The sequence below is a fragment of the Flavobacterium sp. YO12 genome, assembly GCF_004119495.1.
Lineage (GTDB): Bacteria > Bacteroidota > Bacteroidia > Flavobacteriales > Flavobacteriaceae > Flavobacterium.
On the sequence record NZ_NRQU01000015.1, the window covers coordinates 1 to 57671 of the forward strand.

Here is a 57671-nt window from a genome sequence, read left to right on the forward strand (position 1 = left end):
GGACAGAGCATAATTTTACACATTTTTCCTTATTTTTTTGTTTACACAGTCTGCTTTAATTTTTTATTAAATTTACTTAAGAAAAGGCTTTGATATATCAAAAATAACTTCTTATATTTGCACCCGCGTTCAAAGAATGCAATGACTCGATAGCTCAGTCGGTAGAGCACATCACTTTTAATGATGGGGTCCTGGGTTCGAGCCCCAGTCGGGTCACAAAAGGTCGAGTATTAATTTACTCGGCCTTTTTTATTTTAGGCCATGTGGAGAAACGGTAGACTCGCCATCTTGAGGGGGTGGTGCTCGCAAGGGCGTGAGGGTTCAAATCCCTCCATGGTCACTAAAAACAAGGAAAAGTATATTTTTATGTTTTTCCTTTTTTTATGCTTTGTATTTTTCCTCGTTAATCTTTTCCGTACGTACTAAGAGTAATTATAATTCGTTTTACAACTCAATGAAAGCATACTTTTCTTTTTTATTTCTTTTAGCACTTCCTTATTTCTGCAAAGCACAGATGGACACCACCTATATTAAACCTTTTGACAATAAACTTTCCCTGAGAACTTATTTATCTATGAAATTTATATCAATGGAACAAGAAGTAGATGGTGAGATTAAAAAATTTATGCCAAATAGTCCCATGAGTTTAGGCGCAGGAGTCTCTATAAACAACACAATAATCAATCTGAGTTTGGGTTACGGGTTAAACTTCATGAAAGATGACAAAAAAGGAAGAACGAAAGCACTAGACTTTCAAATTCATAACTATGGAAGAAAATTCATAATAGATCTCTTTGTCCAAAAGTATCATGGTTTTTACACTTCTGACAATGCAGATAAAAATATACAATTGTATCCTGATTTAAAAATTCAGCAATATGGAGCTTTCGGACAATATGTTTTTAATAACAAGAAGTTCTCTTACAAAGCCGCTTTCAATCAAAATGAAAAACAATTAAAATCAGCAGGAAGCTTTTTAGCAGGCGGAGGAATTTACTTCTCAAAGATAAACTCAGACAGTTCCTTTGTACACAAATCAAAAAATTCACTGCGTAATTTTCAATTTGGATTCAGCGGCGGTTACGCTTATACTTGGGCAATCAATAAAAGATGGTTCGCCAGCGGTTCAGCAACAACGGGAGTTAACTTTGGCACTGAAAGAATAAATGATTTTGGCAAACAAAAAATAGAAATCTACCCTACATTTTTCCCGCGAATTTCCGTTGGATACAACAAAGAGAAATGGTCACTTGGATTATCATACGTTAATAATTTTATCTTTTCTTCTTTCTCAGACAATAACAGCAGTAACATCGGCTTATCTTCAGGAAATTTTCAAATTGGATACATCTGGAGATTGGATTCGAATCCTTTCTTCAGCAAGAAAAAATTAGAATAAAGCAATCTTTTTTTTTACTTCTTAAGAAGATATTTTGCAACAGCATCATAAGCAGGCAGAGAATACGGATCGTTCGCTGCATTTCCCGCTACAGGATTTGAAGCAAAACGCACAATAACCATATCTGCTTTTGGATCAACGTAAATAACCTGTCCATGTACACCTCGAGCGCAAAACGCACCGTGATCATTATTTGTTATCCACCACATATTTCTATAACTCCAACCTTTCAAGAGCGAATACCCTGCCTTTTCAAATGCTTTTTTATCACCGCCTTTTTTAATATCATCAATAGCAGCTTTAGGAATAATTTGCTCCTGCCCTACTTTACCATCATTTAAAATCAACTGACCAAAGCGAGCCATATCTCGTAAACCAAGATTAAAACCACCACCCGCAAAAGGTGTTCCTATTGCATCTACCGAAAAATACCCGTCTTGTTCAGCCCCAATTTTTCTCCATATGCGCTCAGACAAAACCTCAGCAACAGATTTACCAGTCACTCGGGCTATAATCCAGCCCAAAACATCTGAATTAACCGTTTTATAACCAAAAGCATCTCCGTGAATACCATTTTTCTTCACTGTAGGCAAATATTCATAATAAGTTCTTGGTCCATCATAATCTTTAGGTTTTGGGAGTGGATTCCCTGCCGCAGAGAATTTCCAAATTTCAGCATTAGGATCTGCGTAGTCTTCACTAAACTGCAACGCCGTTGTCATATCCATAACCTGCCTGACCGTTGCATCTCCAAAAGCAAAATTTTTAAGCTCTGGAACATAATAAGAAACCATTTTTTCAGTATCTATCAAACCCTCTTTAGCTAATATAATCCCAAGAGTTCCTGTAAAAGATTTGGTAACTGACATTGCTGCATGCTGTCCGTCAATCGTCAAAGCACCAAAATACTTTTCATATACAATTTTTCCGTGATGCATAATAATCACTCCATCTGCATAAACCTTTTCCAGCGACTCTTCCCATGTCATCTGCTTTGTTTCTCCAAGAGGCACAAATTTTACTTTATCAATATCTCTGTTAAAATTTGTTGTTATAGGAATTGAAGCTCCTAATCCGCGAGAAACATTTACAGTCGGCATAAACTGACGCATATGCGCAACGCTCCACCTAAGAGCTGGAAACTGAAAAAAACTTCCATCATCAAATCGAGGAATACGGTCAGCCGGCGGCGGCGAACCAATCATCCACCCCATTCTTGCAGGATCACTTTGCAGTGCATCTAAATATTTTGTTTTTTCTTGAGCTGTTGAAATACCCATACAGAAAAACATCAAAACGAAAAACAATAACTGAGAACAAAAATGAACTGGTTTCATATTTTCTAATTTATTAGGAATGAGCACTAAAAGATTAAATATGGGGAGGTAATAAAATCTTAGTAATATTAATTATAGGAATTTACGCTAAGTTAAGAACTTAATTTAAAACACTTTACCATGTACACTATAATACTTCTGCCAAAAAAGAAAAATAATCATTATTTAATAAAAAGAACTTCTCTTACAAAACAAAACTTTCTTAAATTCGTTTCAAAATAATTAACCACTAATCCCAAATTAGTTTATGAAAAACCTATTAGTATTATTCTTTATTATGATTACCTGCTCATTATCGGCACAATCGGCAACCAGTTATTTTGACAAAGCCATGAAAAAAGCCGAAGCCGGTAACACAAAAGGTGCGATCGCTGACTACACTAAAGCAATCAGCATGAATTCGAAATTTACTGAAGCTTACCAAAACCGAGGCGTAGCAAAACTCAAACTTAATGACCTAAAAGGAGCCTTGGCCGATTTTAGCAAAACAATTGAACTTGACAGTATGAATGCAGATGCTTTTACAGGCAGAGCAAACGTAAACTATAAATTAATGAATTTTAAAGGCACAATCGAAGACTGCACCTCATCTCTCGGTTTAAACCCAAAAGATTATATTGCATACAATCTACGAGGATTGGCTTATAATAAAATTGACGACAAAAAAAATGCTTGTAAAGATTTTTCAAAAGCCATAGAACTTGGAAGTCAAAGTGCTATAAAAAATAAAGCTACATTTTGTAAATAAAAAACAAGCTTTGAAAAGCAAAAAAGCAATCTGTAAATATTTTTTTACAGATTGCTTTTTTGTTTAGACAAAAACAAGCGTAAAGCACTAATAATCTATGATTTTCATTATCAGCTAAGAGATTTTCTAAGATTTTCTTCTATTTTTGTTTATCTAATTGTAAAAAATGGTAAACAACATAAAAACTGTTTTCAGTATTAAAGATCTAGAGAATTTATCTGGAATAAAAGCGCATACGATTCGTATTTGGGAAAAGAGATATAATATTCTAGAACCAATGCGTACAGATACTAATATAAGATTTTACAATCTGCAGAATCTGCAAAAACTATTAAACATAACTTTACTGCATGAGTATGGTTATAAAATTTCTAAAATTGCAACTTATCCTGAGGAAAGGATACCAGAACTAGTTCGCGAAATTATATCGAAGAAAAATTCTCAAAACTATGCCATAACTTCTTTTAAAATGGCTATGATGAATTTTGATCAGGAATTATTCTTCAATACTTTCGATTGGCTTATTGCCGAAAAAACATTCAAAGAAGTTTTCAAAGAACATTTTCTTCCTTTACTGAAAGAACTAGGATTATTGTGGCAGTCAGAAACCATCACGCCGGCAAATGAACATTTTATGAGTCATTTGATCAAGCAAAAAATATTGATATACACAGAAAGTCTTCAAATTCGAAAACCAACAAAAACAGATAGAATCTTTGTGCTTTCACTGCCTTTAAATGAAGTGCACAATATAGGATTGCTCTATCTTCAATACGAAATTTTATCAAAAGGATATAAAACCATTTATCTTGGCGAAAGTATGCCGATAGAAAACCTGCAGGATTTAACGAAGCATTTTGAAAACATCACTTTTGTATCAATGATGACCATTCAGCCAGACCGCAGCGTTATCAATCAATATGTAAAGTCTATGGGACAAAAACTATTGCTGAAAAACAATGAAATATGGTTGATAGGCAATATGGTTGAATATATTGATAAAAAGGTTTTACCCGAAAGAATTCAAATTTTTGATTCGATGCAAGAAACAATCGAAAGAATTTAATTCTATTGTTTAACTTTTCTGTACATTTGTTAAACAAATGAAGAAAACAATAACAATCATAGGATCAGGATTTTCTTCCTTGGCTGCTTCATGTTACTTGGCTCAGCAGGGAAATCAAGTTACTGTATACGAAAAAAATCATTCTATAGGCGGGCGGGCACGACAGTTTAAAAAAGATGGTTTTACTTTCGATATGGGACCAAGCTGGTATTGGATGCCAGATGTTTTTGAACGTTTTTTTCAGGATTTTGATAAAAAACCATCGGATTATTATGAGCTCATAAAACTAAATCCTGCTTATCGAGTTTATTTTGGAGTTAACGATTTTATTACTATTTGCGATAATTTAGAAGAAATAAAAAACGCTTTTGAAAACACTGAAAAAGGCAGTTCAAAAAAACTAGAAACCTTTATTAATCAAGCTAAAAGCAATTATGACATTGCCATAAAAGATTTGGTTTATCGTCCGGGAGTTTCTCCTCTTGAGCTAATTACTGCCAAAACAGCTTTAAAACTTAATCAGTTTTTTGGTTCTATAAGTATTGACATTCGTAAAGAATTTAAAAACGAAAGGCTAATTCAAATCTTAGAATTTCCTGTTTTATTTCTTGGAGCAAAACCAGCTAAAACACCTTCTTTCTATAATTTTATGAATTATGCTGATTTTGGTCTTGGAACCTGGCATCCTAAAACAGGAATGTTTGATGTAGTTCGAAGCATTGAAAGTCTTGCCCTAGAACTTGGAGTAATAATTAAAACAAATGCTGCTGTTGAGAAAATAATCATTGAAAATAAAACGGCAGCAGGAATTGTGATTAACGGAGAATTTATAAAATCTGATGTTGTATTGAGCGGTGCCGATTATCAGCATACTGAAGCTTTGCTCGAAAAAGAGCATCGCGTTTATTCTGACACGTATTGGGACAACCGAATTTTCGCTCCTTCTTCACTCCTGTTTTTGTTGGTTTTAAATAAAAAAATAGAAAACATCTCACATCATGCTTTATTTTTTGATGTTGATTTCGATAAACATGCAAGTGCTATTTACGATACTCCAAATTGGCCTGAAGAACCTTTATTTTATGCCAATTTTCCATCTAAAACAGATCTAACAGCAGCTCCCGATGGAATGGAAAGCGGTTTTTTCTTAATTCCGCTTGCGCCCGGAATTGAAGATAGTGAAGCATTAAGAGAAGAATATTTCGAAAAAATAATAAGTCGTTTTGAAAATCTTACACAGCAAGAGATCAGAAATAACATTATATTTAAAAGATCATTTTGCAAAAATGATTTTGTTGCAGATTATAATGCATACAAAGGAAATGCTTACGGAATGGCTAATACTCTATTGCAAACAGCTTTCCTGCGTCCAAAACTGAAAAGTAAGAAAGTTAAAAATTTATATTTCACAGGACAATTAACCGTTCCTGGCCCAGGAGTTCCGCCTGCTTTAATATCAGGAAAACTAGCAGCTGAATTAATTCAAAAATCTTTTAGATCGTAAAAAAATGAAATCACTATTCGACGACGTTTCTTTCAAGTGCAGTAAACTGGTTACTAAAAACTACAGTTCTTCTTTTTCGATAGCTGTAAAAATGCTTTCACCAAGTATTCGCGATGCGATATACAGCATTTATGGCTTTGTTCGTTTTGCTGATGAAATTGTCGATTCTTTTCATGATTATGAAAAAGAAAGTCTTATCGACGATTTTGAAAAAGAATATTATAAAGCTGTTAATCTAGGAATAAGTCTTAACCCAATTCTAAACTCTTTTCAACATACTGTAAAGGAATATAATATTACTGACGATTTAGTTCAGGCATTCTTAAAAAGCATGAAACAAGATCTCACAAAATCGAGTTATAATACACAAACTGAATATGCCGACTATATTTTCGGCTCTGCCGATGTTGTTGGTTTAATGTGCTTAAAGGTTTTTACAAAAGGAAATAATACAAAATACGAACAGCTTAAAAATGAAGCAATGCGATTAGGATCAGCTTTTCAAAAGGTAAATTTCCTTAGAGATTTAAAAGATGATAATCTGATTTTAAACAGAACTTATTTTCCCGGCATCAATTTGAATAATTTTACTGAAGCTGCAAAAACACAAATTATCAACGAAATCGAAGACGATTTTAATATTGCTTATCAAGGAATTGTAAAATTGCCAATTGAAGCAAAATTTGGGGTTTACACTGCCTATGTTTATTACAAAAAACTGCTTACTAAATTAAAAAATACACCTTATCATGAAATTGGAAACTCAAGGATTCGTGTTTCTAATTATACAAAAGCAGGACTTTTGGCGCAGTCATTTGTAACGTATAAATTGAAATTAGTATAATTTCGTTCCGTTTGTCATTTCTCCCTTCGGTCTAAATGACAAGAATAAGTAAATGATAAAATCAAAACAATTATTATAACAAATTCAAAACACAAAAAATGGTTTCTTTTTTAATCTTTTTAGGCGTTTTTTTATTCATGGAATGCGTAACATGGCTTACTCATAAATATGTGATGCACGGTTTCATGTGGTATTTTCATGCAGATCATCATCAGCCCAAATACGAGCATCCTTTTGAACGCAATGACATTTTCTTTGTTCTATTTGCAATACCAAGTATTCTCTTATTCTATTTTGGTGTTCAGGGCGGTTTCAACTATTTGTTTTTCATTGCCTGTGGTGTAACACTTTACGGAGCCTGTTACTTTTTAATTCATGATGTTCTAATTCATCAGCGTTTTAAATGGTTTAAAAACACTAAAAACAAATACCTCATCGGATTACGAAAGGCGCATAAAATACACCATAAACACTTAACCAAAGAAAAAGGAGAATGTTTCGGAATGTTGTTTGTTCCGTTTAAATATTACAAAATGTAAACCCCTTTTTAAGCATCAAGATAGATTCTCACTACAATGACAAAACAAAAAGTTTCTTTTTTCTGGTTCAGACGTGATTTGCGTCTGGAAGACAATACAGGTTTGTTTCATGCTTTGCAATCAAACTTTCCTGTCGTTCCGTTATTTATTTTTGATGATGATATATTGGAAAATCTTCCTGCAAATGATGCCAGAGTAAGTTTTATTTACGATTCGCTTCAAAAGATAAATTCAGAATTGAATACTTTAGATTCTTCACTATTAGTCAAAAAAGGAAAAACTACTGAAGTTTGGAAATCACTTTTAGAAGAGTTTGACATTCAAAACCTTTTCTTTAATAAAGATTATGAGCCTTTTGCTATCAAACGTGACATTGCCATTTACTCTTTATTGAAGGAAAACAATATAGAATGTTTTTCATATAAAGATCACGTAATTTTTGAAGAGAAAGAAATTACAAAATCTGACGGGCTTCCTTATACCATTTACACTCCTTATAAAAACAAATGGCTCGAAAAATATCATTTTTCAGGAGCTGCGATTGAATATGATTCCAGTTCATTTCAATCTAATTTTGTAAAAAGTCAATTTACATTTCCAGAACTATCTGAAATTGGTTTTGACCGAAGTCCTATAAAAGTGCTTCCGCATAACTTAACTCAGATTGCCAATTATAAAGAAACTAGAGATTTTCCTGCTCTAGATAATACTTCTTACCTTTCGCCGCATTTACGATTTGGTACAGTGAGTATTCGGAAATTGGTAAATTGGGCAAATCGAAAGAATCAAACTTTTTTAAGCGAACTAATTTGGCGCGAATTCTTCATTCAAATTCTGTTTAGCTTTCCTAATTGTGTAAACAGCAATTTCAAATCAGCTTACGACGGAATTCAATGGCGCAATAACGAAGATGATTTTAAGCGCTGGTGTTCTGGAACAACTGGTTACCCGATGGTCGATGCAGGAATGCGTCAGCTCAACGAAACAGGATATATGCACAATCGCGTTCGAATGGTTGTGGCGAGTTTTTTATGCAAACATTTATTAATCAACTGGCAGTGGGGAGAGGCTTATTTTGCCGAAAAACTTCTAGATTTCGAATTAGCTTCAAATGTAGGAAACTGGCAATGGGCAGCAGGAACCGGCTGTGATGCCGCACCTTATTTTAGAGTATTCAATCCTGAAATTCAACAAAAGAAATTTGATGCTAAAGGTGAATACATTCGCAAATGGATTCCTGAATTTGATTTTGGTTATACTGAACCAATGATCGATCATGCCTTTGCTAGAGATCGAGCGATTGCAACTTATAAAGCTGGAATTTTGAAATAGTTTTTTATTTCAGGTTTCAAATTTCCTGAACGTTTACCCACAATCTTGCCAACCCAAGGAACGAAGGATCTTCGTAAACTGCTCCATGCTTTTTATAACCAATCTTTATGGAGTTTCTCATGGAGATCCTTCGTTCCTCGGGATGACAAACTTTGCGTTTATCCTTAATATTTCAAATAATTTTCAACAACAATCTTTGCTTTCAAATCAAACATTAAATTGTACAAACCAAAGAAAGTACGGTTCATATAAATAAAGTGCTTAGAACCTCTGTTTCCGTTCATTTTTTTGAGATTTGTATCGTTAGAGAAACGCTCTCCTAATTTTGCAATGCTGTCAAAAAACGTTTCATCAGAAAAATCGAAAGTTTCGTTTTGAAAAGGTCTTGTAAAAAGCGACAGTAAATCATGAAACATCTCAGTAAAATATTCAATTTCGGCTGGCGTATCATCTTTTCTAAGAATCTCTAATTCAAACAATTTTTGATTAAATAAATCTTTATCTGTGATTACATTTTTATTAATCAATTCAAAATACGGCGTATAAAAATCATCTGGAATTTGTTTCATACAACCAAAATCTAATGCAATTAGTTGATTTTGATCGTCAACTAAAAAGTTTCCAGGATGTGGATCTGCGTGTACTTTTCTTAAAACATGAATTTGGTACATATAAAAATCCCAAAGCGCCTGTCCAATTTCATCGCCAACTTTCTGATCTTTATTTTTCGCGGTAAATTCTGAAAGATGAATTCCCGTCATCCAATCCATCGTGATAATTTTCTCTGACGAGAACTCTGGATAGTAATTAGGGAAAATAATGTTTTCGATTTTACTGCAGGCTTCTACAACTTCTTGACTTTGTTTTAATTCTAACAAATAGTTTGTTTCTTCGATAAGCTTATCTTCAACTTCTTTAAAATACTTGTCTGAGTCTTTCCCCTGCAGATTAAACATTCTAATCGCAATAGGTTTAACCAAAGCCAGATCTGAAGAAATACTATTGGCTACTCCAGGATATTGAATTTTAACCGCCAGTTTTTTACCATTCTTTTTGGCTAAATGCACTTGACCAATACTTGCTGCATTTACAGAATTTGCATTGAATTCATCAAAAATTTCATAAGGTGTTTTGCCAAAATTACTTTTAAATGTTTTTAACACTAATGGTGCTGAAAGCGGCGGAACTGAGAATTGCGATAATGAAAATTTCTCGACATAAGCTTGAGGCAAAAAATTCTTGTCCATGCTTAACATTTGAGCCACTTTGAGCGCACTGCCTTTTAAGCTTTTTAATCCGTCATAAATATCTTCGGCATTATTCTCGTTCAGTTTATCTCGGGTTAAATCAGGATTAACCATTTTCTCGGCATAATGCTTAACATAGTTTACACCAATTTTTGCTCCAGTTTGAACCAATTTCCCGGCTCTTTCTATTTTCGAGGTTGGAATATAATCGATCGTTTTCATTGTTTGCTGTATATTTTTTCTTTGAATAGAAATTTTCCAAAATCGATCAAATGATTCATTGGTGCAACATTCATCAATTCAAATGATGCATTAACTGATTTTTCGATAAAAATATCTGTTTTCTCAAAAGCTGCAGATTCATCTTCCATCCAGAATTTTATGGTGAGCATTAATTGCAGCCAAGCTGATTCTTGAATTGCCTTTTCTTGAAATTTTTGCAGTTTTTCTTGTTCAAGTCTATAATCATCAGTTAAGATTTCTGAAACATAACTTCTAAAATTATCTCTAAGCAAAGTAAGCTGTACTAAATTTTTGAGCGGGTTTTTATCCATTTTAAGCACTTGCAGCACATAACTTCTATTTGCGGTTAAAATTTCGAAAAAGGTAAAATAGAAACTCAACATTTTATTCTTCATGTCGTACTCAAGGTAGTCTTCATTTTTATGCAGTAAATTGACTGTATTCTCAAAAAACAGTCGGAATATTTCCTTTTCTAAACCTTCTAACGTTCCAAAAAAAGAATAGAATTCAGCTTCTGTAAAATCATTTTCTTTGGTAAAATGATAAACTGATTTTGGTTTTGTTCCTTTTTCTAAAACTTCATTCATGTATTTTGAAACGATATCCTCTTTTGTGATAGTCTTTTTTTTAGTCGCCATTTCATTAAATTTAGAATTTGCCTTAAAGGTAAGCATTGTTTAAGTACCTTTACATGTCCCTAAACAGAATGCGCTGTTAAATATATTATAAACTATCATGGTTGAAAATGTTCTAATAACAGGTGGAAGCGGATTCATTGGCAGGCATTTGACAAATGCTCTAATTGAAGCTGGCTTTACTGTGTCTGTTTTAAGCCGTACCGACAAAGAAAACACTCCTGAGATCACTTACTATAAATGGAATTTAAACAGCAATTATATTGATAAAAATGCTGTTTTAAATGCGGACTACATTATTCATCTTGCCGGCGAAGGAATTGTTGAAAAAAGATGGACACGAAGAAGAAAAAGAAAACTTCTGGAAAGCAGGGTTAAACCAATTGATTTGATATTTTCTATTCTAGAAAAAAACGATAAAAAATTAAATGCTTTTGTTTCAGCTTCGGCAATTGGAATTTATGGTGCCGTTACGAGCCATAAAATTTGTACTGAAACGACTGAGCCTGCAAACGACTTTTTAGGTACTATTTGTCAGAAATGGGAAAATGCATCAAACAAAATGGAGGTTTTAGGCATTAGAACCGTAAAAATTAGAACTGGAATTGTCTTGGGCAGAGATGAAGGTTTTTTAAAAAAACTTGGACCTACTTTTAAATCTGGTTTTGGTGCGGTTATAGGAACTGGAAAACAATATTTACCCTGGATTCATATTGACGATTTATGTCAGATTTACTTAAAAGCTCTTCTAGACGAACATATGCACGGCCCGTACAATGCTGCTGTTACTGATAATACTACAAACTTGAGATTCTCTAAAATACTAGCTGCATTATACGGATATGCAATATGGCTTCCTAAAATTCCATCGTTTATTCTTAAAATAAGTTTAGGAAAAATGAGCGAAGCTATTTTAAAAGGGCAAAGGGTGTCATCTGAAAAAATACAAAAAACTGGATTTGAATTTCAATTTACTGATTTAGAAAAAGCGCTTATCAGCACTACAAATTAAACATTATTTCATTATTCCGCTTAAATCTGTCTGAACTGTTTTTGAAATTTTATTAGCCACAACATAAGGAATTTCTATATTAAAGTCAGAAATTGATATTGGAAAAGCAGAAACAATTTGAATACCTTCCGGAACTCTTTTCAACAACGCTTTTACCGTAATCATTTTCCATTTCCCGTGAATATATAATTTCCCCTTGACATCATACTCTCTTGAGGTTTCATCAATTTGTGCGATGTCAAATTTTTGTATTTTGCCTTTAAAATAAGCTTTAGGATAACGATGACTTTCGATATAATTGTCGTTAAAATGTTCTTCCATTAAATCCATTTTAAAACGAAAATCTTTTATTATTACAGTACAAATTAAAGTACTTGTTTGAGGTTCAAGAACAATAGTTCCGAGCTTATTTACCGCTTTTACCTCTTCGAAGAAAGGAACTGAAGCTTCAAAATTTATAATCGCCGAAGTGGTTTTAAATTTTTCCTGAGCTGTTATCGAAAATGCGGTAAAAAGTAAAAATAATAATGTAGTTCTTTTCATAATCGTCAGCAGTTAAACAATTATGTCATTTCATTTTTTAAAATAGAGAAAAACAAACTTACAGTAAGTTAAAAAAAGGAATGGCAGTACTCCGTGAAAAAATCGCAACTAACTTTCTATTTTAAAGTTACGAAATTTTCCGTCGTATAGTTCTGGAACTAATGCTAAATATTTGTGAATATTTTTTCTTTTTAAAATGTAGTAATCACTTAAGAACAGCTTCTCATTTACATTTCGACTGGTGTACAAATTTCAAGTAAAAAACCATCTAAATCTCGCACATAGGCGACAACTTGCCCCCAAGGTTTTTCCTTTGGACTTGTTTCTAAAACGGCTCCAAAAGAAATTGCTTTCTCAACCAATTCGGCAACATTATCTGTTATGAAACCAAGTTCAAAAGCAAAAGGTTTATTATTTAAATCGCTTTCGATAAAACCTTCTTTTAAATTTTGAACTGCAAGTTTTTTTGAAGCAAATGAGATCGTAGTCTCTCCCGTAAGCAATTCTCCGTAATCATTTTCTGAACTTACAAATTTTCTCGAAAAACCAAATGCGTTTTCATAAAACGTAATTGCTTTTTCTACATTCTCTACATACAAAATTGTGTAACCAAACTTTACCATTTTCTCTTATTTTTAACCTTAATAAAAAAACTAACTAATTTCTAAAAGTACATTATACTTTTCTAAGCTGGCCAAATCTTCGATAGAACTTACCGTAGTGACTTTTTCATGTTCTTCGATCTCTTTTTTCACTTCGATATGTTTAATTGCTTTTCTAAAACGTCGAACTTCTTCTAAATTAGACAAAATAAGCCCTGGAACCTGAACACTTTTCCCGTCTTTATCTTTGGCTACCATGGTAAAATACGAAGAGTTGCAATGTTTTACAACACCTGTTTGAATATGTTCTGCTTCAACGCGAATACCAACAACCATTGAACTTCGCCCGACATAATTTACAGAGGCTTTCATGGTAACAAGTTCACCAACCTCAATTGGTTTTAAAAAATTTACGGTATCAACAGAAGCTGTAACGCAATAATTACCGCAGAACTTTGATGCGGCTGCAAAAGCAATTTGATCTAATAATTGCAATATATATCCTCCATGAATCTTACCGCTAAAGTTGGTATGTGATGGAAGCATCAATTCTGAAATACTAATTTTTGATGAAGAAACGGGTTTAAAATCTGCAGTCATATTTTTATGTTTGTGGTATTATTGGTTCGTTTTAATTTAGTAACTCACTTTCATCCGTATTTGAAGCTCTGGCTACAATATTATCTGGAAGTGATTTTTTTGCTTTAGCGCCCATTTTTTTTAGTCTTTCAACACTCGAAATCAAGTTTCCTTTGCCGTCGACTAGTTTATTCATGGCGCTTTCATATTCCGTTTTCGTATCTTTAATTTTATTCCCTATTCGGACTAAATCAGTTACAAAACCTTCAAATTTATCATACAGCGCTCCTGCCTGCCTAGCGATTTCAAACGCATTTTCCTGTTGTTTTTGATTTGTCCACATACTGTCAATAGTGCGCAATGTGGCTAACAATGTTGTTGGCGTAACAATTACAATATTTTTGTCAAAAGCTTTATTGTATAATGTTGAATCTTCGTTTAAGGCAATTGCAAAAGCAGGTTCTATCGGAATAAAAAGCAATACAAAATCGGGACTTTCTATTTGATACAGTTCATGATAATTTTTATTACCAAGCTGTTCAACGTGTCTTTTTATCGAATTTAAATGCTCTTTTAAATATTCGTTTTTAAGAATGTCTGATTCTTCATTAATATACTTTTCATAAGCTGATAAAGACACTTTAGAATCGACAATCATTTTTTTACCATCGGGCAGATTTATTACAACATCAGGAAAAACACGATTACCTTCGCTGATAACAAAACTTTGCTGTACTTCGTACTCACGGCCCTTTTCTAAACCTGATTTTTCCAGCACACGTTCTAAAACCAATTCGCCCCAATTTCCCTGCATTTTACTATCGCCTTTTAAAGCTTTGGTAAGATTTAGGGTTTCTTTGCTCATTTGAACATTCATTTCACTTAGGCCAATAATCTGCTGGCGAAGTGCTGCATGATAGTCGATACTTTCTTTATGGGTTTGTTCTACCTTTTTCTCAAATCCTTGAATCTTATCTTGCAGAGGCAGCAAGATATTTTTCATATTCACATTGTTCTGTTCTGTGAATTTAACCGATTTTTCTTCGAGAATCTTATTGGCTAAGTTCTCGAACTCCTTTGTAAACTTATCCTGAAGCTCCGTTATTTCGTTTTTTTGCTCTTTATGACGTTCCCATAAATTCTCAAAATCGACTTCTTTTTTAGAAAGCTGAATCGCAAGACTGTCTTTTTCAGTTCGAATACTTTCTTTTTCCTGATTACTTAATTGAAGTTGTTTTTGAAAAGTAAGTTTTTCATTTTCCTGCTGTTCTTTTTGTGCTTGCAGCTGATTTGTACTTGCATGAAGCCTTTCTTCTAAACCCACTTTTTCTGACTGAAATTTAGCCGAAGACAGCACTTTACCTAAGTATATACCTAGAAATAAAGCAATAACAAAAGCCAATAAATACGGAAGAAAATCGAACATGTCTAAGTTTTTTTTAAGTAAAAGTACGCAATAATACGTAGTAGTACGGTTTATAAAGTAAAATTTCACGAATTAGTATTCATTCGCAAATAAAAAAACAATTTGAAATTAATTTCTATTTCTTATGCAAAAAAAATATAAAAAAGACGCAACCATTTTCAAACACGTTCATCTATGAGAATATAACCTATATTAAAATTTATCATGAAAAAAATAATGTTGAGCTTATTTGTAGCTTTTGGATTGAGTGCTTGCTCATTAGGAAATGAAGATATAACAGTAGATTGCGGGCCTGTTCAAGAACTTCCTTTTACAGGATTTCCTCTTTTATGTTCTTATAGTGTAAAAACCCTGCCTAACAACCCTACTGCACTTGTTTTAAATTCTCAAGAGAAATTAGAAGCTTACTTTGAAAAACGCGAAAACACATGTCCAGTTGCCAATGATCCTAATATTGATTTTACAAAAGATTTTTTGGTAGGAATTTTTGCGGGAGCAAAACCTACAAGTGGTTATGACATAAAAATAACAACTATTGTAGAAAACAAATGCCAGATTATTATTAATTTTTATGAAAAAGGTCCTTTAGCTGGTGAAACTATTGCACAGACTCCAACTTATCCATCAGATTTTATATTGATTCCAAAAACAACAAAAACAATTTTGTTTAACAGAACAAACGAAAGCTCTGATAATATTGTTATGGGAGATTTTGGTCTTTCAAGTCCTCATACTTTCTTTCAATTAAACGATTTTAACATTTTGAAATTCTTAAATGTTGAGGATGGAAAATATGATTTTGAGCAATACAAATACACTGCAAAAACGAAAAAAAGCGAATATACTGAATTCTTAAAGAATGTTCCTGCAGAAATTCTTGCACTTAAAGGCGGAACAAAAACTTACGGAACTCCAGATCCAGCTGGTAAAGGCGGTGTTTACTTTGAGTTAACTCAAGGAACTGTTACCACGAAAGTTTACATTGACAACAATGATACTCCAGATCAAAACACTGAAATAATATTGTTTAAAAAAGCTATTCAACAAAAGATCATCAGTTTAAACTAAATTTAGTGATATGAAAAAACATTTTCTATTTTTTGCTGTATTGTGTATTTTCTCTTCGGCTTATTCGCTAGAATCGATGGTCGTAAACACAGGTTCTATAGTAAATACCTGGATTTGGGAAAAGTCAATTGGAGGAGCAGATAATCCTTATACAGCGACACCTAAAACCATTGGGTTTGCAAAAAAAATAGTTTTCACTTCAAATGGCAGAGTGATTACTTATAAGAACAATGTAGAGATTAGAAACAGTACATATCAAATAGAAAAAGGGATTGGCTATTTTGACTCGGAAGAGCACGATCTTATTACTTTTGAAGGCAGAACATATATCATAGAAAAGCTTGACAATCAAAACCTAACAATTGTAAGTAATAACAAAGATGCTTCCCGATCTATCTTTAAAAGATAGTTTTATAAGCTTTTAAAAACTATTTTTGCAAAACCAAACAATACCACTTTTTTTGAAAGACGATTTAGAAAAATATATTAAGAAATGTATTAAAAATGACAGAGAGGCACAACTGAAAATTTATCAGTTGTTCTCTCCTGTTTTATATGGTATATGTCTTAAATATATGAAAAATGAAGATGACGCCAAAGATGTTTTTCAGGAAGCATTTGTCATTGTTTTTCAAAAAATGAACCAATATAAATTTGAAGGAAGTTTCGAAGGCTGGCTGAAACGGATTTTTATCAATAAGCTGATCGAGACTTTAAACAAAAAGAAAAAAGAGAGTTTCTTTCTAGATGTTTTTGATCCTGACACTGATTTTGTCGAAGAAGAGGATTTAGACATTCAACCAATAGAACAAGAGAAACTGCTGGAATATATTAGAGATTTACCAGATCAATACCGAACGGTTTTTAATCTCTATGTCTTTGAGAAACTAAAACATAGAGAAATTGGCGAATTGCTAAATATTTCTGAAGGTACATCAAAATCAAATTTAAACCGGGCAAAGCACATTTTGCAAAAAAGAATACTGAGCATAAAAAATTTTAAAATAGCATGAAAAAGCAGGATATAGAAGATATTTTTTCATCAATGGAAGACTTTTCTAGTGTTCCGCCTCCTGAATTGTGGGGACAAATTGAAGAAAAACTTGACAAACCTAAAAAGAAGAAAAAAGTAATTCTTTGGTGGTCGGCGGCAGCATGCTTATTATTAGGCTTATTGCTCCCTTCTGTTTTGAATTTTACTTCTAACTCTGGAATCAAAACTATCAATAATGATGCTTTAGATAATAACAAAGTTGTACTTGAGTCAAAAGGTAATAAAAACACTAACGACAAAGAAAACAAATCAATAAACAATCAAATTTCATCATCAGAAAACGAACATAATCAATCAAACCAAAATCAGAAAATTGTAAATCCAGCTGTAAATTCACAATCTAAATACGGTAAAAATGAGGCAGCACCAAAAACAAATGCCTCAAAAAATACATTAAACAATGTCGCGATTCAGGAAAATTATGTTCCTGCAAAAGCAAACGGCTTTAACGCATCTTCAAAAAATCAAATCTCGAATATTGAAAAAAGAAAAGCAGATAGAGTTCTGGCTGAAAAAACCTTTACTTCAGGTAAAAAAAATCAATTCAATACTGGTCTAAACAACGCTATTGCAAGTTCTATTTTTGAAGAAAAGACAACTTCAAAAACGCAAAACAAAACAGTTCTTAGTCTTTCTAACAATGCTGTAAACGCTTCTGAATACAAGCAAAAAACAGATAAAGCAATTCAAGAAAACAGATCGATTGCAAGCAGTCCAATTGAAAATTCGAAAAACAATTTGAATACTACAAACGGCTTGACTAAAAAAGATTCTCTACAACTTAGAGAGCTTCAAAATTTAGAAAAAGGTATTGCCGCAACTGAAACTAAAAAAGAAAAAGAGGACAAAATACTCTCAAAACAAGATAAATGGGCGCTGCAGCTTTTTGCAGGTGTGGGCAGCTCTGAAAACTATAAAAACAATAAAACTTTAGGAAACGTAAACGACTCTAAACAAAGTAATTCGTACGGAGTAAAAACGCAATATAAAATCAATAAAAAATGGGCAGTCGCTTCTGGAGTTAAAATTAATGAGCTTGGTCAGAGTGTTGCAAATGTTTCTTATTTAAGCGCTAAAAACAATGCGTTTTTTAGCGCAAGCGACTATTTTGCTCAAAATGCGTCAGCTCCACATATTGCAAGTGACGCAAATTATGTGCTAGTTTCTAACAGTACAAAAGAGGCTATGAAAAGTGAGAATATACAAACTGGAAATTTAGATCAAAATCTGCGCTATGTCGAAATGCCGCTAGAAGTTTCTTATTCTATTTTTAGTAAAAACAAAGCGAGCATTAATTTAAATACTGGTGGATTTGTTGGTAAATTGATCTCAAACAGTGTTTCTATTGATGGAAGTTCTATGGGCGAAAACGTAAATGCAAACGATTATGTATATGGTTCTACTTTGAGCAGTACAATTCAATATCGTGTTTACAAAAAAACAAATGTATTTGTTGAACCCGCTGTGAATTATTATGTAAATCCATTAAACAGTCAGTCTTTCAATCAGTTTCAATGGGGCTTGAATTTCGGACTTAATGTTTCTTTTTAATTGCTTTACTTTGTTGTAATTTCGCGCAAAAAAGAAATTAATGTCTTTAAATAAAAAACTCGAAGATTCTGTTTTTCTCTCTAAAAATTTAAGTATTGCCAAAGAATTAGTTTATGATATCTGCGGCTTTACCTGTTCTGAACTTCAGCCAGAAACCGAGAGCCAAGATTATGAAGCTTTCGATTTTAAAATCGATAATCGGCCTGTTAAATTTAGATCCGCCAAAATTACCCCGACCAAAACTGGTCAGTTTGTAACCTTATGGAAGCGCAATAAATCAGGCGTAATTGAACCTTTTGATTATTCTGATTCTATTGATTTTGTCATAGTAAGCGTTCAAAAAGAAAATCTTTTAGGACAATTTGTTTTCCCTAAAGATGTTCTGCTTAAAAAAGGAATATTTACTACTGAAACTAAAGAAGGGATAAGAGCCACGAGAGTTTACCCGCCTTGGGATGAAACTACCAGCAAACAAGCCCAAAAAACACAGCAATGGCAATTGAATTATTTCTATGAAATAAGCCCAAATACTGATTTAAATACTTTTAAAAAGCTTTTTACATTATAAGACGCAATCTGGTTTCCAAGTTCTTAAAGTCTTTTTTTTATAACTTTAGACAATCTGCAATAAAATGCTGTTTCTAAACTATTAATTTAAAAGAAACTAAATGAACTTTTTCAAAATCAAAACCAGCTGGTCAAATGCTGAATTCATTATCTTGAAACTTTGCATTGCCTCGGCTTACATTTTAATAGGCACTTATTTTCATGATTTTTTCAGCAATTACTACACTCCTTTAATTCTCTTATTTGGCATTACAGTAATTTGGTCTGTTTATTTATGGCTGAGTAAAATGAAAAACAGAAACAAGGAGTAAGGATAAACTCGAATTACTTGTAAAAACAAAACTATCTTTGCAAAAAAATAAAACATGCATCGACACTTCATTCTTTTTAAACCTTATGGTTATTTAAGTCAATTTATCTATGAATTGAAAAGAAAGAAAAAACTTTTAGGCGAATTGCATGATTTTCCAGAAGGAACTATGGCAATTGGAAGACTTGATGAAGATTCTGAAGGTTTATTGCTGCTAACAACAGACGGAAAAGTAAGCGAGCAGATAAGGAGTAAAAAAGTCGATAAAGAATATTATGTTCAGGTAGATGGCATTATTACCCCTGAAGCAATTGAACAATTACAGAAAGGTGTAGAAATAGGTTTTGATGGCGGAAAATACAAAACAAAACCCTGCTCTGCTTTTATTGTAACTGAAATTCCTGATTTTGGACCTCGAGCAAAAAAAATCCGAGATGAACGCCACGGACCAACTTCTTGGGCATCAATTACCGTGAATGAAGGAAAATTTCGTCAGGTTAGAAAAATGACTGCTGCCGTTGGATTTCCTACTTTACGCTTAGTTCGCGTTAGAATAGGAAATGTATATTTGCAAAACCTAAAAGCTGGAGAAGTTCTTGAGGTTTCTGATTTTAAATTAGATAATTAAGGTAATTTGAAAATTAGATAATTCTCAAATTAACGATTAACCGAATAAACAAATAAACGATAATGCTAAACGTAGTTCTTGTAGAACCAGAAATACCAAATAATACTGGAAATATTGGAAGATTGTGTGTAGGAACCGAAAGTAGACTGCACTTAATTCATCCTTTCGGATTTGTAATAAACGATAAAAATCTAAAACGTTCTGGTTTGGATTATTGGGTTCATCTTGACGTAACTGAATACCAAAATATAGAAGAATGGATCAAGCAGATTCCAGATCAATCACGTGTTTTTTTGATGAGCTCTCATGCTGAAAAATCGTATTTAGAAACAGATTTTCAAGATGGGGATTGGCTGGTTTTTGGCAAAGAAAGCGTTGGATTAAGCAAAGAAGTTTTAGCTCGTTTCGAAAACCATTTAACAATTCCAATGTCAAAACTAATTCGCAGCTTTAACATTGCAAATTCTGTTGCTTTTGTGGTTGGTGAAGCTAAAAGACAGATTGGGTTAAAAGTTTAAATTAATTAAATATTTTCATCATAAGCTCCAGAGGAGCGTAATATTTATAGTCTAAAATTAAACCATCATGTAAGCTCCAGAGGAGCTATATATTTTGACCCTATTGGGCTAGTTTTACTAAATGTGATTTAACATTTCTATAAATATAACGTCGCGCTGGGACTTGAATTTCGCACAGCAAAGCTTCTAAAAATATCTCTAAGTAATCACAAACTTTCCTTTTTCGGCATCAAAAACAATATGTTCATCTTTGAACAAAGTGGCAAAATTTCCGTTTGAAATCAAATTACATGGTTCATCCTGAACAACACTTTCTGGAGTCATAATAATCATTTCGTCACTTAATTGAATTGCTAAATCAATATCGTGAGTAGAGAATAAAATGCATTTTTGCGTTTCTTGAGTTAGTTTTTTAAGCAATTTAAATAAAGAAACTTTGTGCAATAAATCAAGATGCGTTGTAGGTTCATCTAAAATAATCAGCGCTGTATCCTGCGCTAAAGCTCTGGCGATTAAAACCTTTTGCAATTGACCATCGCTTATTTCAAAATGTTTTTTTTGAGCCAAATGCTCGATTTGTGTCAGCACCATTGCTTCTTGAACCTTTTCAATATCAGTTTCAGTTAAAGAATCAACCCAATTGGTATACGGTTGTCGGCCTAATGCAACCAATTCAAAAACAGTAAGATTACTTGGCGGCAGTTTTTCGGTTAAAACCAAACTTAGATTTTGAGCCAAGTCTAACGGTTTATAGGTATTGATATTTTTATCATTCAAAAACACTGTTCCCAACAAAGGCTGCTGAATTCCTGTAATAGTTCGCAGCAAAGTCGATTTCCCAATTCCGTTTGCACCAATCAACGAAATAAGTTTCCCAGAAGTTAAATTCAAATTCAAATTTTCGGCAATAGTCACAGTTGCTTTCTTGGCTTTATATCCAATACTTAAATTTGAAGTTTTTAAAATACTTGTCATTATTGTGCATTTTTTAAACACATAGAAACATAGGTTTCTTTGTCTAATCAAAAAGGCGTTTAAAATTTACTCGTAAATTAAACATAGCCACACTCTAATATTTAGGCAGTGATCTAAAATATTCATTTACAAAAGTTCTTTGGCCTTCTTTAAAAATATTAAAACAATTAAAATTAATTAAAATTCCCTTTGGTGCTTTTAAAAGCTTCATGTAAGTTAAAAGTTGTGCTTGATGTATTGAATTTATTTCAGAAACAGTTTTCAATTCTACTACCAAGCAATTTTCAACAAATAAATCACATCTAAAATCTGTAATTAACTCTTTCCCTTTATATAATATTGGAACTTTCATCTCTGTGAAAAAATTTAATTTTCTTTGTGAAAGTTCTTCTTTTAGACATTGATGATAGACATTTTCAAGCAATCCTTTTCCAATAATTTTATGGACTTCAATTGAAGCTCCTAAAACTTCATAAGTTAATTCATCTAAATATTTTTGCGTAATCATTATTTTTTAATTGAAATAAAAACTATGTTTCTATGTGTTTAAAAAACTAATATACGGATTAAAAATGTAAGTTTTTACTGAAAATTTCTTTTTCGCATTAACAACCAAATTACGACCGGCGCACCAATAATTGATGTAATTGCATTAATTGGTAATGTTACCTCTAATCCTGGCATCTGCGATGCCATATCGCAAAACAACATAATTATACCTCCAAAAAAAAACGTACTCCAATATAAAACAGTATGATTACTAGTTTGAAATGTCAGTTTTGCAATATGCGGAACAGCCAAACCTATAAAGGCAATAGGTCCTGCAAAAGCGGTAACACTTCCTGCCAAAATACTTGTTGCAAGAATAATTATTAATCGTGCTCTCTTATAATTTAAACCCATACTTTTAGCATAATTCTCTCCTAAAAGCAATGCATTTAAAGGCTTGATGCTTCCTGCACTTAAAAGCAATCCAAAACCAATACAAACCGCCAGAATAATAATCGATGTCCAAGAAAGATTTCCGAGACTTCCTAAAGACCAAAAGGTAAACTTCTGCAATTGTTCAGCTGAACTAAAATAAGTTAAAACCCCAACAATGGCACTTGTAAAACTGGCAAACATAAGTCCAACAATTAAAATTGCCATTGTATTTCGCAATCTTTGTGCAACCAGTAAAACTAAAAGCAAAACTGAAACACTTCCTAAAGTAGATGCCAGTACAATTCCATACGGAGACAACAAAACTGAGCTTAAAAAAGACGGTAATATTGCTGCACCTAAAATTACAATTGCTACTGCCAAAATTGCTCCAGAACTCAGTCCTAATACATCTGGTCCTGCCAGCGGATTTCTAAACAAGGTCTGCATCAGCAAACCACTTATAGACAACCCAACTCCAACCAAAATAGCTGTAATTGCTTTTGGCAGACGGTAATTAATAATAATATATTCCCAGGTTGATTTACTTGCCTGCCCTCCAGTTAAACTGCTGCAGACTTCTTTGAACGGAATTGTAACAGATCCTAAACTAATGTCTAGGAAAAACATAAACAAAAGTGCTAAACCAAGTATGGAAAACAGAGTTATATTTCGTGTTTTATTTATCAATTGACCTTAGTTTAATTTAGATGCAAAAGTAAACTCATAACTTGGCAATAAATCAGGATGAAAAATTTTGATATAATCTTTTAAGACTAAATCTGGACGGCTCGGAGCCAATTCATAATAAACCGTTCCACCTGTTGCTCCAAATTTACCTTCGAATGAATACACATTTTTATTTTTAAAAGCGTCAAACTGACTGTAATGCGGATTTGTTTTTGCTATTTCATCTAAGCTTTTAAAAGATCCTGAAGCGATCCAAAAATCAGCTGTTTTAGCTTTTACTAATATCTTTTCAAAAGACAAACCTTCGCTTCCGGTTCCTTTTAAATCTGACCATAAATAATTGGCATGAGCATCTTTCATAAATTGGGCAACCCAGCTGTTTCCTTTGGCCACATACCAAACATCTTCGTACATCGAACCGTACAAAACTGTTGCAGATGCAGGTTTATCTGCTACCAATTTTTTAGCTTGATTATAGCTCTCTACAATTTTATCAAACAATTCTTTGGCTTTTTCTTCTTTACCAAACAAAGCTCCGTACAACTTAATCCATTCTGCTTTTCCAAGTGGAGATTGTTCCATCCAATCTGCTTGAATAAAAACATTTAAGCCGCTTTTCTTTAAATTATCCAACATCGGATTATTGTTATCTACTCCAAACGTTACGATCAAATTTGGTGCTAATTCGATTAACTTTTCAATATTTAATTTTTCATTTTGACCTACATTTTTTACTGAACCTTTATCGATTAAAGCTCGTGTTTTTTCTGACGAAACATAATCTGTGTGTGGAAAACCAACCAGTTTATTTTCAACCTCAAGCATCTCTAAAAATGGTACATTAGTAGTTGACGTAACCACAATGGACTCTAAAGGCACTTTTATAGTTGTATAAGTTGCCAAACTATCCGGAACCTTTGCATCTTTTTCTTTTAAAATGTATTTGAAATTTTTATTAGCATCAGGCCACGGTTCCATAACCGTAACAACTGAATATCCATCATATTTAATGATCGAAAGCCCTGAAGCAAACTCAATACTATTTTTTGCACTTTCAGATTTTGCAACCTCAACTGTTTCAGACTTCTTACATCCTGTAAGGATAAAAAAAGAGAAAATAAAAATTAACTTAGGGAATAAATATTTCATGTTTTACGTTTTGGATAGGAACAAAGGTAAACCATTTTCTATTTTTTTTGTTTATTTTTATTCCTACAAAATTCAACAAACTGTATCTTTACACTATGAATACCACAAAAACAAAAGTTTGCTCGAGCTGTGAAACTCAATTCAGCTGTGGAGATATTTCGGTTGAAAACAAGTGCTGGTGCAATGATTTCCCCCCTATTTTCAATCTTTCTGAAGGAGGAGATTGTCTATGCCCAGTTTGTTTTAAAGAAGCATGCGAAGATAAAATCGACGCTTATATTGAAACATTGACTCCTGAAAGAGCACTTAAAAATAAAGCTGCAACCCTGCCTAAAACAGAAAACCTAATTGAAGGTATCGATTATTATATCGAAGATGGAAATTATGTTTTCAAACCTTGGTTTCATCTCAAAAGAGGAAGCTGTTGCGGAAACGACTGCAGACACTGCCCCTATTAAAAGTTTTGAATTATGAATTGCTAAATAACTTACAACCATAACTCACAACTCATAACTCCTAACTAACAAAAAATGATTTACTTGATAACCGGCGGCGAACGCTCAGGAAAAAGCGGATATGCCCAATCTCTGGCTTTACAACTTACAAACAATCCTATTTATGTGGCTACAGCCCGAAAATGGGATTCAGATTTTCAAAATCGGATAGACCGCCATCAAAAGGATCGTGACGAACGATGGACTAATCTTGAAGAAGAAAAATACTTAAGTAAAATTGATTTTTCGGGTAAAGTTGCTCTAATTGACTGCGTAACACTTTGGCTGACCAATTTTTTTGTAGATCATAAAAATGATGTCGATTTAAGTTTAGAAGAAGCTAAAAAAGAATTTCTTTCGTTAGCCGAACAAAAAAACACATCGCTTATTATTGTAACTAACGAGATCGGAATGGGCGTTCATGCTTCTACCGAAATTGGACGAAAATTTACGGAACTGCAAGGCTGGATGAATCAATTTTTGGCATCTAAAGCTGATGAAGTTATTTTAATGGTTTCTGGAATCCCTGTCAAAATCAAAGGATAAAATTCTAATGCTTAAAAAGGAATTCCAAAATTAAAATTCCAAATTCCAACACTATACCCTACCTTTACTTATATATTCAAATTTCAGTTGTATTGGAATTTGGAGTTTAAAAACTGGAATTTAAAAATGAGCAATTTAGATGATATTTTAAAGTCACGTCGTGATACAAGGCATTTTACAACAGACGAAGTTCCTGATGAAGTAATTCAGAAAGCTTTACAAGCTGGACATTGGGCGCCTTCTGTTGGGCTGACCGATGCAACAAGATATTATATCATAAAATCTAAAGAAGTTAAAACTGCAGTAAAAGAACTTTTTTTAGATTATAATAAAAAAGCGGAAGAACTAACGGATAATCCAGAACAAAAAGAACTTTACAGATCCTTAAAACTAGAAGCAATTGAAGAAGCTCCTCTAGGACTTATTATAGCTTATGATCGTTCCGTTCTTAATCAGTTTACGATTGGAACAATTGGAAGTAACGAAGCCGTAAAATTCAGCTCAGTTTGTGCAGCTCAAAACATTTGGCTTTCGCTTACTGAACAAGGTTATGGAATGGGCTGGGTTTCGATTATCAATTATTATCAATTTAAAAAAATTCTTGATTTACCAGATAATATAGAACCGCTTGGTTATTTCTGTATTGGAAAACCAGCAACAAATTATAACAATCAGCCAATGTTGCAGCAATTACATTGGAAACAAAAATCTGAAACTCCGATTTGTACTGAAATCGATAAAATACAAAAATCAAATTTTCTTGATTTAGATTTAAAACAACAAAATGGTACTGAGATCAAAACAGATTTCAGCGCACTTCTTCAAGATAAAATAGATTCAAAAACAAAACCTATTGGCGCTTTAGGGACTTTAGAAACTTTAGCTTTTCAAATGGCAACCGTTTTTGAAACCTTAAATCCAAAAATAACAAATCCTGCCATAGTAGTTTTTGCAGCTGATCACGGTATTGCGAATCATGGAGTTAGTGCTTATCCGCAAGATGTTACCCGCCAAATGGTGACTAATTTTCTAGAAGGCGGAGCCGCAATCAATGTTTTCTGCAGTCAAAATAATATTGATTTATCTATTGTAGATTCAGGTGTAAATTATGATTTCCCAACGAATGCCAAATTGATAAATGCTAAAATTGCAAAAGGAACACAATCTTTTCTTCATGTTCCAGCAATGAGTGAAACCGAATTGCAATTGTGTCTTGAAAAGGGAAAATCGATTGTTGATACAATCGCCAAAAAGGGTTCAAACTGTGTCGGTTTTGGTGAAATGGGAATTGGAAATACTTCGACAGCATCTGTATTAATGAGTCTTTTAACTAATTTACCAATTGAAGATTGTGTTGGAAAAGGAACTGGTGTTGAAGACGAAAAGTTAATTCAAAAACAAAATTTGCTCAAAAGTGCCATTCAAAATTATTCTGGTCAAGCCGATTTAAAACAGCAGCTGGCTTATTTTGGCGGTTTTGAAATTTTACAAATTGCCGGCGGAATGCTCGCAGCTTATGAAAACAAAATGCTTATTCTGGTTGATGGCTTTATTTGCAGCACAGCTTTTTTAATTGCTTCAAAAATAAATCCTGACATCAAACATAATGCTGTTTTCTGCCACTGCTCTGCCGAAAAAGCACATATAAAATTACTAGATTACCTAAATGCAAAACCTATTTTAAATCTAGATTTGCGCTTGGGCGAAGGAACCGGCTGCGCAGTCGCTTTTCCGATTTTAAAATCGGCGGAAGCATTTTTAAACGAAATGGCAAGTTTTGAAAGTGCTGGGGTTAGTCGCAAGTAAACTCCAAATAAAAATTTATTTTAAATGAAAAAAGAACTACACATTTTCTTCACCTGTTTGATGTTCTACACTAGAATTCCTTGTCCAAAAAACATCAATCATGATCCAGATTACTTAAATAAAGCAACTAGATATTTTCCATTTATTGGTTGGATTGTAGGAACAATTTCATTTACTGCTTTCTATATTTTTTCTCTTTTCCTATCAACAGAAACGGCAGTTATTTTTGCTATCATAGCTTCTGTACTGACAACTGGAGCTTTTCACGAAGATGGATTTGCAGATGTCTGCGATGGATTTGGCGGAGGATGGACTAAAGAAAAAATCCTCATGATTATGAAAGACAGCGCAATTGGAGCCTATGGAGCAATTGGGTTGGTTTTACTTTTTTTAGCAAAATTTAAATTGCTGACAGAATCAATTTCGCTTTTTACAAGCAGTAATTCTTATTTATTAGTTTTTCTGTTATTCATTTCTGCTCATTCTGTAAGTCGTTTGACTGCGATTAGTATTATTTTCACGCATGAATATTCTCGAGACGATGCTTCTAGCAAAAGTAAACCTATTGCTAAACAACATAGCTGGAAAGAAATTTTCGGATCTTTTTTCTTTGGATTAATTCCTTTGCTGGCACTCTCCTATTTCAATTCTAAATTCCTTTTAGCTTTAATTCCTGTTTTTATTATGCGTTATTTTCTCGCTAGATATTTCCAAAAATGGATCGACGGCTATACAGGAGACTGTCTTGGCGCAACGCAGCAAGTTTGTGAAGTTGTTTATTACTTAAGCTTTCTTTTGATATGGAAATTTATTTAATTCGTCATACTGAAACGGTTTGCGAAAAAGGAATCTGCTACGGGCAATCTGATGTTGATATTGCTGAACCTTTTGAAACAATATTCGAAAACATTGTCTCGCAGCTACCTTCAGAAGCTCTAATTTTTACAAGTCCGTTAAAACGCTGTGTCACTTTAGCAAAATACATTCAAGCAAAAACTAAAGCAATTTCATATCAAGAAGACGAACGTTTAATGGAAATGAATTTTGGCGATTGGGAATTGAAAAACTGGAATGAAATTCCACTAGAACAATTAAATCCCTGGATGGAAGATTTTGTAAATATTAAAGTTCAAAATGGAGAATCATTTGTAGAACTACATGACAGAGTTGGAGATTTTATCGATGCACTTATTTCAAAAAAAATAAAATCTCCAATTGTTATTACAGCACATGCCGGCGTAATTAGAAGTATTTTATGCCACCAGACTTCACTGCCGTTAAAGGATGCTTTTCAAAATAAAGTAGACTTTGGCCAGATTATAAAAATCGAATTATAAAGTCCTTTTGTTTGCATTCTGACCTGAAAAGTAAAACAAATTTGAATTATCATTATTTTTAACTTTATATTTGCAGCAAATTAAGGTTGTGTTTTTATTATTAACACATTAAAAGGGAATCAAGTAAAAATTCTTGAGCTGTACCCGCAACTGTAAGCTTTGTTCTGAAAAGAATGCTTGTTGTAAACTACAAAACCACTGTTCGCCGCGACGAATGGGAAGGTAAACAACAAGACGCAAGCCAGGAGACCTGCCTTTGTAACAAATATCGAGCTCTCGGGAAAAGGAGTGTAGAAATTATGACTTTAAAAATACGTTTTGCTTGTCTTTTCTTATTATTGTGCCAGAGTATCTTGGCGCAAAAAGATACTATTAATAACCTGAAAGAGGTTCTGGTTTCTGATGCCAATCTAAAAAAATACTCCAACTCCCAATCTGTTTTAAAACTTAATGATTCCATTATAAGTAAAAATGAAGCTTTACTTACTGATTTATTAAATTTTAATTCGACTCTTTATTTTAAAGAGTATGGCCGTGGAATGCTTTCTACGGTTTCTTTTCGAGGAACTACTTCTTCTCAGACTGCAGTAATCTGGAACGGAATTAATATTAATTCTCAAATGAATGGAAGTACTGATTTCAACACCATTTCTGGTTCCGATTATAATTCTGTCAGCGTAAAAGCAGGCGGAGGAAGTGTTATTTACGGCAGCGGCGCAATTGGAGGAACTGTACATTTAAATAATGACATGAGTTTTTATAAGCGTTTTGAAAATAATTTAAGACTAGACTACGGCAGTTTCAACTCGATTGGAATCAATTATAAAACTAATATTTCTAACGAAAAATGGAGTGCTCAAATTGGTTTTTCTAAAAACAGCTCAACAAACGATTATAAGTATTTAAATCAATATACTTGGAGAGGCGAACAACGCTGGAACCAAAACGGACAATACGACGTTATTACGATGAATGCTAATGTGGGGTATAAAATTAATGCCAAAAACAGCTTAAAATTATATACTCAAACTTCAAATACAGATAGAAATACTTCTTTAATTACTGAAACAGAAACTAAAAGCAAGTATGTTAATGGTTTCAACAGAAACTTGTTAGAATACGACGGTAATTTTGGAAAACTTACTGCAAATTTCAAAACAGCGTATATTTTTGAAAACTATCAGTATTATGCTGATAATTCAAAAAATCAATATACGTACGGAAAAACGGAAAGCTTTATTTCTAAAGCTGATTTGGGTTACACTTTGTTTAAGTCTACTCAGATAAATGGAATCATAGACTATAACAGAACAAAAGGCTACGGAAGCGGTTTTGGAGATAACACTAGAGAAATTGGTTCGGCTGCTTTACTTATAAAACAAGATTTCTCGACTGACTGGAAGAATGAATTTGGTATTCGAAAAGAATTTACAGACAATTACAAATCACCGGTTTTATTCAATCTTGGATCTTCTTATCAGTTTAACAAATTGTACAATTTAAAACTGAATTTATCTCGAAACTTTAGAATCCCAACTTTTAATGATTTATATTGGGAAGAAGGCGGAAATCCCGATTTAAAACCAGAGAGCTCTTATCAGGCAGAAATTGGAAACGTTTTTACCTTTAAAAACATTTCGTTGACACAGACTTTTTATTACATCAAAATTAAAGATTTACTGCAATGGGTTCCGGGTTCAAACGGCATTTGGACACCTCAAAATAGAGATAAGGTTAATAGTTATGGTGCCGAAACTTTGTTGAGCTGGAAAAAACAATATGGCAAGAATATTTTTGGCGCAAATGCTTCTTATGCCTACACGGCTTCTAAAGACGAAGAAACCAAAAAACAGCTTTTCTTTGTTCCGTTTAATAAAGTCACAGGTTCCGTTTCATATTCTAGAAATAGAATCTCTGCTTATTATCAATTTTTATATAATGGATTTGTTTATACCAGAGCAGATAACAATCCAGACGAAATCATAAAAGATTATACGTTATCCAATATTGGAATCGATTATGATTTTAAATTTCTTGACTCCTTCAAACTTGGTATTCAGGTATTGAACATTTTCAACGAAAATTATGAAAGTCTTGAGAACAGACCTATGCCGGGTCGAAATTTCAACATGTATTTAACTTTAAAATTTTAATATTTATGAAACTTAGTAAATTACTTTTAATAGCACTTGGTGTTTCCTTATTTGTGTCTTGTTCTAATGACGATGATGACCAGCCAAAAGGAGAATATGACAACGGATTTTTCATTTTAAATGAAGGAAGTACAGGACAAGGGACAGTTTCTTTTTCTAGTGATGATTTTAGTCTTTTTACAAAAGATGCTTACACTGCAGCAAACGGTTCAGATTTACTTGGAAAATATGCTCAAAACATTTTCTTTAACGGAGACAGAGCTTATATCATTGCTGGTGGTTCAAATGTTATAAATGTAGTAAACAGATATACTTTTAAATTGATTGCTAAAATCGACAGCGGACTTGCTAATCCAAGATATGGTGTTGTAAAAGACGGAAAAGCTTACGTTACTAATGCAAACACTTACTCGTACATTAATCCAGCTACTGGTGATACTGACGATTATGTTGCTGTAATTGATTTAGCAACAAACAAGGTAGAATCAAAAATCGAATTGAATGCTACTGCAAACAGACTTATTCTTGAAAATGGTAAATTGTACATTACTGAACCAGACGCAAGCGACAAACTTTTGATTGTTAATATTGCAACTAAAACTGTAGAAGCTCCAATAACAATTGGAACAAGTGCTGATTCAATTGAAGAAGAAGATGGTGTTTTATATATTTTAAGAGCACCTTGGGGTGGAGCAAGCAGCGAAATTGTAAAAGTAAAATTAGCAGATAAATCTGTTACTAAACTTCCATTTCCTGCAAGCTTAGAAAAAGCTGGATATTTAGATATTTCTGATGACAAAATTTATTATACCGTAAAAAGCTCAGTTTATGTTATAAACACTTCTGCAACTGCAGTTTCTTCAACTCCAATTTTCAATGCTCCTTCAGTTGCTAACTTATATGGTTTTGCAGTTAAAGACGGTAAAGTTTACTTGGCAGACAGCGGTAACTACAAAGTAGACAGTAAAGCTTACATCTATAACTTAACTGGAACTTTACTAAAAGAATTAACAGTTGGTATTGCACCAAATGGCTTCTATTTTAATGATTAATTCTTTTAGAATTTGTTATTAGTTTTTGGAAAAAAATAGGCTTTCATCTCTGAAAGCCTATTTTTTTACTTCTATTTTAAAGTCCTCATAAATTCTTTTGGAACATTCTCTAAATACATTTCATTTCGAAGTCCATTTATTTTTTTAGAATTACTGATTTCAGGCAAAACTACATCTTGTTCCGTTTGAACTTTTTTGGCAGTTGCTCCTGTTATTTTAGAAATCGCCAGATTCAAAAGCGGTTCGCTGCTTTCTCCCAAAACGCCATATGTTTTAAAAGACTCACGTTGTTCATATGTTGGAGGCAATCCTTGTGTATAATCTCCAAAATCAGCAGCGTTAGCAATTTTAAAAACCAATGGCTGCATAGCATATCTATGATTTGGATTCACCTTTGTCTTTGTTAAAGTTGGAGAATCATAAACCGTAAACGATCCCACATTTTTACCTGTAGTAATTTCGCCAACTTGAATAACTTCAATATATGGTTTTAGTCCATTTATAACCAATTCACTTGCAGATGCTGTATTTGCTGTAGTGATAATAAATACTCTCGCCAAGTTTAAACTATTTATTACTGCACCATCAATACTTTTTACAAATCTTTCATTCAACAGCTCTAAATCATCTGCTGTCATTCCAGCCATAAGCTTAAAATTATATTGTCTTTTCGAAAATATTTTCCCTTCAAACTGCCCGGTAATCATACTGGCTAAACGCGTAGACGATCTTACAGAACCTCCGCCGTTATATCTTAAATCCAAAACTAAATCAGTAATTCCTTTTCCTTTTAAATCCCCAAAAGCTTGATTTAACCTCGCATCATACCCTGCATAAAAACCATTATACATTAAATATCCTATTTTGTGCTCTCCAGATTCAATCACCTTATTAATAAGAATAGGATTTTCTTCTAAAGTTGTCTTAGATAAGGAAACCGTTTTTCCATTCAATACAAATGCAGATCCATTAAAATCAGCAAGATCTAAAGTATAATTATCAGTATTCAATAAAGATTGATAATTTGAAATCGTAAGTTTTGTTCCGTTTATACTCGTAAACAAATCTCCTCTTTTAATATCTTTAGTCGATGCGTTAGAATTAGGAATAACATAACGAACATAACCAACTAAATCATTAGATCCTTGAGCAACTCTAGTAAGCTTAAAATCTAAACCATTATTTTTTGAAATGCCATTAAGCTCCTGTTCTAAAACAGTATAATCATCAACAATCCAGCTAAAACGATCTATTGCATTACCATTTGGATATTTGCTGATTGGTTTATTCAGCAAATCCTGAAATAAATCTTCAGGTCTTGAATAACCCGCTAAGTAATTCTCTAAATCTGCTTTTGAAGCAAAACGGTCATCAGCTAAATTTGGCACATCAGCCTGCCATAAATAAACTTCATTCAATCCTCTCCATACAAAATCATTAACTTGTAAATGAGATGGAGACATAACATCGTCCTGATCTTCACAAGACTGCAAAGAAAATGCTAACATACACAAGAGAAGTGCTGACCTTAGAATTGTTTTCATAAATTTTGGTTTCGGCATCATTATAGAATACTAACGTAAAAATACTATCTTTAGTTTTAAGTAGTATTCTTTTTTTACAAAAAAAATACAAAGTCTTTGTAACAAAAATAATTGTGCCTCGTCTTGATTATATAAGCTAACGAATAACCTTTAATTTATGAACCAGAATGTGTTTATAGAATTAGTAAATCCTTTTAAAGACAAAGTTTTTCGTCTGGCAAAACGATTGCTTACCAGCACCGAAGAAGCAGAAGATGCTGCTCAGGAGGTATTGGTCAAATTATGGAATAAAAAAGACGATTTGAGTGCTTATAATAATGTTGAAGCGCTGGCAATGACAATGACTAAAAATTATTGTCTTGATCAGTTAAAATCAAAAAGAGCTGGAAATCTAAAAATTGTACATAATAATTTCACAGATCGTGAGCCGCAATTGGATAAAAAACTGGAAGATTCAGACAGTTTAGAATGGGTTGAAAAAATAGTAAATCAACTCCCTGAACAATTGCAAATACTGATTCAATTGCGAGATGTCGAGCAATATGAATTTGAAGAAATTGCAAAAATTGTCAACATGAATGAAACGGCGATTCGGGTAGCACTTTCAAGAGCAAGAAAAAAAATTAGAGAAGAAATGATTAACACACACAGTTATGGAATCAGATAAAATAGAACATATATTAGAAAAATACTTCGAGGGAGAGACAACTATTGCCGAAGAAAATCAGTTAAAAGAATACTTTTCATCATCAAATGTTGCGCAGCATTTGGAGCAATACAAACCACTTTTTGGTTATTTCTCTCAGGTAAAACAGCAAAAATCGACACAAGAGATTCCACTACAAACTAAGAAACGAAATGTAGCGTGGTTATCGATTGCTGCTTCGGCTGTTGTTTTACTCGGAATTGGAACTTATTTCTTTGTTAGTGAAAAAAATGCAGCTCCAGTAGTTGCAGCACAATCAGAATTAGGAACCTATGATAATCCGGAAGAAGCGCTGAAAGCGACTCAAAAAGCTTTGGCATTATTATCAAACAATGTTAATGTAGGTATCGAAAGTGTACAATACATTAACGAATACGAACAATCAAAAAACAAAATTTTTAAACAGTAATTAAATTCAATCAAAAATGAAAAATCTTATCATAACACTAGTATTCGCCTTTGTAACAAATGTATTTTATGCTCAAGGCGCCTTTGACAAATTTGATGGTCAAGACGATGTGACATCAGTAATTGTAAACAAAAAAATGTTCGATTTAATGAGCAAAGTAAAAGTTGACGCTACTGATAAAGAAACACAGCAGTACATTAATTTGATTAAAAAATTAGATTATTTGAAAGTGTTTACAACAAAAAATCCTAAAATCGAAGCCGACATGAAAGCTTCTGCTGATAAATATATTAAAACAGCAGGTCTGGAAGAACTTATGAGAGTAAACGACAGCGGAAAAAATGTACGCATAATGGTAAAATCAGGTGCAAGCGATACACAAATTAGAGAATTACTTATGTTTGTTGACGGCGCAAAAAATGACGAAACTGTTTTACTTTCTCTAACTGGAAATTTTGACTTAAACGAAATTTCAGTACTTACAGACAAAATGCAGCTTCCAGGCGGTTCAGACTTAAAAAAAGCCTCTAAAGGCAAAAAATAATCATGAAAATCAGCGTTTTTACCTCAGCCCTTTTAGTATTAGTAACTTTAGTAAGTTGTAATTCTGAACCTTCATTGCAAAAGTATTTTGTGCAAAATACAGACAATAAAGATTTTATTGCTCTAGATGTTTCTCCTACTATTTTAAATTTAGAAAAAGCAAAATTATCCGCCGAGCAAAATGAAGCTTTAAAGTCATTTGACAAGATGAATATTCTAGCTTTTAAAGCAAACGACAAAAATCAAGCTCAATTTGAAACAGAAAGAGCAAAAGTCAAAGCTATTTTAAAAGACCCAAAATATCAACAGCTAATGACGTTTGGCTCAGGTAAAGACGGCGCTTCTATAAGTTATGTTGGCACAGATGAAAACATTGAAGAGTTTGTTGTTTTTGCTAACCGAAAAGAAAATGGTTTTGCAGTAGTTCGTGTTTTAGGAAAAAACATGAATCCAAATAACATCATGACTTTAATGACTGTTTTAAAACAATCAAATATCGACATGGAACAGTTAAAGCCTTTACAGCAGCTGGTTAAATAATAAATACATCTTACTTAAATTGAAAAAGCTCCATTAGGAGCTTTTTTATTTTTAACAATTAAGAAGATAAAACTGAATAATATTTATAGGCATTATTGTATATATTATACGAATTTAATTACATTTGTCGCTAACCAATACATTTAATAAATTAAAAACAAACATGGTACAAAAAACATCGAATGCCTTTATAGCGGCATCTTGGGTAGCTCTTGGAGCTGGAATGATTGGATATATTGTTGGACTAGCAAGAGCTGAAATGCTGCTAAACGAAAAAGGCTATTATTTTACAGTTCTAATGTTTGGACTTTTTGCTGTGGTTTCATTACAAAAAAGCGTTAGAGACAGACTTGAAAAACTTCCAGTAACTGACATTTACTATGGAATCTGCTGGTTTGGAACTCTTTTATCAATTGTGCTTTTAGCTGTTGGCTTATGGAATGCAACAATTTTACCAAGCGAAAAAGGCTTCTATGCATTTGCCTTCTTATTAGCATTGTTTGGAGCAATCTCTGTTCAAAAAAATCTCGTGACAATATGAGTTTTAGCGAAAATGAATAAACTTAGACCTAACTAAAATCAAAAAGCTCCAATTTTCATTGGAGCTTTTTTTATATTAGAATTTGAGATTATTTACTCAAATACATTTTTCTTCTAGAGTACAATTCGTAGAACTGATCGTCTTTTAAATCATCAATAAACAAAATGCTTTCTCCTGTCGATTTCATTTCTGGTCCTAATGCTTTGTTTACATTATGGAATTTACTGAAAGAGAAAACCGGCTGTTTGATCGCAAACCCGTTTAATTGTGGGTTAAAATCAAAATCAGTTACTTTACTATGTCCTAACATTACTTTTGTAGCATAGTTCACATAAGGCTCACCGTATGCTTTTGCAATAAATGGCACCGTTCTAGAAGCTCTTGGATTTGCTTCGATAATGTAAACCGTATCGTCTTTTATAGCAAACTGAATATTGATTAAACCAACAGTTTTCAACGCTCTTGCAATTTTTTCTGTATGATCTTTTATTTGCTGCATTACAAATTCTCCTAAGTTAAAAGGAGGCAAAGTAGCATTACTATCTCCAGAGTGAACTCCGCAAGGTTCGATATGCTCCATAATTCCTATGATGTAAACATTTCCGTCAGCATCACAAATTGCATCCGCTTCAGCTTCGATTGCTCCAGCTAAATAGTGATCTAAAAGCAATTTATTTCCTGGAATAGTTTTCAACAAGTTGATTACGTGCTCTTCTAATTCTTTTTTGTTGATTACAATTTTCATTCCCTGACCTCCTAATACATAAGAAGGACGAATCAATAATGGGAAGTCTAAAGTATCTGCAAGAGCAGAAGCCTCATCCGCCGTTTCAGCGATTCCGAATTGTGGGAAAGGAATGTGTAATTCTCTCAATAAATCTGAGAAACGTCCTCTGTCTTCGGCTAAATCAAGTGCATCAAAACTAGTTCCGATGATTTTTACTCCGTATTTAGATAATTTTTCAGCTAACTTCAAAGCTGTTTGTCCTCCTAACTGAACAATAACACCTTCTGGTTTTTCATGCTGAATGATATCATAAATATGTTCCCAGAAAACGGGTTCGAAGTATAATTTGTCAGCTGTATCAAAGTCAGTCGAAACCGTTTCAGGATTACAGTTGATCATAATTGTTTCGTAACCGCATTCTTTAGCTGCTAAAACTCCGTGTACACAAGAATAATCAAACTCGATTCCCTGTCCAATTCTGTTTGGTCCAGAACCTAAAACGATGATCTTCTTTCTATCCGTTACAATGCTTTCGTTATCTACGTAGCGCTCGCCGTTTGCTTTTTCGATTTCAGCCTCAAAAGTAGAATAGTAATAAGGTGTTTTTGCTTTAAACTCAGCCGCACAAGTATCAACCAATTTAAAGACACGGTTAATATTTTGATCCATACGTAAAGTATGAATCTCACTTTCTAAGCAATTTACCATGTGAGCAATTTGTCTGTCGGCAAAACCTTTTTGTTTCGCTTCAAGCAAAAGCTCTTTTGGAAGATTCGAAACTTTATAGTTCGAAATTTCTTTCTCTAAAGTATAAAGTTCTTCGTATTGTTTTAAGAACCACATATCGATTTTTGTGATTTCGTGAATACGGCTCAACGGAATTCCCATTGCAATCGCATCATAAATTACAAAAACACGATCCCAACTTGCAAAAGTTAGTTTCTCGATAATTTGTTCGTAGTTTTTATATCCTTTTCCGTCAGCACCTAAACCGTTTCTTTTAATTTCTAAAGATTGAGTTGCTTTGTGTAATGCTTCTTGGAAAGAACGTCCAATTCCCATTACTTCACCAACAGATTTCATTTGAAGTCCTAAAGTTCTGTCAGCACCTTCAAATTTATCAAAGTTCCAACGTGGTATTTTTACGATTACATAATCTAAAGTTGGTTCAAAAAGAGCCGAAGTTGATTTTGTAATTTGGTTTTGCAATTCGTCAAGATTGTATCCTAAAGCCAGTTTAGAAGCAATTTTAGCAATTGGGTAACCTGTTGCTTTTGATGCTAAAGCAGAAGAACGAGATACACGAGGATTAATTTCGATCGCAACGATATCTTCTTTTTCGTCTGGTGAAACTGCAAATTGTACGTTACAACCCCCAGCAAAATTTCCGATACTTCTCATCATCAAGATCGCGTAGTCACGTAATTTTTGGAAAGTTGTATCTGATAATGTCATTGCTGGTGCAACTGTAATCGAATCTCCAGTATGAATTCCCATTGGATCCATATTTTCGATCGAACAGATAATTACAACGTTATCATTTTTATCTCTCAAAAGTTCTAACTCATATTCTTTCCATCCCATCAAAGCTTTATCAATTAAAACCTCGTGAATTGGAGAAGCTTCAAGTCCGCGAGTTAAAAGCTCATCAAAATCTTCTTTTTTGTAAACAACTGCTGCTCCAGTTCCTCCAAGTGTAAATGAAGGTCGGATTACAAGCGGGAAACCAAATTCCTGAGCAATTTCTTTCCCTTCTAAATATGAAGTAGCTGTTTTCGCAGGTGCAGTTGGCACATTAATTCTTTCCAAAAGCTGTTTAAACTGCTCTCTGTCTTCGGTAATGTTAATTGCATTTACATCAACCCCGATTAATTTTACGCCGAAATCCTGCCAAATTCCTTTTTCTTCAGCTTCCAAACACAAGTTCAAAGCCGTTTGTCCTCCCATAGTTGGCAAAACAGCGTCAATTTGTGGATGTTCCTTTAGAATTTCAATAATCGATTTTGTAGTTAGTGGTTTCAAATAAACATGATCGGCCATGGTTGGGTCGGTCATAATCGTCGCTGGATTTGAGTTTATCAAGATAACTTCAATTCCTTCTTCACGAATCGAGCGTGCAGATTGAGATCCCGCATAATCGAATTCGCAAGCTTGACCAATAACAATAGGTCCTGAACCTATTATTAAAACTGATTTTATTGATGTGTCTTTAGGCATTTTGTATGTATTGTGTAGTTATTATAATGTATTCAAAAAACATTCACAGTGCTTTAGAAACTAGAATGTTACAAATTTATTACCGACAAGGTATAAAAAAAGGCGATACTAAAAAAGTAATCGCCTTATGTATGTTTATACAAACATTATTTTTTGTGTCTAGGCTCGCTAGAAACAGTTAATTTATGTCTTCCTTTTGCTCTTCTACGCGCTAGAACTTTTCTTCCATTCGCAGAAGCCATTCTGTCCATAAATCCGTGCTTATTTCTTCTTTTTCTTTTCGATGGTTGAAATGTTCTTTTGCTCATTGCTTTGTATCTTTAAATGGTATCTAATATCTCTTTTTCTGTTTTGGAGATCCTTATTCCAAAACCGAGTGCAAATATACAAAGACTTTTTTTTCTGGCAAGTACTTTAATAAAAATATTTTTAATTCATTTTACTATATTTGCAATCACAAATATACATCAATTATGTTTAATAAAATTATCAAACTTATTTTAGCTGGATTACTTGTAGTAGCTGGCATCTGGCAATTTACAGAAAGTAATATAGGTAACGGAATATTCCTTTTATTACTAACTGCAATTCCAATTTTTCTTTACTTTAAAAATGAATTTATCCTTTTAGCCTTCCTTAAATTAAGAAAACAAGACTTTGAAGGAGCAAAAAAATGGTTATCTTATATTAAAAACCCTGAAACTGCATTAGTAAGAAAACAACAAGGTTATTTTAATTATCTTCACGGAATCATGTTATCTCAAACAAATCTTATCCAAGCTGAGAAACATTTCAAAAAAGCAATTGAACTTGGATTATCTATGGATATGGATCTAGCCGTTGCAAAATTAAATCTTGCAGGAGTCGCAATGTCACGCAGAAGAAAACTTGAAGCAACAAATTTATTAGCTGAAGCTAAAAAATTAGACAAACAAGGAATGCTGAAAGAGCAAATCTCAATGATGAAAGAACAAATGAAGAAAATCTAATTTTCTAAATTACAGCCCGATAGCTATCGGGATTGAAGTCCCAAATTCCAATTAATTGTGAATTTGGGATTTTTTTTATTTTAAATTTTCTTTCTAACACGAGACCAACGCTTAGTTTGTCATTTCGACGAAGGAGAAATGACAAGATTGCGCTAGAAACTTCAAAGAATTGGAATTTGGATTTTTAAAATTGGAATTTAATTCTCTAATATAATAGAAGGCAGATTCTCATTCAGCCATTTGTACTTATTAAGAATCATAATATGAGTTCCGCCTTTTACAACAATACAGCTACTAATATACTTTATAGGAAAAACATCATCTTGATCTCCGTGAATATGAATCACTTTTTCATCGATTTGATTTCTATCCCATAAAATAACCGATTCTACTGCCCATTGTAAATAATTAAGATCACGAACCGCTAAAAACTTTTCATACAACTTAATGCGCTTATTGACTTTTTCGCCAAAAGAGTATTTTGCAAGATTCTCAATGTTTAAAATTAACTTCATTGGAATCAGTTTATAAGCCTTTGTGGTTTTGCCAATTTTCATTCTTCTAGGAAACTCAACATTACTTCTAACACTTGAAATAATAATTACTTTTCTGGCTTGAATGTGTTTTGCTATCTCCTGAACCAAAATTCCTCCAAAAGAAACTCCTATTAAAACAGGATTTTCATGTTTTATATTCTTGCTGATTCGCATTGCATAATCAGACAATGATTCTTTTGGCTTTGGAATTTCCCACTCCAACAGACACATTTCAAAAATAGTTTCATCTAGTTTGATTCTTTCAAAAATGGCAGGACTTGCTGCTAAACCGGGCATAAAATATACAGGGATTTTGCTCATTTGTTTGAAAATGGGTTACAATTATGACTATAATTTCAAGTTAAAAGTACTTTTTTTAGTTGTACCCACAGCAAATCTTGCACCATAATTAAAACTCTAAAAAAATAAACAAAAAAAACAACTGCTTCCATACCCAAAATAGAGATTTCAAAAAATAATCTAATATTGAAAATCAAATGATTACCTTTGTAGTCCGACATTTTTTAAAATTTTCAAAAAGAATTCTACATGAGATTGTTCCACCCCCATTCTCTATTACATATTAACGACTAATAAAAACATGACAAATTATGGAATCTATTGAAATTACTATGGAAATCAAAGACAATACTTTTGCAAGACAATTTGAAACCACAGTTCCAGAAGGATTATTAAGCATTGAATATTCATTTCAGGAAAAGAAAATTTTCCTAACAAAAATCAACACTCCAGAAAACTACGAAAATCAAGCTGTAATCGACACCTTACTTAAAAACATAATGGAGCTGAGCACAGAAAAAAAATTGAGAGTAGTTCCAATCCATCCAAAAATTGTTTCTTTTTTCAAGAAAAACCCAAAATACAAAGAATTGCTTCCTCCGGGAATTAGAATCTAAAAATCACCTATCAGCTTAAGCCACATACCGCCGATTACCATATAAATAAAAAGCATTACAAGTCCGGTTATTAAACCTTTGACCCACCAGCTTTTTAAATCTACGTAGCCGCTCCCAAAAAAAACAGGTGCCGGCCCATGACCGTAATGCGTTAAAGTTCCGTAAATTGACCCTACAAAACCAAGCATAAAAGCTAAAAGCAATCCTGGAACTCCTAGTGAAACTCCTACTCCTAAAAGCGCCGCATACATTGCCGCTACGTGAGCTGTTGCGCTGGCAAAAAGGTAATGGCTAAAAAAGTATACTAGCACAATAATAGGAAATGCCATCTGCCAGCTCAAACCTCCTATTTCTGCTTTTATTACATTACTAAACCAGTTTATAAAACCTAGTTCGTTTAACGAACTCGCCATCATAACTAAAACTGAAAACCAAACGATTGTGTCCCAAGCTCCTTTTTCAGCTTTTACATCATCCCAAGTCAGAACTGAAGTTAAAAGCAAAATTACCAAACCAATAAAAGCCGTTGTTGTAGCATCAATAGAAAACAAATCACCAGTCATCCAGAGAAATAACAAAATAAAAAACGTTAAGAGCATCATCCACTCGTTACGGGTAATTGGCCCCATATCTTTCAATTTCTGAGCAGCAATTTGCGGTGCATCTCCCGTTTTTTTAAGTTCAGGCGGATAAATTTTATATAATACAAAAGGAATTACAAAAAAAGCACACAAGCCCGGAACTATTGCTGCTGCAGCCCATGACATCCAAGAAATTTTTATTCCTAAATTAAGCGCAAACTTCTGACACATAGGGTTACTTGCTGTTCCTGTCAAAAACATAGAAGACGCAATTAAATTTGCATTATAACTGCTCAAGGTAAGATATGATCCTAATTTTCGATGTGTTTCAGGTTGATCCGGCATAGATCCAAAACTCATTGACATCGATTTCATAATAGGATAAATAATTCCTCCGCCTCGAGCGGTATTACTAGGTACAGCAGGAGCTAAAACCAAATCGGCTAAACCTAAGCCATAAGCCAGACCCAATGAACTTTTTCCAAATATTCTAATAAACAAAAAAGCAATCCTGTTTCCTAAACCTGTTTTTATAAATCCTCTTGCTATAAAAAATGAAATTCCGATTAACCAAATCACTTTATCTCCAAAGCCTTTTAGAGCCAAAGTAATTGATTTACCTGCATCGCCGGGAGCCAAAACCTGAGAAAAAGCGGTTAAAGCAATGGCAATCATACACATTGTACCCATGGGAGCAGCTTTTAGAATAATTCCTAAAATTGTAGCTACAAAAATGGCAAACAAATGCCATGCTTCGATTACTACACCATCTGGCGCAGGGATTAACCAAATTGCAATTCCAACTGCAAGCGTAATTAAGGTTTGAGGGATTTTTACTTCTTTCATAAAATTAGGATTAAATTAGACTACAGTCTGCATTGAAACTGAATTAGAAACAAATTATCATTATAAGAAGAGGTGTCTGGGATATTGCGAGCATATCTGTCTATTTCAAATCCCATTTCGATACGACCTGTATACGCTTTTCCAAATTCAAAACTAATCATTGGCGTATAAGTCTGCCTAACATTTGAATTAATTTTATAACTCGGATCGAAACTTTCAAAACGACATGACAATTCTAAAGAGGTCAGTTTTTTGTAATTAACGGAGTATCTTAAATTAGGCAGAAAATAAATTCCGCGCATTTGGTAATCAGAAACATCAGGAGTTCTTGTATCAGCCGGCAACGAAAAATATAAATTATGATTTGTACCTTGCTTGTACTCTATCTGTAAATCAAAAGTAAATTTATCTGTCAACTTAAAATCGCTGGTAATATCAGCTCCAAAGGCAAAAACTTTTTCCTTGAAAACCTTACCAGTTCCAGCATTCAAACCTAAATTTATCTTATGTTCCTTTGACAATCCAAAAACCCAGCGTGTAGAATATTGTTTTCCGTTATCTTTATCCATTTCCTGATTTTTACCGTTTCCATTTAAAACCGAAACAGCATAGTTTACAGGAATTTTTCCAATGTCAAAGTTTCCGCTTGCCGAAGCTCCAATTTGAAAACTCGTCCATCCGTTTTTTCCAAATTCATAATATTGATTAGAGAAATCGAAAGATTTAATAATGTCCACAGGAACCAATTCCTCTATACCAAAAGCTGGACGAAATTGCCCGCCTGTTATCGCTATATATTTATTAAAAGTATATTTTGCATAAGCATTCTCCAGCACCTTTCCTTTTGTATCTGATTTAAAATCGGCTAGATTTACTAATATTACAACTTCCGTAGCTTCGCTAAGTTTTGTATTCAATCCTACACGCATTCTTTTAATATCAAATGTACTTTGAGTAGCATCTCCTGTAGAGTGATGAACTCCCATTACATCTACATTATCACCAAAACTCTCTAAATATCGAGCTTGAAAAAGCCCTTTAAACTGAAACTGCGGATACTTAACACCATCATCAGAATCTGTTGCAGTTTGAGTTGCAGCGGTTTGGGCATTCACAAAATGTGGTATTATCAAAAGGATAAAAATAATTTTTACTAGTAAAGGTTTATTCATAAAGACTTTAAATAAAAAATTAGTACAATATTATCTCTGCTTACTTTTTATTCTCCTCTCATCTTCTATCTGAACTTCGATTTGCCGGCCTTGGGGCTGCTGTATTTCTATTTGGTGCTGGATTAGGCGCCGGACGAGTTGCTGGTCGTGTTACTGGCGCTGCGGGGCGAGTTACAGGCTGTGTTGGTCTTACCGCAGGTTTTGTTGACGGGTTTGCAGGACGAGTTACTGGTCTTGTTGTACCAGGGTTTGTCACACCGGGTCTAGTTGTTGGGTTTGTTGGTCGCGTTACCGGTCTTGTTGTGCCAGGATTTGTTGGACGTGTTACTGGTCTAGTTGTTCCTCCAGGTCTTGTCGACGGATTTGTTGGTCGAGTTACCGGTCTTGTACTATTTCCTGGTCTTGAAGGCCTTGAAGGCGTTACCGGCGCAGGTCTTTTATAATCCCTGCCATTATAAGTCCCTTTATAACGTCCGTTAACTCGGTTATCCCTAACTACTACGGATGAATTTCTTCTGGTAGCATAATTATTATAATATCTAGGATTTCTTATAACGGTAGTTCTTCGGTAATAACGATTGTTGTAATAATGTCCGTGATACCCCCAATAGTCATGATAATAAACTGGACGCCACGGACGCCAGTATGGAGGATAATAACCCCAATACCAAGGCGATCTGTACGCTACATATATGGGAGAAAACAAAAACAACACTACCGGCCATGCACTCACACTTGTACTTACATAACTTGGACTGGTTGTGGTATTATAATTATTAGTTGTATTATTATTTACAATTACTGTTTGGTCTCCTTTATAACCGGGATTTGGTGTTCCTACAGCTGTATCTGAAGGTTCAACTATATAGTTTTCTCCATATAGATCTTTGTCTCCAATTGCCTGAACGTGAACATTATTTTTCTTGTCTTTATCAACTTCAATAACTGCAACATCTTGAGTTTCCTTACTATTTACAGCTACCTGAAGCACAATAACATGTGTATTTCCTTCTTTATGACTTTCGATTTCAATATAATCGATTTCTCCATCATTATTTAAATCTAAATTATTAACCTTAGTTTCTGGATCGTTTAATGCTTTTTCAAAATCTTCCAAAGTTTTTGATTTTTGAAATATATCTAATACAGCATATAAATTAAGGTTGTCCCCAGGCAAACCTAAAGCTACAGGTTCATCATTTGTTTGAGAAAACAAAGGGTTAAACAAACTACTCATTAAAACCGCAAAAAATAGAATACTTTTTTTCATGTTAATAATTAGTTAATTAGTTTTTGGTTTGACTAAGGTATGAAAAAACAGACAAAGTTTTAACACCACTATACAACTTTCTATTTTACACTATAAAGCACTAAATAAAAACAGCCTTTTTGCCCAATTTTACTTCTCAAAAAGGTCATATTGTAAGACTTATATTCTTATATTTGTAGATAAGCGTTCTTTATGAACATCTTCTTCTTTTGTAATGTCTTACAAAATCTGTTTTACGATTTGTCAAATTATAGAAATTAAATTGCGATGAAAAAACATGTACTTCTTTTTCTTTTTTTCTTTCAATGACCTGCGGGTATGGCCAAATTGAGGTCTCATCGACTTTGGATGATGCGATCCAGAAGGCTATCGAAAAAAGCGCTTCTTTAAAAAACAAAGATTTAGACATTGAAAAATTGAATCTTCAGGAAAAAAGTGTTTGGAATAAGTACATTCCAACGGTTGAAGCAAGTGCTCTTTATACTTATTTTGACAATAAACTTACTGTAGATCTTCCTACGGCTACTATTCCAATTGTAAACTATCCTTTATTTGACGGCAAAACTGCTTTTAAAAATTATGGAAACATCTTTAACGGAAGTGTAATGGCAAAAACGGTATTGTTTAGCGGTATGCAAATTCCGAATGGAGCAAAAGCTATTGAAGAAAAAACTAAAGGAACTGTATTTTTAAAAGAATCTGAAAAAGATCAAATCACAAAAGAAGTCATTAACACTTTTGATCAATTAGCATTATTGAAGGAGATTGACAAACTGCTAAAGGAAAGCGAAAACCGACTAGAAACAGAAACAAAACGTGTCACAAAAGCAATCGAACAAGGACTTGCCATTCCGTATGATCGAGATAAAATTAAGCTGGCTTCATTAGAACTGGCTTCAAAAAAAATTGAACTCGACGGGAAAAGAAAGTTAGTTTATAAAAAAATTCAATATTTAACGGGGTATTCTATTACTGAAATAGAAAATGTTCATTACGACTTAAACCCATATTTAATAACAGACGAAAAATTAAGCACGCAAAACAAACAAGAAATAAAAGCATTGGAATCGTTTAAATCTGCTTATGAATATTTATTAAAGAAGGAGAAAGGAACTTATCTGCCAACTTTAGGTGCATTTGGAGGAGTTTCGTATTCCAGTCTTTTTGATGCAAATGCTACTACACCAATAATTACTGGAATTAATCAAGCTTTATATTTAGGTTTAAACGAAGCTACAATAAGCAACAACTGGGTTGTAGGAGCTGCGATGAAATGGGAAGTTTTTTCTGGCTTTGAAAGAAAACACAAAGTGCATGAAGCTAAAATAAACATTGAACAAGTTCAAAATCAAATTGACGATACTAAAGAAAAACTCGAACTTCTGCTTGAAAAAAATCTCGTTGATTATAGTGTGCTGACTCAAAAAATAGACATTACGCAACAGCAGGAAAAAGTGGCAAACAATAATTTAAATCTGGCCATAAAACAGTATAAAGAAGGTTTAATCAATATATCAGAACGTCTTGAAGCAGAAAACGACTCTTATAAAGCATCTGTAAACAAAACAACGACATTGATTGAACAAAGGCTTGCCGCTATTGAAACTATAATTGCCACGGGCGATTTATCAAAAAAAATATCTAAATAAAAGTTCTATTTATGAAAAAAATAATTATAACCGCTGTCGTAATTCTTCTTTTAATAAGCTGTCAAAAAGCAAAAAAAGAGGATACAATTCAAGGAAAAATAGAAAAAGAACAAATTGCAGTTGTCAGCAAAATTCCCGGCAAGATTCTAAAAATCTTTGTCAAGGAAGGAGACATTGTACAAAAAGGAGATACATTGGCAATTTTAGACATTCCAGAAGTAGATGCTAAAAAAAGTCAGGCTGAAGGCGCAGTAATCTCGGCACAAGCACAATATAAAATGGCAGTAAAAGGCGCTACTGAAAACCAAATTAAACAGCTCGAGGCTAAAAAAATGGGATTAAAGGAACAATACGAGTTTGCTCAAAAATCAATCAAACGATTGACTAATATGCTGAAAGATTCTTTGATTTCTCAACAAACTTATGATGAAACTTTTGCCAAATATCAAGGAGCACAAGCGCAGTATAATGCAGTTATTGCCGAGCTTGATGATGCAAAAAAAGGCGCTCGAATCGAACAGCAAACAATGGCTTTAGGACAGCAAGACAGAGCTCTTGGCGCATTGCAGGAAGTAGAAACCGCAAATAAGGAACGTTATATAATTGCTCCGCAGAGCATGAGTATCGAAACCATTACTTTAAATCTTGGCGAACTTGCATTGCCGGGTTACACTTTGTTTAATGGCTATATTGCAGACAGTACTTATTTTCGCTTTACAATACCTGAAAAACAATTGGACAAGTTTAAAAAAGGGCAAGAAATAACGGTGCAGGTTCCATATAAAAAAGAAAATATTAAAGGAACAATTACTACCATAAAACAATTGGGGGCTTACGGAAATATTGCTACTGCTTATCCAGATTACGAAATGCAGGAAAGCTTATTCGAAATAAAAATAACGCCTTCAAATATGGAGCAGGCCAAAGATCTTATTACAAAAACAACTGTTACTTTATCGCTTTAACTATGCAAAACTTTTTTTCATTGCTTAAACGGGAATTTCAATTATTTTGGAAAAACAAAGTGCTCCGAATATTATTCATTGGCGCACCAATACTCTATGGTGTTTTACTGGGATATGTTTATGGTAAAGGCAAGGTAACCGATTTACCCATAATTGTAGTTGATCAGGATAGAAGTGAATTAAGCTCAAAAGCGGTTCAGATGTTTGAGGATAATGAAGTTTTATCGATTGCTTCTATTTTGTACGATCAAAATAATCTTTCGAAAATTACCATTGAAAAAGAAGCCACCTGCGTGGTTATTATTCCAAAAGATTTTGAAAAAATGACGCTCACTAAAAAATATCCAGAAATTACAACTATTGTAAATACATCTAATGTTTTAACAGCTAATTATGCTTCGACTGCTATACAAGTTTGTTTAGGAACATTAAAAGCAGGCGTTCAAATTGAAACATTACGAAAACAAGGTGTCCCAGAAAATTTACTGATGTCGCAATACGAGCCTTTCAAAACTACTTTTATAAAAAAATACAATCGCAGCACCAACTATATGTATTTTCTTTGGCCGGGCGTTCTTGCAACGGTACTGCAGCAAGTGCTTTTACTCGGATTAGCACTTTCTTTCGCTTCTGAATTTGAAAACGGGACTTTTAAAGATTTAGTAAAAAGATGCCCGTCAATTTTCAAAATGCTTGCCGTAAAAATAATTCCATATCTCATAATGAGCTTTGGAGTCTGGCTTATTTACTGGCTTTTTACTTTATGGTTCAGACTTCCGTTTTATGAAAATTTACTACCGCTTACTTTTATTGCTGGAATATTTGTATTATCTGTTTCCTTCATCGGAATTTTGGTAAGTGTAGTCGTTCCAAATCAATTAAAAGCGACAGAAATTTTGATGGTAATTGCAACGCCAAGCTTTATATTAAGCGGTTTTACTTGGCCTTTAAGCCAAATGCCTCAGGCTGTTCAAGCGATCGCAAATGTGATTCCGTTGACTCATTTCTTAAAAGCTTTTAGAATTCTAATTATTGAAGACGGTGCTTTTTCACAAACTACAACACCAATCTGGAATATGATTATTATTGGCTCAGTCTGCTCAGTTGGTGCTTACATTGCTTTGTATTTTAAAAAGAAAAGCATTTTAAAAGAAGCATAATTTTTTGACATAAAAAAAGGCATAAGAATCAACTTATGCCTTTATATTTTTTAAAGAGAGAATTACTTTTCAATCTCTCTCATAGAATCCATTTTTTTATGCGCAAGGAAACCTGCTACGTCTTCAAAATGCTCTTTCACACGTTTGTTTCCAAATTCAAAAACTTTAGTCGCTAATCCGTCAAGGAAATCACGGTCGTGAGAAACCAAGATTAATGTTCCGTCAAAATCACGCAAAGCATCTTTAATGATGTCTTTTGTCTTCATATCCAAGTGATTCGAAGGCTCATCCAGAATCAATAAATTTACTGGTTCTAACAACAATTTAATCATTGCCAAACGTGTTTTTTCTCCACCAGAAAGCACTTTTACTTTCTTGGTAATATCATCACCTTGAAACATAAACGCTCCAAGAATATTTTTAATCTGTGTACGAATATCTCCTACTGCAATTGCATCGATAGTTTCAAAAATAGTTGCATTTTCATCTAATAATGAAGCCTGATTTTGAGCGAAATATCCAATTTGTGCGTTATGTCCAATTTCAACACTTCCTTCATCAACACCAATTTCTTTCATAATTGCTTTGATCATGGTCGATTTTCCTTCTCCATTTTTACCAACAAAGGCAACTTTCTGACCGCGTTCAATTACAATATTAGCATCTTTAAAAACGACATGATCTCCGTACGATTTAGACATTTCTTTTACTACAACAGGATATTGTCCAGAACGTGCCGCCGGCGGAAACTTCAAACGCAATGCAGAAGTATCTACTTCATCAACTTGAACAATTTCAAGTTTTTCAAGCATTTTTACACGTGATTGTACTGCATCGGTTTTTGAAAACGTTCCTTTAAAACGATCGATAAAAGCTCTGTTATCAGCTATCATTTTTTGTTGCTCATCATAAGCTTTCTGCTGATGAATACGACGGTCTTTTCTAAGTTCTAAATAATGTGAATATTTAGCTTTATAATCGTAAATTCTTCCCATTGTTACTTCGATCGTACGATTTGTAATATTATCTACAAACGCTCTATCGTGCGAGATTACTACAACCGCTTTAGCAGAAGTCAGTAAAAATTCTTCCAGCCATTGAATACTTTCAATATCCATGTGATTGGTAGGCTCATCCAGTAAAATCAAATCTGGTTTTTGAAGTAAAATTTTAGCCAATTCAATACGCATTCTCCATCCTCCAGAAAATTCAGAAGTTTGACGTGTAAAATCTTCTCTCTCAAAACCTAAACCAACTAAGATCTTTTCAACTTCAGCTTCGTAATTTACTTCTTCAATTGCATAATATTTCTCGCTTAAGTCAGAAACTCGCTCGATCAATTTCATGTAAGCATCACTTTCATAATCCGTACGAACTGTTAACTGCTCATTGATTTCGTCGATTTCGGCTTTCATTTTAAAAATTTCACCAAAAGCTTTAGAAGCTTCTTCCATTACAGTAGAGCCGTCTTTGGTCAATAAATGCTGAGGCAGATAAGCCACAACAGCATCTTTTGGTGTAGAAATACTTCCTGTAGAAGGCTTGCTTTGTCCTGAAATTATTTTTAAAAGTGTCGATTTTCCCGCACCATTTTTACCCATAAGGGCGATTTTATCATTTTCGTTTATAGCAAAAGAAACATCGCTAAATAATGTAGTTCCACCAAACTGAACCGAAATATCGTTAACTGTAATCATTACTTTCTGTGAATTTGTTTAATCGGTTAATCGTTTATTTGACTACCCATTTTTTTCGTGCTGCAAAGATAGATTAATTAGAGTATTAGACAATATTATTTAGATTACAGAGCAGCAGGATTTTTTAAATTACATCAATATTCCTACATATTCACAAAATTTAATCTTATCTTGTATAAGAATTTAAAAATCAGCAAAATATGAGAACTAAATTAAACCTAACTATCAGTCTTATTGCAACGCTAGTATTTGGAATTTCTGCAAATGCTCAAAAAACGGTAATTAAAAAAGAAGCTTTGCCAGCAAATGCTCAAACTTTCTTAAAAACGCACTTTGGTTCAAAAAAACCAAGCTACATATTAGAGGATAAAGAAATTCTCTCTACAGAATACAAAGTTCAATTTGATAATAAAATTGAAATCGAATTTGACAAAAAAGGAAACTGGAAAGAAGTTGATGGTAAAGGCGCTAAACTTCCAACGTCTATCATCCCAAAAAAAATTGCCTCTTACGTAAAAGCAAATTTTCCTAAAGAAAAAGTAACCAAAATTGAACTGGGGTCTTTTGGCTATGAAACAAAACTAACCAACGGTTTAGAATTAAAATTCAACACAAAAGGAGATTTCACTAAGATTGACAATTAACAAAAACTGATAAATTTAAAAATCTACTATAAAGCAAAACCCGACAAAATTTAAAAATTTGTCGGGTTCAAAAAATTATCTAATTTTCAAATTGACTAATTATCTAATTAATCTTTTCTCCATTTTTTAGTTTCTTCAAAAATATGCTCTAAAATTGAAGCTTCTATTTCATCAAAAGCAATATTTCGTCTTCCCATAACTAATTTGGCAGTTTCGAAAGCTTTTTTAGTTACGTACGTTGTAAAACCTGCTGCTCCGCCCCAAGAAAAACTTGGAACAAAATTTCTAGGAAATCCAGAACCAAAAATATTAGCACTTACTCCAACAACAGTTCCAGTATTAAACATAGTATTGATGCCACATTTGCTGTGATCACCCATCATTAAACCACAAAACTGAAGACCTGTTTTTGCAAATCCTTCTGTTTCATAACTCCACAATTTTACTTCTTCGTAATTATTCTTAAGATTTGAATTATTACTGTCTGCACCAATATTACACCATTCTCCCAAAACTGAATCACCAAGAAATCCATCATGTCCTTTGTTTGAATTGGCAAAAAGAACAGAATTCTTAACCTCTCCTCCTATTCTAGATCCTGGACCAACTGTTGTTGCTCCATAAATTTTAGCATTAAGTTTTACTGAACCATTTTCGCACAAAGCAAAAGGACCGCGAATTACAGTTCCTTCCATGATTTCAGTATTCTTACCTATATAAATAGGTCCTGTTGATGCATTTAAAGTTACAAACTCCAATTTTGCTCCTTCTTCGATAAAAACATTCTCAGGCGCTATAACATTTACACTCTTAGGAATTGGCTGTGACTTTCTATCTTCTGTCAAATAAGCAAAATCAGCACGAATCGCAGCGTCATTTTTAGAAAAAATATCCCATGTATGTTCAACCGTCAAACAATCTTCATTGTACTGAATAACTTCGTATGAATCAAAATCAACTTCTTCTTGATTTTCTGTTGTAAAAAAAGCAATTACATCATCTCCTTTAAAGATCGCCTGATTTTCTTTTAAATCAGAAATTAATTCTGCCAGTGCATCATTTGGTAAATACGCCGCATTAATCATTACATTTTCTTCCATTTCCACCATCGGAAATTTGGCAGATAAGTAATCCTCAGTAATTGTTGTAATAGTAGAACCTAGACGTGATTCCCATTTTTGGCGAATCGTCATAATTCCAATTAGAATATCAGCCACAGGTCTTGTAAAAGTAAAAGGCAGTAAAGCATTTCGGACCGGACCGTCAAAAAGAATATAATTCATAAATAAATTTTGTACTTGTTAAAATCTTGATTTGGTTATCAGGGTCAAAGTTACAAATATTTATTTTTTTTACTAAAATTGTTTTAGTAGATAGTAATTAATTCATGAATAATCGTATTGCTCTTAATTATAATAAAAAAAACATAGCCCGTGATTTCAACCATGGGACACAATATATCTGCAACACGTACCGCATGGTTGAAACCACATTCTATATTTAAAATCTAGTTTTTGTCTTTTAATAATTTAGAATAAAATAATTCGTGAATTGCTTCGCCAGTTCGCTATCGCTCGAGTCGCACCTAATAAATTATTGTACAAAAAAAGCCTTCCGATTGGAAGGCTTTTGTATGATTGTAAACAGCTATTATTTTTTAGCGTGTTTTGCATATTTAGTTTTGAATTTATCAATACGTCCTGCAGTATCGATAAGTTTAGATTTACCAGTATAAAAAGGGTGAGATGTTCTAGAAATCTCCATTTTTACAACTGGATACTCAACTCCGTCAACTTCAATTGTTTCTTTTGTATCTGCAGTAGATTTAGTGATAAAAACTTCGTCATTTGACATGTCTTTAAATGCAACTAATCTGTAATTTTCTGGGTGAATTCCTTTTTTCATCTTTTCTTTTATTTATTGTTTTAGAGCATTTTTATTTTGAAGCTTTTCCATGGTTAGAAAAAGGTATAAACAACTCTACTCTTTTTTGTTTAAAAATTTAATTATTTTTGAGTGTGCAAATTTACAATTCTTTTTTAATAAACAAATACTTAGCTCACTTTTTTTTAGTTTATTTCGAAAAGCTTTTTTTATCTTCGATTATACTGGGAATTACTATATTTGTGGATTAATTTTAAACTTATAGAAATATGATTAATGAAGTTATTAAAAAGAATGGAGTTACTTACGGCATTACTCTAGGAATCATCCTAGCTTTGATTACTGCAACAATGTATGCTATAGATCTAAAATTATTTGTTTCGGGCTGGGTAGGCGGTCTAACATTTGTGCTTTATTTAATAATTGGCATCCTATTATTGGTTAAAACAAAAAAAGAAATCAACGGCTTTTTTTCGTTTAAAGATGCATTTACCACTTTTTTTATAACTACTATAATTGCTTTAGCAATTTCTACCTTATTTAGTATTATATTATTTAATGTAGTCGATCCAGGCGCTAAAGACACCGTAAACGAGTTACTTATAAAATACATGGCTGAAACTTTACAAAAGTTTGGAACACCAGCCTCTGCTGTAAATGAAGCTTTAGCTAAAATGAAAGAAAACAGTCCTTTCTCAACTATAGAACAACTAAAAGCTTTAATTTTCAGTATTGTCGGCTACTCAATTTTAGGATTAATTTTAGCTGCATTTTTCAAAAGCAAATCTACACAAGAATAAAAATATAAATGAATTTATCTATACTTATACCGCTTCTAAATGAAGAGGAGTCACTTCAAGAACTATATACATGGATTATTAAAGTGATGCAATCTAACAATTACTCTTATGAAATCATTTTTGTGGATGATGGAAGTACAGATGATTCTTGGAATATTATTGAACGTTTCTCAAACGAAAACCCAAATGTAAAAGGGATTCGTTTTATGAAAAATTTTGGAAAATCGCAGGCTTTGCATGCTGGTTTTGCAAAAGCAAAAGGCGATGTAATTATTACAATGGATGCCGATTTACAAGATAGTCCGGATGAAATTCCAGGATTATATGAAATGATTACAGCTCAGAAATTCGATTTGGTTTCTGGCTGGAAAAAGAAACGTTACGATTCTGTCGTAGCAAAAAATCTGCCTTCAAAACTATTCAACTGGGCTGCCAGAAAAACTTCGGGTGTTGAATTGAATGATTTTAACTGCGGACTAAAAGCATACAACAACACAGTTGTAAAAAACATTGAGGTATCTGGTGAAATGCACCGTTACATTCCAGTTTTGGCAAAAAATGCTGGTTTTAATAAAATTGGCGAAAAAGTGGTTATTCACCAAGCGCGTAAGTATGGTGAAACTAAATTTGGAATGGATCGTTTCATAAACGGTTTTCTAGATTTAATTACGATTTGGTTTTTATCAAGATTCGGAAAAAGACCAATGCATTTATTTGGAGCGATAGGTTCACTAATGTTCATTATCGGATTTCTATCTGCGGGATACATTGGTATTTCAAAACTATACCATATGTACAACGGAATGAAGTACAGCCTGGTAACTAGTAATCCGTGGTTTTTTATTGCGTTAACCACAATGATTCTTGGAACTCAGCTTTTTTTAGCAGGTTTTCTAGGAGAAATCATTTTGAGAACCAAAAACAACGAAGAACGCTATAAGGTTTCAAGAGAGGTTAATTTTTAATCGAAATACTTTACCTTCTCAGACATAGGAAACAGGATCGACTCCTGAAAAAACTTATTTTTATTTAAAAAATATTAAAAAGACATTTACATGAATATAGCACCTAACATATTGAATGCTGTAAACGAATGGTTGACTCCAACATTTGACAAAGAAACGCAAGCAGCTGTTAAAGAATTATTGACTACTTCGCCAAAAGAACTTGAAGAAAGCTTTTATAAAAATCTAGAATTTGGAACTGGCGGAATGCGCGGTGTCATGGGTGTTGGAAATAACCGAATCAACAAATATACACTTGGAAAAAACACTCAAGGTCTTTCTGATTATCTTCATGAAGTTTTTCCAAATCAGCCTTTAAAAGTAGTTATCGCTTACGATTGTCGTCATAACAGTAACACTTTAGCAAAAGTGGTTGCCGATGTTTTCTCTGCAAACGGAATTCAGGTTTATTTGTTTTCTGATATGCGTCCAACTCCTGAATTGTCTTTTGCTCTTAAATATTTAGGTTGTCAATGCGGAATCGTTCTTACTGCTTCGCACAATCCTCCTGAATATAACGGATATAAAGTGTATTGGGAAGATGGCGGACAAATTGTTCCTCCACAAGATGCTGCGATTATTAATGTGATAGAAAATTTAAGCTACGACAAAATTAAGTTCAATGCAAATGAGAGCTTAATTCAATATATCGATACTGAAATTGACAAAGCATTTGTAAAATCTTCAATTGAAAATGCAAGTTTTAATACTCCGGCTGAAGCCAAAGACAATTTACATATTGTATTTACTTCATTGCACGGAACTTCTATAAAATCTGTTCCAGATACTTTATCACAAGCTGGATACACAAACGTACACATTGTTCCTGAGCAAGCTGAACCAAACGGCGATTTCCCAACAGTAAAATCTCCAAATCCAGAAGAACCAGAAGCTTTAACAATGGCTTTGGCTTTGGCAGATAAAACCAATTCAGATATTGTTGTTGGAACAGATCCTGATTGTGATCGTCTAGGAGTTGCCGTAAGAAACAATGATGGTAAAATGATTTTACTTAACGGAAATCAAACCATGATTTTAATGACTTCTTTCTTATTGAAACAATGGAAAAAAGCAGGTAAACTTAACGGAAAACAATTTATAGGCTCAACAATTGTTTCAACTCCAATGATGATGGAGCTGGCTACAAGTTATGGCGTAGAATGTAAAGTTGGCTTAACAGGTTTTAAATGGATTGCTAAAATGATCAAAGATTTTCCTGAACTTCAATTTATTGGAGGCGGTGAAGAAAGCTTTGGCTTTATGGTTGGCGATGCAGTTAGAGACAAAGACGCTGTTGCTGCTACCTTATTAATATGTGAAGTTGCTGCTCAGGCAAAAGCTGCCGGAAGCTCTGTTTATAAAGAACTTTTACAACTTTATGTTGAAAATGGTTTTTACAAAGAATATTTAGTTTCATTGACCAAAAAAGGCATGGAAGGCTTAGAAGAAATTAATCAAATGATGATTAATTTACGTCAAAATCCTCTAAAAGAAGTAAACGGTCAACGTGTAATTATGGTTGAAGACTATCAATCATCAACTGCATTGAACTTATTGACAAACGAAGAATCTTCAATGGATATTCCAAAATCAAACGTATTGATTTATTATACTGAAGACGGCTCTAAAATTTGCGCAAGACCAAGTGGAACAGAACCAAAAATCAAGTTTTACATCAGTGTAAATGCTGAATTAGAATCTGTACTAGATTTTGATGCCGCAGAAAGTTTCTTAGACGGAAAAATTCAAAACATCATTGCAGATATGCAATTGAAATAAATATAATGAGTGCCAAACTGGAAACAAATGATAAACCTGAACTATTAGATTCAATAATTGGACTAATAGATCAGACTCGTCATTTTGTTGCCAAAACAGTAAATCAGGAATTAACGCTCTTATATTGGAAGATTGGCAGAAGCATCAATGATGAAATTCTAAAAAACGATAGAGCAGATTATGGCAAGAAACTTATTCTAAATCTAAGCCATGAACTTTCTGAACGTTACGGAAGTGGTTTCAACAAAAGAAACCTACACAGCTTCATCAAACTAAACACTGTAATTCAAGACATTACAATTGTGCACACAGTGTGTGCACAATTGACATGGTCTCATATTAGATCACTTATCTATATTGAAAGCGATATAAAACGTGAATTCTACATTCAGATGAGCATTCACGAACGCTGGAGTGTACGAACCTTACAAGAACGCATTGACAGCATGCTTTTTGAAAGAACTGCCATCAGCAAAAAACCAGAAGAAACAATCCTTAACGATCTCGAGTTATTAAAAACTGAAAAACAAATTAGTCCTGATTTAACTTTTCGAGATCCTTACTTTTTAGACTTCTTAGGTCTTCACGACACTTATTCGGAGAAAGATTTAGAAAGTTCAATCTTAGCTCAATTACAAAATTTCATTACTGAAATGGGTAGCGAATTTGCTTTTCT

The 57671-nt window shown here is 33.2% G+C and carries 58 protein-coding genes, 2 tRNA genes, 1 pseudogene and 1 riboswitch (1 of these 62 running past the window's edge); of the genes and pseudogenes, 40 read left to right on the top strand and 21 right to left on the bottom strand.

Going from position 1 to position 57671, the window contains the following annotated elements; genetic code table 11:
* Positions 1-143: 143 nt before the first annotated feature.
* The 3 genes from BOW55_RS06750 (at position 144) to BOW55_RS06760 (ending at position 1399) form a co-directional block, all read left to right on the top strand.
* Positions 144-216: transfer RNA gene (locus tag BOW55_RS06750), tRNA-Lys, on the top strand.
* A gap of 41 nt (positions 217-257) precedes the next feature.
* Positions 258-340: transfer RNA gene (locus BOW55_RS06755), tRNA-Leu, on the top strand.
* 174 nt (positions 341-514) lie between these two features.
* A complete protein-coding gene (locus BOW55_RS06760) occupies positions 515-1399 on the top strand; it encodes a DUF4421 family protein (protein ID WP_256371692.1) in 885 nt (294 codons plus the stop codon).
* A 14-nt stretch (positions 1400-1413) separates the two neighbouring features.
* Here BOW55_RS06760 and BOW55_RS06765 read toward each other — a convergent pair whose 3' ends face one another.
* Positions 1414-2736: a serine hydrolase gene (locus BOW55_RS06765; protein WP_129023516.1), complete on the bottom strand. Its 1323-nt coding sequence runs from the start codon at positions 2734-2736 to the stop codon at positions 1414-1416.
* Positions 2737-2983: 247 nt separating this feature from the next.
* Between BOW55_RS06765 and BOW55_RS06770 the strand changes: the two genes are divergently transcribed.
* The 6 genes from BOW55_RS06770 (at position 2984) to BOW55_RS06795 (ending at position 8769) form a co-directional block, all read left to right on the top strand.
* Positions 2984-3484 (top strand): hypothetical protein, encoded by a 501-nt coding sequence (locus BOW55_RS06770; RefSeq protein ID WP_241686501.1) that lies wholly within the window; start codon positions 2984-2986, stop codon positions 3482-3484.
* 166 nt (positions 3485-3650) lie between these two features.
* Positions 3651-4550: a MerR family transcriptional regulator gene (locus tag BOW55_RS06775; RefSeq protein WP_129023517.1), complete on the top strand. Its 900-nt coding sequence runs from the start codon at positions 3651-3653 to the stop codon at positions 4548-4550.
* Between the two features lie 37 nt (positions 4551-4587).
* Positions 4588-6054, top strand: a complete 1467-nt coding sequence (locus BOW55_RS06780) for an NAD(P)/FAD-dependent oxidoreductase (protein ID WP_129023518.1) — start codon at positions 4588-4590, stop codon at positions 6052-6054.
* A gap of 4 nt (positions 6055-6058) precedes the next feature.
* Positions 6059-6898 (top strand): phytoene/squalene synthase family protein, encoded by an 840-nt coding sequence (locus BOW55_RS06785; protein WP_129023519.1) that lies wholly within the window; start codon positions 6059-6061, stop codon positions 6896-6898.
* Positions 6899-6996: 98 nt separating this feature from the next.
* A complete protein-coding gene (locus tag BOW55_RS06790; RefSeq protein WP_129023520.1) occupies positions 6997-7437 on the top strand; it encodes a sterol desaturase family protein in 441 nt (146 codons plus the stop codon).
* Between the two features lie 36 nt (positions 7438-7473).
* Positions 7474-8769 carry a deoxyribodipyrimidine photo-lyase gene (locus BOW55_RS06795; RefSeq protein WP_129023521.1) on the top strand — a complete coding sequence of 432 codons (1296 nt, stop codon included), beginning with the start codon at positions 7474-7476 and terminating at the stop codon, positions 8767-8769.
* A 164-nt stretch (positions 8770-8933) separates the two neighbouring features.
* Here the strand turns inward: BOW55_RS06795 and BOW55_RS06800 are convergent, their stop codons facing one another.
* Together BOW55_RS06800 and BOW55_RS06805 are read right to left on the bottom strand one after the other, a co-directional pair.
* Positions 8934-10238 carry an AarF/ABC1/UbiB kinase family protein gene (locus BOW55_RS06800; RefSeq protein WP_129023522.1) on the bottom strand — a complete coding sequence of 435 codons (1305 nt, stop codon included), beginning with the start codon at positions 10236-10238 and terminating at the stop codon, positions 8934-8936.
* Complete coding sequence (locus tag BOW55_RS06805; protein WP_129023523.1) at positions 10235-10897, bottom strand: TetR family transcriptional regulator C-terminal domain-containing protein; 663 nt, start codon at positions 10895-10897, stop codon at positions 10235-10237. Before BOW55_RS06805 ends, BOW55_RS06800 begins: the two co-directional genes overlap by 4 nt.
* Positions 10898-10994: 97 nt before the next feature.
* Here BOW55_RS06805 and BOW55_RS06810 point away from each other — a divergent pair, with 97 nt between their 5' ends.
* Complete coding sequence (locus BOW55_RS06810) at positions 10995-11906, top strand: TIGR01777 family oxidoreductase (RefSeq protein ID WP_129023524.1); 912 nt, start codon at positions 10995-10997, stop codon at positions 11904-11906.
* 3 nt (positions 11907-11909) lie between these two features.
* On the opposite strand, the gene BOW55_RS06815 is transcribed toward BOW55_RS06810, so the two are convergent.
* From BOW55_RS06815 to rmuC, 4 genes are all read right to left on the bottom strand, one after another.
* Complete coding sequence (locus tag BOW55_RS06815; protein WP_129023525.1) at positions 11910-12449, bottom strand: YceI family protein; 540 nt, start codon at positions 12447-12449, stop codon at positions 11910-11912.
* Between the two features lie 227 nt (positions 12450-12676).
* Complete coding sequence (locus tag BOW55_RS06820) at positions 12677-13072, bottom strand: VOC family protein (RefSeq protein ID WP_129023526.1); 396 nt, start codon at positions 13070-13072, stop codon at positions 12677-12679.
* Between the two features lie 30 nt (positions 13073-13102).
* Complete coding sequence (locus tag BOW55_RS06825) at positions 13103-13651, bottom strand: acyl-CoA thioesterase (protein ID WP_089054192.1); 549 nt, start codon at positions 13649-13651, stop codon at positions 13103-13105.
* A 31-nt stretch (positions 13652-13682) separates the two neighbouring features.
* Positions 13683-15056 carry a DNA recombination protein RmuC gene (gene rmuC / locus BOW55_RS06830; RefSeq protein ID WP_129023527.1) on the bottom strand — a complete coding sequence of 458 codons (1374 nt, stop codon included), beginning with the start codon at positions 15054-15056 and terminating at the stop codon, positions 13683-13685.
* Positions 15057-15260: 204 nt separating this feature from the next.
* Here rmuC and BOW55_RS06835 point away from each other — a divergent pair, with 204 nt between their 5' ends.
* From BOW55_RS06835 to BOW55_RS06870, 8 genes are all read left to right on the top strand, one after another.
* Positions 15261-16124, top strand: a complete 864-nt coding sequence (locus tag BOW55_RS06835; RefSeq protein ID WP_129023528.1) for a protease complex subunit PrcB family protein — start codon at positions 15261-15263, stop codon at positions 16122-16124.
* Positions 16125-16134: 10 nt separating this feature from the next.
* A complete protein-coding gene (locus tag BOW55_RS06840; RefSeq protein ID WP_129023529.1) occupies positions 16135-16533 on the top strand; it encodes a hypothetical protein in 399 nt (132 codons plus the stop codon).
* A 127-nt stretch (positions 16534-16660) separates the two neighbouring features.
* Positions 16661-17137: an RNA polymerase sigma factor gene (locus BOW55_RS06845; protein ID WP_256371693.1), complete on the top strand. Its 477-nt coding sequence runs from the start codon at positions 16661-16663 to the stop codon at positions 17135-17137.
* The gene (locus BOW55_RS06850) at positions 17134-18729 is read left to right on the top strand and encodes a hypothetical protein (RefSeq protein ID WP_129023531.1); all 1596 of its coding nucleotides are present in this window, start codon (positions 17134-17136) and stop codon (positions 18727-18729) included. The genes BOW55_RS06845 and BOW55_RS06850 overlap by 4 nt, the downstream gene beginning before the upstream one ends.
* A 40-nt stretch (positions 18730-18769) precedes the next feature.
* Positions 18770-19297, top strand: coding sequence for a MepB family protein (locus BOW55_RS06855; protein ID WP_129023532.1), 528 nt, complete (start codon positions 18770-18772; stop codon positions 19295-19297).
* A 100-nt stretch (positions 19298-19397) separates the two neighbouring features.
* On the top strand, positions 19398-19607 hold the full coding sequence (locus tag BOW55_RS06860) for a hypothetical protein (protein WP_129023533.1): 210 nt from the start codon (positions 19398-19400) through the stop codon (positions 19605-19607).
* Positions 19608-19661: 54 nt separating this feature from the next.
* Positions 19662-20234 (top strand): pseudouridine synthase, encoded by a 573-nt coding sequence (locus tag BOW55_RS06865; RefSeq protein ID WP_129023534.1) that lies wholly within the window; start codon positions 19662-19664, stop codon positions 20232-20234.
* Positions 20235-20296: 62 nt separating this feature from the next.
* The gene (locus tag BOW55_RS06870) at positions 20297-20752 is read left to right on the top strand and encodes a tRNA (cytidine(34)-2'-O)-methyltransferase (RefSeq protein WP_129023535.1); all 456 of its coding nucleotides are present in this window, start codon (positions 20297-20299) and stop codon (positions 20750-20752) included.
* A 198-nt stretch (positions 20753-20950) separates the two neighbouring features.
* On the opposite strand, the gene BOW55_RS06875 is transcribed toward BOW55_RS06870, so the two are convergent.
* The 4 genes from BOW55_RS06875 to BOW55_RS06890 all read right to left on the bottom strand — a co-directional run bounded on the left by BOW55_RS06875 (position 20951) and on the right by BOW55_RS06890 (position 24487).
* A complete protein-coding gene (locus tag BOW55_RS06875) occupies positions 20951-21727 on the bottom strand; it encodes an ABC transporter ATP-binding protein (protein WP_129023536.1) in 777 nt (258 codons plus the stop codon).
* 94 nt (positions 21728-21821) lie between these two features.
* On the bottom strand, positions 21822-22235 hold the full coding sequence (locus tag BOW55_RS06880; protein ID WP_206733593.1) for a GxxExxY protein: 414 nt from the start codon (positions 22233-22235) through the stop codon (positions 21822-21824).
* 74 nt (positions 22236-22309) lie between these two features.
* The gene (locus BOW55_RS06885) at positions 22310-23278 is read right to left on the bottom strand and encodes an iron ABC transporter permease (RefSeq protein ID WP_129023538.1); all 969 of its coding nucleotides are present in this window, start codon (positions 23276-23278) and stop codon (positions 22310-22312) included.
* A gap of 66 nt (positions 23279-23344) precedes the next feature.
* Positions 23345-24487: an ABC transporter substrate-binding protein gene (locus BOW55_RS06890; RefSeq protein WP_129023539.1), complete on the bottom strand. Its 1143-nt coding sequence runs from the start codon at positions 24485-24487 to the stop codon at positions 23345-23347.
* 95 nt (positions 24488-24582) lie between these two features.
* On the opposite strand from BOW55_RS06890, the gene BOW55_RS06895 reads away from it, so the two are divergent.
* The 7 genes from BOW55_RS06895 (at position 24583) to BOW55_RS06925 (ending at position 31875) form a co-directional block, all read left to right on the top strand.
* Entirely contained in the window at positions 24583-24945 is a 363-nt protein-coding gene (locus BOW55_RS06895; protein ID WP_129023540.1) for a DUF5522 domain-containing protein, read from the top strand.
* 72 nt (positions 24946-25017) lie between these two features.
* Positions 25018-25527, top strand: a complete 510-nt coding sequence (gene cobU / locus BOW55_RS06900) for a bifunctional adenosylcobinamide kinase/adenosylcobinamide-phosphate guanylyltransferase (RefSeq protein ID WP_129023541.1) — start codon at positions 25018-25020, stop codon at positions 25525-25527.
* 126 nt (positions 25528-25653) lie between these two features.
* Positions 25654-27333, top strand: coding sequence for a nicotinate-nucleotide--dimethylbenzimidazole phosphoribosyltransferase (gene cobT, locus BOW55_RS06905; protein ID WP_129023542.1), 1680 nt, complete (start codon positions 25654-25656; stop codon positions 27331-27333).
* A 24-nt stretch (positions 27334-27357) separates the two neighbouring features.
* Entirely contained in the window at positions 27358-28149 is a 792-nt protein-coding gene (locus BOW55_RS06910; RefSeq protein ID WP_129023543.1) for an adenosylcobinamide-GDP ribazoletransferase, read from the top strand.
* Positions 28134-28670: an alpha-ribazole phosphatase gene (gene cobC / locus BOW55_RS06915; protein WP_129023544.1), complete on the top strand. Its 537-nt coding sequence runs from the start codon at positions 28134-28136 to the stop codon at positions 28668-28670. The genes BOW55_RS06910 and cobC overlap by 16 nt, the downstream gene beginning before the upstream one ends.
* 66 nt (positions 28671-28736) lie before the next feature.
* Positions 28737-28943, top strand: a riboswitch (cobalamin riboswitch).
* Positions 28944-28969: 26 nt separating this feature from the next.
* Entirely contained in the window at positions 28970-30823 is a 1854-nt protein-coding gene (locus tag BOW55_RS06920) for a TonB-dependent siderophore receptor (protein WP_129023545.1), read from the top strand.
* 5 nt (positions 30824-30828) lie between these two features.
* Positions 30829-31875: a YncE family protein gene (locus BOW55_RS06925; RefSeq protein ID WP_129023546.1), complete on the top strand. Its 1047-nt coding sequence runs from the start codon at positions 30829-30831 to the stop codon at positions 31873-31875.
* A 71-nt stretch (positions 31876-31946) separates the two neighbouring features.
* On the opposite strand, the gene BOW55_RS06930 is transcribed toward BOW55_RS06925, so the two are convergent.
* Positions 31947-33419, bottom strand: coding sequence for a S41 family peptidase (locus tag BOW55_RS06930; RefSeq protein WP_129023547.1), 1473 nt, complete (start codon positions 33417-33419; stop codon positions 31947-31949).
* A 157-nt stretch (positions 33420-33576) separates the two neighbouring features.
* Between BOW55_RS06930 and BOW55_RS06935 the strand changes: the two genes are divergently transcribed.
* The 5 genes and pseudogenes from BOW55_RS06935 (at position 33577) to yiaA (ending at position 36178) form a co-directional block, all read left to right on the top strand.
* Positions 33577-34086 (top strand): RNA polymerase sigma factor, encoded by a 510-nt coding sequence (locus BOW55_RS06935; protein WP_129023548.1) that lies wholly within the window; start codon positions 33577-33579, stop codon positions 34084-34086.
* Complete coding sequence (locus tag BOW55_RS06940) at positions 34073-34534, top strand: hypothetical protein (protein ID WP_129023549.1); 462 nt, start codon at positions 34073-34075, stop codon at positions 34532-34534. The genes BOW55_RS06935 and BOW55_RS06940 overlap by 14 nt, the downstream gene beginning before the upstream one ends.
* A 16-nt stretch (positions 34535-34550) precedes the next feature.
* On the top strand, positions 34551-35078 hold the full coding sequence (locus BOW55_RS06945) for a DUF4252 domain-containing protein (protein WP_089054171.1): 528 nt from the start codon (positions 34551-34553) through the stop codon (positions 35076-35078).
* A gap of 2 nt (positions 35079-35080) precedes the next feature.
* Positions 35081-35617: a DUF4252 domain-containing protein gene (locus BOW55_RS06950; RefSeq protein ID WP_129023550.1), complete on the top strand. Its 537-nt coding sequence runs from the start codon at positions 35081-35083 to the stop codon at positions 35615-35617.
* A 163-nt stretch (positions 35618-35780) separates the two neighbouring features.
* Positions 35781-36178, top strand: a pseudogene (gene yiaA, locus BOW55_RS06955) (inner membrane protein YiaA).
* 68 nt (positions 36179-36246) lie between these two features.
* Here the strand turns inward: yiaA and carB are convergent.
* Together carB and rpmH are read right to left on the bottom strand one after the other, a co-directional pair.
* The gene (gene carB / locus BOW55_RS06960) at positions 36247-39102 is read right to left on the bottom strand and encodes a carbamoyl-phosphate synthase large subunit (protein WP_129023552.1); all 2856 of its coding nucleotides are present in this window, start codon (positions 39100-39102) and stop codon (positions 36247-36249) included.
* 146 nt (positions 39103-39248) lie between these two features.
* Positions 39249-39410 carry a 50S ribosomal protein L34 gene (rpmH, locus tag BOW55_RS06965; RefSeq protein WP_008464848.1) on the bottom strand — a complete coding sequence of 54 codons (162 nt, stop codon included), beginning with the start codon at positions 39408-39410 and terminating at the stop codon, positions 39249-39251.
* A 165-nt stretch (positions 39411-39575) separates the two neighbouring features.
* Here rpmH and BOW55_RS06970 point away from each other — a divergent pair, with 165 nt between their 5' ends.
* Entirely contained in the window at positions 39576-40091 is a 516-nt protein-coding gene (locus tag BOW55_RS06970; RefSeq protein WP_089054166.1) for a hypothetical protein, read from the top strand.
* A gap of 197 nt (positions 40092-40288) precedes the next feature.
* On the opposite strand, the gene BOW55_RS06975 is transcribed toward BOW55_RS06970, so the two are convergent.
* Positions 40289-40948, bottom strand: a complete 660-nt coding sequence (locus BOW55_RS06975) for a YqiA/YcfP family alpha/beta fold hydrolase (RefSeq protein WP_129023553.1) — start codon at positions 40946-40948, stop codon at positions 40289-40291.
* Positions 40949-41259: 311 nt separating this feature from the next.
* Here BOW55_RS06975 and BOW55_RS06980 point away from each other — a divergent pair, with 311 nt between their 5' ends.
* Positions 41260-41544, top strand: coding sequence for a GNAT family N-acetyltransferase (locus BOW55_RS06980; protein ID WP_129023578.1), 285 nt, complete (start codon positions 41260-41262; stop codon positions 41542-41544).
* On the opposite strand, the gene BOW55_RS06985 is transcribed toward BOW55_RS06980, so the two are convergent.
* The 3 genes from BOW55_RS06985 to BOW55_RS06995 are packed head-to-tail and all read right to left on the bottom strand — an operon-like array spanning position 41541 to position 45413.
* Positions 41541-42971 (bottom strand): anion permease, encoded by a 1431-nt coding sequence (locus BOW55_RS06985; protein WP_089054164.1) that lies wholly within the window; start codon positions 42969-42971, stop codon positions 41541-41543. The two genes, BOW55_RS06980 and BOW55_RS06985, sit on opposite strands and share 4 nt — an antisense overlap.
* A 20-nt stretch (positions 42972-42991) precedes the next feature.
* The gene (locus BOW55_RS06990) at positions 42992-44143 is read right to left on the bottom strand and encodes a porin (protein WP_129023554.1); all 1152 of its coding nucleotides are present in this window, start codon (positions 44141-44143) and stop codon (positions 42992-42994) included.
* Between the two features lie 58 nt (positions 44144-44201).
* Positions 44202-45413 carry a hypothetical protein gene (locus tag BOW55_RS06995; protein ID WP_129023555.1) on the bottom strand — a complete coding sequence of 404 codons (1212 nt, stop codon included), beginning with the start codon at positions 45411-45413 and terminating at the stop codon, positions 44202-44204.
* 305 nt (positions 45414-45718) lie between these two features.
* On the opposite strand from BOW55_RS06995, the gene BOW55_RS07000 reads away from it, so the two are divergent.
* The 3 genes from BOW55_RS07000 to BOW55_RS07010 are packed head-to-tail and all read left to right on the top strand — an operon-like array spanning position 45719 to position 49187.
* The gene (locus BOW55_RS07000) at positions 45719-47062 is read left to right on the top strand and encodes a TolC family protein (RefSeq protein WP_129023556.1); all 1344 of its coding nucleotides are present in this window, start codon (positions 45719-45721) and stop codon (positions 47060-47062) included.
* Positions 47063-47073: 11 nt separating this feature from the next.
* The gene (locus BOW55_RS07005; protein WP_129023557.1) at positions 47074-48027 is read left to right on the top strand and encodes an HlyD family secretion protein; all 954 of its coding nucleotides are present in this window, start codon (positions 47074-47076) and stop codon (positions 48025-48027) included.
* Between the two features lie 2 nt (positions 48028-48029).
* A complete protein-coding gene (locus BOW55_RS07010; RefSeq protein WP_129023558.1) occupies positions 48030-49187 on the top strand; it encodes an ABC transporter permease in 1158 nt (385 codons plus the stop codon).
* A gap of 62 nt (positions 49188-49249) precedes the next feature.
* Here the strand turns inward: BOW55_RS07010 and BOW55_RS07015 are convergent, their stop codons facing one another.
* Entirely contained in the window at positions 49250-50884 is a 1635-nt protein-coding gene (locus BOW55_RS07015; protein ID WP_089054158.1) for an ABC-F family ATP-binding cassette domain-containing protein, read from the bottom strand.
* A 200-nt stretch (positions 50885-51084) separates the two neighbouring features.
* On the opposite strand from BOW55_RS07015, the gene BOW55_RS07020 reads away from it, so the two are divergent.
* Positions 51085-51528 carry a PepSY-like domain-containing protein gene (locus BOW55_RS07020; RefSeq protein ID WP_129023559.1) on the top strand — a complete coding sequence of 148 codons (444 nt, stop codon included), beginning with the start codon at positions 51085-51087 and terminating at the stop codon, positions 51526-51528.
* 107 nt (positions 51529-51635) lie between these two features.
* Here BOW55_RS07020 and BOW55_RS07025 read toward each other — a convergent pair whose 3' ends face one another.
* Both BOW55_RS07025 and BOW55_RS07030 read right to left on the bottom strand, forming a co-directional pair.
* Entirely contained in the window at positions 51636-52811 is a 1176-nt protein-coding gene (locus BOW55_RS07025; protein ID WP_129023560.1) for a GlmU family protein, read from the bottom strand.
* A gap of 367 nt (positions 52812-53178) precedes the next feature.
* Complete coding sequence (locus BOW55_RS07030; protein ID WP_008464817.1) at positions 53179-53433, bottom strand: type B 50S ribosomal protein L31; 255 nt, start codon at positions 53431-53433, stop codon at positions 53179-53181.
* 248 nt (positions 53434-53681) lie between these two features.
* Here BOW55_RS07030 and BOW55_RS07035 point away from each other — a divergent pair, with 248 nt between their 5' ends.
* The 4 genes from BOW55_RS07035 to BOW55_RS07050 form a co-directional block, all read left to right on the top strand.
* Positions 53682-54212: a DUF4199 domain-containing protein gene (locus BOW55_RS07035; RefSeq protein WP_129023561.1), complete on the top strand. Its 531-nt coding sequence runs from the start codon at positions 53682-53684 to the stop codon at positions 54210-54212.
* Between the two features lie 8 nt (positions 54213-54220).
* Positions 54221-55177, top strand: a complete 957-nt coding sequence (locus BOW55_RS07040; protein WP_089054154.1) for a glycosyltransferase family 2 protein — start codon at positions 54221-54223, stop codon at positions 55175-55177.
* A 90-nt stretch (positions 55178-55267) separates the two neighbouring features.
* The gene (locus BOW55_RS07045) at positions 55268-56995 is read left to right on the top strand and encodes a phospho-sugar mutase (protein ID WP_129023562.1); all 1728 of its coding nucleotides are present in this window, start codon (positions 55268-55270) and stop codon (positions 56993-56995) included.
* Between the two features lie 5 nt (positions 56996-57000).
* A protein-coding gene (locus BOW55_RS07050) for a YhcG family protein (RefSeq protein WP_129023563.1) crosses the window boundary here: on the top strand, positions 57001-57671 show its 5' portion. It continues 373 nt past the right edge of the window; the window shows 671 of its 1044 coding nt (coding positions 1-671); its start codon is at positions 57001-57003; its stop codon lies beyond the right edge, outside the window.

Coding starts and splice junctions, on each gene's coding strand:
- BOW55_RS06880 (WP_206733593.1), bottom strand. CDS start 22,235: ATGATTACGCAAAAATATTTAGATGAATTAACTTATGAAGTTTTAGGA.
- BOW55_RS06990 (WP_129023554.1), bottom strand. CDS start 44,143: ATGAATAAACCTTTACTAGTAAAAATTATTTTTATCCTTTTGATAATA.
- BOW55_RS06815 (WP_129023525.1), bottom strand. CDS start 12,449: ATGAAAAGAACTACATTATTATTTTTACTTTTTACCGCATTTTCGATA.
- BOW55_RS06930 (WP_129023547.1), bottom strand. CDS start 33,419: ATGAAAACAATTCTAAGGTCAGCACTTCTCTTGTGTATGTTAGCATTT.
- BOW55_RS06950 (WP_129023550.1), top strand. CDS start 35,081: ATGAAAATCAGCGTTTTTACCTCAGCCCTTTTAGTATTAGTAACTTTA.
- BOW55_RS06805 (WP_129023523.1), bottom strand. CDS start 10,897: ATGGCGACTAAAAAAAAGACTATCACAAAAGAGGATATCGTTTCAAAA.
- BOW55_RS06825 (WP_089054192.1), bottom strand. CDS start 13,651: ATGACTGCAGATTTTAAACCCGTTTCTTCATCAAAAATTAGTATTTCA.
- cobU (WP_129023541.1), top strand. CDS start 25,018: ATGATTTACTTGATAACCGGCGGCGAACGCTCAGGAAAAAGCGGATAT.
- cobT (WP_129023542.1), top strand. CDS start 25,654: ATGAGCAATTTAGATGATATTTTAAAGTCACGTCGTGATACAAGGCAT.
- BOW55_RS06995 (WP_129023555.1), bottom strand. CDS start 45,413: ATGAAAAAAAGTATTCTATTTTTTGCGGTTTTAATGAGTAGTTTGTTT.
- BOW55_RS07020 (WP_129023559.1), top strand. CDS start 51,085: ATGAGAACTAAATTAAACCTAACTATCAGTCTTATTGCAACGCTAGTA.
- BOW55_RS07010 (WP_129023558.1), top strand. CDS start 48,030: ATGCAAAACTTTTTTTCATTGCTTAAACGGGAATTTCAATTATTTTGG.
- BOW55_RS07015 (WP_089054158.1), bottom strand. CDS start 50,884: ATGATTACAGTTAACGATATTTCGGTTCAGTTTGGTGGAACTACATTA.
- BOW55_RS06985 (WP_089054164.1), bottom strand. CDS start 42,971: ATGAAAGAAGTAAAAATCCCTCAAACCTTAATTACGCTTGCAGTTGGA.
- BOW55_RS06935 (WP_129023548.1), top strand. CDS start 33,577: ATGAACCAGAATGTGTTTATAGAATTAGTAAATCCTTTTAAAGACAAA.
- BOW55_RS07000 (WP_129023556.1), top strand. CDS start 45,719: ATGACCTGCGGGTATGGCCAAATTGAGGTCTCATCGACTTTGGATGAT.
- BOW55_RS06870 (WP_129023535.1), top strand. CDS start 20,297: ATGCTAAACGTAGTTCTTGTAGAACCAGAAATACCAAATAATACTGGA.
- BOW55_RS06855 (WP_129023532.1), top strand. CDS start 18,770: ATGTCTTTAAATAAAAAACTCGAAGATTCTGTTTTTCTCTCTAAAAAT.
- BOW55_RS06810 (WP_129023524.1), top strand. CDS start 10,995: ATGGTTGAAAATGTTCTAATAACAGGTGGAAGCGGATTCATTGGCAGG.
- BOW55_RS06885 (WP_129023538.1), bottom strand. CDS start 23,278: ATGTTTTTCCTAGACATTAGTTTAGGATCTGTTACAATTCCGTTCAAA.
- BOW55_RS07035 (WP_129023561.1), top strand. CDS start 53,682: ATGATTAATGAAGTTATTAAAAAGAATGGAGTTACTTACGGCATTACT.
- BOW55_RS06975 (WP_129023553.1), bottom strand. CDS start 40,948: ATGAGCAAAATCCCTGTATATTTTATGCCCGGTTTAGCAGCAAGTCCT.
- BOW55_RS06760 (WP_256371692.1), top strand. CDS start 515: ATGGACACCACCTATATTAAACCTTTTGACAATAAACTTTCCCTGAGA.
- BOW55_RS06780 (WP_129023518.1), top strand. CDS start 4,588: ATGAAGAAAACAATAACAATCATAGGATCAGGATTTTCTTCCTTGGCT.
- BOW55_RS06790 (WP_129023520.1), top strand. CDS start 6,997: ATGGTTTCTTTTTTAATCTTTTTAGGCGTTTTTTTATTCATGGAATGC.
- carB (WP_129023552.1), bottom strand. CDS start 39,102: ATGCCTAAAGACACATCAATAAAATCAGTTTTAATAATAGGTTCAGGA.
- BOW55_RS06835 (WP_129023528.1), top strand. CDS start 15,261: ATGAAAAAAATAATGTTGAGCTTATTTGTAGCTTTTGGATTGAGTGCT.
- BOW55_RS07030 (WP_008464817.1), bottom strand. CDS start 53,433: ATGAAAAAAGGAATTCACCCAGAAAATTACAGATTAGTTGCATTTAAA.
- BOW55_RS06970 (WP_089054166.1), top strand. CDS start 39,576: ATGTTTAATAAAATTATCAAACTTATTTTAGCTGGATTACTTGTAGTA.
- BOW55_RS06795 (WP_129023521.1), top strand. CDS start 7,474: ATGACAAAACAAAAAGTTTCTTTTTTCTGGTTCAGACGTGATTTGCGT.
- BOW55_RS06765 (WP_129023516.1), bottom strand. CDS start 2,736: ATGAAACCAGTTCATTTTTGTTCTCAGTTATTGTTTTTCGTTTTGATG.
- BOW55_RS06775 (WP_129023517.1), top strand. CDS start 3,651: ATGGTAAACAACATAAAAACTGTTTTCAGTATTAAAGATCTAGAGAAT.
- BOW55_RS06875 (WP_129023536.1), bottom strand. CDS start 21,727: ATGACAAGTATTTTAAAAACTTCAAATTTAAGTATTGGATATAAAGCC.
- BOW55_RS06865 (WP_129023534.1), top strand. CDS start 19,662: ATGCATCGACACTTCATTCTTTTTAAACCTTATGGTTATTTAAGTCAA.
- cobC (WP_129023544.1), top strand. CDS start 28,134: ATGGAAATTTATTTAATTCGTCATACTGAAACGGTTTGCGAAAAAGGA.
- BOW55_RS06890 (WP_129023539.1), bottom strand. CDS start 24,487: ATGAAATATTTATTCCCTAAGTTAATTTTTATTTTCTCTTTTTTTATC.
- BOW55_RS07040 (WP_089054154.1), top strand. CDS start 54,221: ATGAATTTATCTATACTTATACCGCTTCTAAATGAAGAGGAGTCACTT.
- BOW55_RS06860 (WP_129023533.1), top strand. CDS start 19,398: ATGAACTTTTTCAAAATCAAAACCAGCTGGTCAAATGCTGAATTCATT.
- BOW55_RS06840 (WP_129023529.1), top strand. CDS start 16,135: ATGAAAAAACATTTTCTATTTTTTGCTGTATTGTGTATTTTCTCTTCG.
- BOW55_RS06945 (WP_089054171.1), top strand. CDS start 34,551: ATGAAAAATCTTATCATAACACTAGTATTCGCCTTTGTAACAAATGTA.
- BOW55_RS06980 (WP_129023578.1), top strand. CDS start 41,260: ATGGAAATCAAAGACAATACTTTTGCAAGACAATTTGAAACCACAGTT.
- BOW55_RS06940 (WP_129023549.1), top strand. CDS start 34,073: ATGGAATCAGATAAAATAGAACATATATTAGAAAAATACTTCGAGGGA.
- BOW55_RS06785 (WP_129023519.1), top strand. CDS start 6,059: ATGAAATCACTATTCGACGACGTTTCTTTCAAGTGCAGTAAACTGGTT.
- BOW55_RS06800 (WP_129023522.1), bottom strand. CDS start 10,238: ATGAAAACGATCGATTATATTCCAACCTCGAAAATAGAAAGAGCCGGG.
- BOW55_RS06770 (WP_241686501.1), top strand. CDS start 2,984: ATGAAAAACCTATTAGTATTATTCTTTATTATGATTACCTGCTCATTA.
- BOW55_RS06895 (WP_129023540.1), top strand. CDS start 24,583: ATGAATACCACAAAAACAAAAGTTTGCTCGAGCTGTGAAACTCAATTC.
- BOW55_RS06820 (WP_129023526.1), bottom strand. CDS start 13,072: ATGGTAAAGTTTGGTTACACAATTTTGTATGTAGAGAATGTAGAAAAA.
- BOW55_RS07045 (WP_129023562.1), top strand. CDS start 55,268: ATGAATATAGCACCTAACATATTGAATGCTGTAAACGAATGGTTGACT.
- BOW55_RS06910 (WP_129023543.1), top strand. CDS start 27,358: ATGAAAAAAGAACTACACATTTTCTTCACCTGTTTGATGTTCTACACT.
- BOW55_RS06920 (WP_129023545.1), top strand. CDS start 28,970: ATGACTTTAAAAATACGTTTTGCTTGTCTTTTCTTATTATTGTGCCAG.
- BOW55_RS07005 (WP_129023557.1), top strand. CDS start 47,074: ATGAAAAAAATAATTATAACCGCTGTCGTAATTCTTCTTTTAATAAGC.
- BOW55_RS06850 (WP_129023531.1), top strand. CDS start 17,134: ATGAAAAAGCAGGATATAGAAGATATTTTTTCATCAATGGAAGACTTT.
- BOW55_RS06925 (WP_129023546.1), top strand. CDS start 30,829: ATGAAACTTAGTAAATTACTTTTAATAGCACTTGGTGTTTCCTTATTT.
- BOW55_RS07025 (WP_129023560.1), bottom strand. CDS start 52,811: ATGAATTATATTCTTTTTGACGGTCCGGTCCGAAATGCTTTACTGCCT.
- rpmH (WP_008464848.1), bottom strand. CDS start 39,410: ATGAGCAAAAGAACATTTCAACCATCGAAAAGAAAAAGAAGAAATAAG.
- rmuC (WP_129023527.1), bottom strand. CDS start 15,056: ATGTTCGATTTTCTTCCGTATTTATTGGCTTTTGTTATTGCTTTATTT.